The sequence below is a fragment of the Rhizobium sp. F40D2 genome, from assembly GCF_051810745.2.
Lineage (GTDB): Bacteria > Pseudomonadota > Alphaproteobacteria > Rhizobiales > Rhizobiaceae > Rhizobium.
Window position 1 is genome coordinate 792,331 of sequence record NZ_JBPWQX020000004.1, and the last position, 57,671, is coordinate 850,001.

Consider the following 57,671-nt stretch of genomic DNA (forward strand, 5'->3'; position numbering starts at 1 on the left):
CCTCAACTTTGACAGTCCACTGGTCATGGAGGAACTGCTGAAGGTGATGCGTTTCTGGCTGGAAACCGGGATCGACGGATTCCGCCTCGACGCCATCCCCTACCTTGTCGAGCGCGAGGGGACGATCAACGAAAACCTGCCCGAAACCCATGCGATCCTCAAGCGCATCCGTGCCGCGCTCGATGCCACCCATCCCGGCGTCATGCTGCTGGCCGAGGCCAATCAATGGCCGGAGGATACGCGCGAATATTTCGGCGACGGCGACGAATGCCACATGGCCTTCCACTTCCCGCTGATGCCGCGCATGTACATGGCGATCGCCAAGGAGGATCGGTTTCCGATCACCGATATCCTGCGGCAGACACCGGAGATCCCGGAGAATTGCCAATGGGCGATCTTCCTGCGCAATCACGACGAACTGACGCTCGAAATGGTGACGGACGCCGAGCGCGACTATCTCTGGGAAACCTACGCATCCGATAAGCGCGCTCGCATCAATCTCGGCATCAGGCGGCGCCTGGCGCCGCTAATGGAGCGCGACCGCCGGCGGATCGAGCTGATGAACGCGCTGCTGCTCTCGATGCCGGGAACGCCGGTGATTTATTACGGCGACGAGATCGGCATGGGCGACAATATCTATCTCGGCGATCGGGATGGGGTGAGGACGCCGATGCAATGGTCTCCGGACCGCAATGGCGGCTTCTCCAGGGTAGACCCGGCGCGTCTTGTCCTGCCGCCGGTCGCCGATCCGCTCTACGGTTTTGAGGCCGTCAACGTCGAGGCACAGAGCACGGACGCGCATTCGCTGCTCAACTGGACGCGCAAGATGCTGGCGCTGCGCGGCCGGCATCCGGCCTTCGGCCGTGGTTCGCTGCGGTTCCTCGCGCCGGAGAATCGCAAGATCCTCGCCTATCTCAGGGAATATGAAGACGAGACGCTGATGTGCGTCGCAAACCTTTCGCGCCTGCCGCAGGCCGTGGAACTCGACCTGTCGAGCTTCGAGGGCCGCGTGCCGATCGAATTGACCGGCATGTCGCCCTTTCCGCCGATCGGCCAGCTGACTTATCTGTTGACACTGCCGCCCTACGGATTTTTCTGGTTCCAGCTGGAAGCCGATGCCGACCCGCCGGCATGGCGCACCGCGCCGCCAGAGCAGCTTCCCGATCTGGTGACGATGGTCACCCGCCGCGGCCTGCTCGACCTTGTCGATGAACCCAAGCTTGCACGCGTTCTCAGCAATGAAATTCTGCCTGCCTATCTCGCGAAGCGGCGGTGGTTCGGGGCGAAGGACCAGCCGCTGCAGGCGGCGCGGCTGATCTCCGCAACGCCGATCCCCTTTGCCGACGGGATCGTTCTCGGCGAACTGGAGGCCGTGCTGCCGAACCATAGCGAATCCTACCAGCTGCCGCTGGCGGTCGCCTGGGACGATGCGCAGCCATCTGTGCTCACCCAGCAGCTCGCGCTCGGGCGGGTCCGCCAGGGCCGGCGCGTCGGCTTCCTGACGGACGGATTTGCCGTAGAGGCGATGGCGCGCGGCATCCTGCGCGGGCTTGGAGACCGCTCGCGCACCACCGGCCGCACCGGCACGCTCGAATTTCTCGGTACGGAACGGCTCGATCGTCTTGCCGTTACCGACGACCTTCCGGTCCATTGGCTCTCGGCCGAGCAGTCCAACAGTTCGCTGATCGTCGGCGATCTCGCGATGATCAAGCTGATCAGGCACATTTTTCCCGGCATTCATCCGGAGGTCGAGATGACGCGCTATCTCACCCGTGCCGGCTATGATCACACAGCGCCCCTGCTCGGCGAGGTCGCGCACACCGACTCCAGTGGACGCCGTTCGACATTGATCATCGTCCAAGGCGCGATCCGCAATCAGGGCGACGCCTGGAACTGGATGCTGAACAACCTGCGCCGCGGGGCCGACGAACTCGTGCTGAACGACCCGGCCGTCCAGCCGGGCGACGACGTCTTCCAGCCGCTGATCAGCTTCGTCGCGATGGTCGGCATGCGGCTCGGAGAACTGCATGTCGTGCTCGCCGGGGAGACTGCGGACGACGCCTTTAGCCCGGTAATCGCCGGCGATAGCGAAGTCGAGGCGATGAAGAAGGCGGTTGCCGGCGAAGTTGCCTATGCCATGTCAAAACTTGCCGAACGGGAGGAGAAAGCCGATCCGGCGATCGATCTGCTCGCAGCCCCACTGCTCAAGCGCCGAGCCGAACTCGTCGAGCTTGCCGCGACGCTGGCTGAAACCACACGCCACAAGCTGATGACGCGCACGCATGGCGATTTTCACCTCGGCCAGATCCTCGTTAGCGAGGGCGATGCCGTCATCATCGATTTCGAGGGCGAGCCTGCGAAAAACCTGGCCGAGCGCCGGGCCAAGACCAATCCGCTGCGCGATGTCGCCGGGCTTTTGAGGTCACTGAGTTATCTGGTCGCCACCGCCCAGCTCGATAACGACGCCGTTATCGAACACGAGAACGAAGTCCGGCGCGAGGCCATCGCCCGTTTCGGGCGCCGTGCCGAAGAGGCGTTTCTCGAAGCCTATTCGCAAGCGGTTTCGGCATCGAAGGCGCTTGACATGCCACCCGATCAACGACGGAGGGTCCTTGATGCCTTTCTTCTCGAAAAGGCCGCTTACGAAATCGCCTATGAAGCCCGCAACCGGCCAAAATGGCTTCCGATCCCGCTTTCTGGCCTCACCGACATCGTCTCGCGCCTGGCGGGGGTCCCGGCATGAATGTTGAGCGCTCCGAACTTTTGGCCGGCATCGGGCACGATGCCCTCTGGGCTCTGATCGATGGGCGCCACGGCGATCCTTTTTCGATCCTCGGTCCCCATGAAAGCGGCGGCATGACGATCGTGCGGGTCTACCTGCCCGGGGCGGAGGCGGTCGATCTCATCGAGGCTGCGAGCGGACGGGTGGTGACGCCCTTCAGCATCGCCCATCCCGCCGGCCTGTTTGCGGCGGCAACTGGCTTGAGGACCGGATACCGGCTGAAGATCACCTGGCCGGATGCGGTGCAGATCACCGAGGATCCCTACAGTTTCGGCCTGCTGCTCGGCGAGCTCGACCTCCATTTGATATCGGAGGGCACGCATTACAGTCTGAGCCGTACGCTTGGCGCGGTGGCGATGTCGATCGACGGCATATCAGGCGTCCGCTTCGCCGTATGGGCGCCGAATGCACGCCGCGTCTCGGTCGTCGGCGACTTCAACGCCTGGGACGGGCGGCGAAATCCGATGCGGCTGAGGCAATCGGCGGGCGTCTGGGAGCTGTTCATTCCGAGGCTCGCCCCCGGCGAAAGATACAAGTTCGAGATCATCGATGCCGAGGGGACTTGCCTGCCGCAAAAGGCCGATCCGGTGGCGAGGGCCAGCGAGGCCGCCCCATCCACTGCCTCCATCGTCGCATCGTCGACGCCGTTTCGATGGACCGATGAAGGCTGGATGAAAGGCCGGTCTCGGGAAGAGAGACTGGAGGGGGCGATCTCCGTTTACGAGGTGCACGCCGGCTCCTGGCTGCGCGATGGGCGGGACGGCAACAGATATCTCGACTGGGTCGAGCTCAGCCAGCGACTTGTTCCCTATGCCAGCGACATGGGGTTTACCCATATCGAGTTGCTGCCGATCATGGAGCACCCGTTCGGCGGGTCTTGGGGCTATCAGCCGCTCGGCCTGTTCGCCCCGACCGGGCGGTACGGAACGCCGGAGGATTTCGCCTATTTCGTCGACCGCTGCCATGGCGCCGGGCTGGGCGTCATCCTCGACTGGGTGCCGGCTCACTTTCCCACGGATGTCTGGGGTCTTGCCCGTTTTGATGGCAGTGCGCTCTACGAGCATGAGGATCCGCGCGAGGGATTTCACCGCGACTGGAATACGCTGATCTACAATCTCGGCCGAAACGAGGTGAAAGGCTTCCTGATCGCCAGCGCGCTCGAATGGCTGGAGCGCTATCATGTCGACGGCTTGCGCGTCGATGCCGTGGCCTCGATGCTCTACCGCGATTACAGCCGCAACGAAGGCGAATGGATTCCCAACCAATATGGCGGCCGCGAGAACCTGGAGGCGGTGGAGTTCTTCAAGCACCTGAACAGCATCGTCCACGAGCGCTGCCCGCATGCAATGACCATCGCCGAGGAATCAACGGCCTGGCCGGGTGTGACGAAGCCGCCGGAAGAAGGCGGGCTGGGCTTTGACATCAAATGGAACATGGGCTGGATGCATGACAGCCTGAGCTACATCGAGAAGGATCCGGTCTATCGGAGCCATCATCATGGCACCATGACCTTCGGCATGATCTACGCCTATTCCGAGCGCTTCATGCTGCCGATTTCCCATGACGAGGTGGTCTATGGCAAAGGCTCGCTGCTGACGAAGATGCCGGGCGACGAATGGCAGAAGTTTGCCAATTTGCGCAGCTACCTCGCTTTCATGTGGGGCCATCCCGGCAAGAAGCTGTTGTTCATGGGGAGCGAAATCGCCCAGCCGGGCGAATGGAACCACGATGCGTCGGTGAGCTGGGACGTACTGGACCGGCCTCAGCATGTTGGCATTCAGCGGCTGGTCAAGGATCTGAACAGCCTCTACCGGGACGAGCCGGCATTACAGTTCGGCGATTTTCATCCGCAGGGCTTCGAATGGGCGACGGCCGACGACGCCGTCAATTCCGTCCTCGGCATGCTGCGTTATTCCAAGGACCGCTTGTCATCCGTCCTTGTCGTATCGAACTTTACGCCGGTGCCGCGTTACGGCTATAGGATCGGCGTGCCTGATGATGGCGTGTGGATCGAGCGGATCACCACGGATGCCCGCGAATATGGCGGCTCCGGCCTCGTCAACGGCGCGCTATCGAGCGAACCCATCCCCGCCCATGGCCGGCCGGTTTCCCTGTCGCTGACGCTGCCGCCGCTGGCGACGATCTTTCTCAAAGGACCGTCGCCTTGATAGGGATTCATTCGGCGTGCGGCGCCGGATGAATGAAAGGCCAGGGACTTGCCTCGGATCCCTTTTCGATCGGGACCTCGATGAGCACGGGTTCGTCGAGAGAGAGGGCTTTATCGATCGTGGCTTTGAGTTCGACGGCGCTTGCCACCTTGAATGCGCGGATACCGAAGCTCTCGGCAAGTGCGACAAAATCCGGATTGGTGAGATCCGAACCGAGATAGCGGCCCTGATACGCCTGCTTCTGATCGCGCAGAACATTGCCATAGGCCGAATTGTTGAAGACGATGGCGACGACATTGATCTTGTGCTGGACGGCGGTGGCAAGCTCCTGAACGCCGAACATGAAGCCGCCATCGCCGGAAACGGAAACAACGGCTTTATCGGGATTGGCGACCTTCACGCCCAAGGCGGTGTTGAAGCCAAAACCCAGATTGTCCTGATAACCGCATGTCACGTATTGGCGCGGGCCGTAGACCGGAAAGGCAAAACGGGCGGCAAAGCCCATCTGGCTGACCTCCTCGACGAAGAAGCCGTCTCTTGGCAGAGCCTGACGAATGGCATCGAGATAGCCAAGCTGCGGCTGCACTTCCGAGAACCGGGATCTGGCCTCGTTGTTGAGGTCGGCGAATTCGCCGGTGCGATCATCGCGCCGGAAGCCTGCCAATGCCTCGATGAGAGCCTGCGTTCCTGCCTTGGCATCGGCGACGATGCCGATACCGGGCTTGAGGCGGACCATTTCGGTCGGATCGATATCGATGCGGATGATCTTGAGGTCCTTCGGAAGCCATTTCCATCGCATGAACTGCAATTCGAGCCGGCTGCCAATGCCGATCAGAACGTCGGTCTTCTTCCAATATTCATAGGCGGCGACGAAGTTCAGATAGTTCGGGTGGTCGTCGGCGACGATGCCCTTGCCGGAACGATGGGAGGTGACCGGCGCCTGCAGCAGTTCCGCAAGGGCGGCGATCTCGGCGCCGGCATCCGCCGCACCGCCGCCGACCATGATCATCGGATTGCTGGCGCCCGATATCAGCGCTGCTGCGGCAGCGATCTGATCCGAGTTGACAGCCGGGTGAGGCGCTCTCTTGCCTAAGGGAAGATCGACTTCGGGGCCGGATTGACCAAAAACGTCCCATGGGGCTTCGACGGCTCCCGGACCCTGGCGGCCGGACAGCATCTTGCCGATGACCTCGGCCATGACGGGGCCTGCCTCGGACGGATGATTGATGCGTTCCGCCGTCTTGGTAAGCCCGCGCATCGTCGCGAGTTGATCGGGCAGTTCGTGCAACTGTCCTCTGCCTTGGCCGATCAGGTGGGACATGATGTTGCCGGTGATGCAAAGCACCGGCGCGTTGGCGCCGTAAGCGGTGCAAAGAGCTGCCCCGGAATTGAGAACACCCGGGCCGGGGACGACGGTATAGGCGCCGATCCGGCCGGTGGATTTGGCATAGCCATAGGCCATATATCCGGCGCCCTGTTCGTGCCTTGTGTGAATGAAGCGAACCTTGTCACGGGCGCCGTAGAGGGCATCGTTGAAATCATACATATGGGCGCCCGGGATGCCGAACACCGTGTCGACCCCATGGGCGACAAGCGATCGGGTCATCGCCTGGCCGGTCGTTTCCTTCGCACTCATTTCAAGCAGCCTTCGGCGCGAAGTGCGGTAACGATCGCGCCGGCATCGGCCGGCTGCATGCCAGCAAGGTTCATACGGCCGGAATCGGCCATGTAGATGCCGTGTTTGGCGCGCAGCGCCGCGGCCGTTTCTTTCGACATGGAGAGATTGGAGAACAGGCCGCGCTGCCGGCTGATAAAGGCCAGATCGGCGGCTGCGGCGGCGAGTGCCGCGCGGTTGCCGTTGACACGCTCGCACATCTCCTCGAGCTCGGCGCGCCACATTGCCGACATTTCGGGGCTCTCAAGGATGGTTCTGACGATCGCTGCGCCATGATCGGGCGGCATCGACCAGTTTACACGGGCAAGTGCAGCCATGTTGCTTTCTGCCTTGCCGATGTCATCGATGTTGCGGGTCATGGCGTAGAGCGCACCGACGCGCTCGCGATAGAGACCGAAGTTCTTGTCGCAGGAATAGGCGATCAGCGCCTCGTCGACCGCGTCGAGGATCATGCGGGTCGGTGCGGCGTCCTGCTCGAGACCGTCGCCAAGCCCCTGATAGGCAAGATCGATGAACGGCACCAATTTGTGCGCAACGAGCAGCTCGGTAATCTCTAGCCACTGCTCCATGGTGAAATCGATACCGGTCGGATTATGGCAGCAACCGTGAAGGAGGACGACATCGCCTTCCGCAGCGGAAGACAAGGCATCGACGACGCTTTCGAATTTGACCTGTTGCGACGTCAGATCGACGAAGGCGTAGTCCTTTACGGCCAAGCGCGCCGAGGCAAAGATCGGCGCGTGGTTCGGCCAGCTCGGTGTCCCCAACAGAACCTTTGCCGCCGGATTTGCCGTCTGGATGAGCTCGGCGCCGAGGCGTAACGCGCCGCTGCCGCCTGGCGTCTGAATGCCGACAAGGCGGTGATCGAACATCGGCGATTTGCCGAAAATGATGGGCTGCAGCAGGCGGACGAATTGCAGATCGCCTTCCGGGCCGAGGTATTTCTTGCTGTCCTGCGTCTCGAGAAGAATTTGTTCCGCCGCCTTTACGGCTCGCATCACCGGCGTGCGGCCCATGGCGTCGCGATAGACGCCGACGCCGAGGTCAATCTTTCCGCTGCGTTCGTCGACCTGAAAGGCCTTTATGAGGGCAAGCAGGCTGTCGGCTGGCCGGTTATTCAGTTTCTCAAACACAAGTCCACCTCCGTTTTATCCAGTGGTTGGAGATTAACGGAACTTCCGCGGCGATTTTATGCGATTATCTGCCCAATGCGGTATGCGGATGCAGACATTCTGCGTAATTTGGCTATACTATGCCGAAATTCTCCTTCTTTCGGGTGAGGCATGCTTGACCAGTTCGATATCAAATTGCTCGCCGCACTCCAGCAAAACAGTGAAGTGACGCAGGGTGAGCTGTCGCAGAAGGTCAATCTCTCCGCGACCCAATGCGCACGCCGTTTGGAAAGGCTGCGCAATGAGCAGTACATCCAGAGCGTCGTTGCCATCCTCAATCCTGCAAAACTGGGTTTTGCCGTCGTCGCTCATACCCTTGTCAGCCTGCGCGCGCATACGGAAGGCGGAAATGAACGGCTCCACCGCTTCATCGAAACCGCGCCGGAGATCCTGGAGTGTTATTCGCAGACGGGGGATGCCGATTTTCTGATGAAGGTCATGACGCGCGATCTCGACCATCTCAGCCAATTTCTCGAAAGAATGATCCGCGTCACCGACAATCTGGCCTCGGTCAAATCAAGCATCGTCCTCAAGACGCTGAAAAAGACGACTGCTTTGCCGCTGCAGATCGTGACGTGAAGGCCGCTTCATCCACTCTCATCTAAGATAGTGGATATGCGGGCGCGAATGGTAGGGCGAGGCTTCGATGCGGGCCTCGACGGAAAAGACATCGCGCAGGAGATCCTCGCTCAGCACGTCCTGCGGCGCGCCGGTGGCGACGATCCTGCCTTGCTGCATGATGATCAGCTCATCGCAGAACATGGCAGCATGGTTGAGATCGTGCAGGGCGACGATGGTGGTGATCGGCAGGCCGGAGACGAGCCGCATCAGGCCGATCTGGTGCTGGATGTCGAGATGGTTGGTGGGCTCGTCGAGGATCAATTCCCTAGGCGACTGGGCGAGCGCTCTGGCAATATGGGTGCGCTGCTTTTCACCGCCCGACAGGTTCTGCCAGCGATCGTCGCGCTTCTCCGCCATGCCGGCGCGGGCGAGCGCTGTTTCGACCGCCTCTTCGTCGGCGCTCGTCCAGCCGGAGAACATCGAGCGATGCGGGAAGCGGCCGAGCTTGACGACATCGACGACCTTCAGATTGGCATTTGTCGTCGCATGCTGCTCGACGAAGGCGATGCGCCGAGCGATCGAACGGCGGCTGATCGAGCTGATATCGCTCCGGTCGAGCGTAACTCGGCCGGAATGCGGCCGCTTCAACCCGGCGAGAAGCCGCAGCAACGAGGTCTTGCCGGAGCCGTTCGGACCGAGCAGGCCGAGCATCCGGCCCGGCCGCGCCTCCAGGGAAACGCCGTCCAGAATGGTCTTCCTACCAATTTTCCAAGTGAGATTGTCGGCCTTGATGCTCATGACGCGCGCTGGAACCGGTAGAGGATGATCGAGAAGAAGGGAACGCCGACCAGCGCCGTGACAACGCCAATCGGCAGGATCTGGTTGGGAATGAGGGCGCGCGCGGCAATGTCGGCGAGCACCATGAAAATCGCTCCCGCGATGGCGCAGGCCGGCAGAAGACGGATATGGAGCGGCCCGACGACAAAGCGGGCGACATGCGGCACGACGAGGCCGACGAAGCCGATTGAGCCGACCATGCTGACGATCGTCGCCGTCATCATCGCGGTGAGCGCGAAGAGCACCATGCGGGCGCGGCCGACATTGACACCGAGCGAGGATGCCGCCTCGTCGCCGAAAGCAAACGCGTCGAGCACGCGGGCATAAAACAGACAGGCGGCAAGGCCGAGGCCGACGACAACCGAGACCAGCGCGAATTCCGGCCAGCGCACGCCGCTGAAACTGCCGAGCAGCCAGAACATCACGTCGCGGGCCTGCTGCGCATTGGCCGAGGTGGTGACGATGTAGGAGGTCGAGGCATTGAAGAGTTGCGAGGCAGCCACACCGGCAAGAATGGTGCGGTCCGCACCGCCGCGCGTGCCGTTCGAGAGCAGCGCCACGAAGAAGAAGGCGGCGAAGGCGCCGGCAAAGGCCCCTGATGACAGCGAGACCGCGCCCGCGCCGAGCCCCAGGATGACGATCGCCACGGCGCCGGTGGAGGCGCCGGCGGAGATGCCGAGCACATAGGGTTCGGCAAGCGGATTGCGCAGCAGCGACTGCATGATGGCGCCCGACAGCGCCAGTCCCGCGCCGCAAAAGGCCGCGACCAGTGCGCGGCTCAGGCGATAATCCCAGATCACCGTTTCGTGGATGCGGTTCAATTCGACTGCGGTCCATCCGAGTCGGTTGGTAACGGCCGAAAACGTGGTCGCCAGCGGAATCGGCAGGTCGCCGATCCCGACGCTGACGCCAATAGCGACAGCGATGAGACAGAAGGAAGCCAGGAGCAGCGCGGCGACCCCTCCCAACTGCCGGATGAGACGGCCGGCGTCGCTCACTTCAGGAGACCGAGGGCCTTCAACTGCTCGGCCACCTGTTCGGCGCCGTAGATCGTCCGGATGGTCGGATTCATCGCCTGGCCGTCCATGACGACGAGCGCCTTGTTCTTGACGGCCGGGGTCTGGCGGACGGCCGGATCGGTGTTCAGGAAGTTGATCTTGGCCTCAGGCTTGTCGAGTTCCCAGCGGTTGCGGTCGAGGCTGGCGACGACAATGACGTCGGGGTTGGCTGCGATGATGCCTTCCCAGCCGACGGTTGGCCATTCTGCTTCCGCCGATATCGCATTGTGGCCGCCGAGCAGGTCGGCAATGAAGCCGGAGGCGCTGTTCTTGCCGCCGACATAGGCATCGGCCGACGGGCTGGGGCTCGAAAACCAGAAGACGTAGGAGAGGTTCTTGCCGTCCTTGGCAACGCTCCCGCGAAGCTTGGCTTCACGCGCCTTGAAGTCGGCGATCAGCGCCTGGCCGCGATCGGCGACGTCGAAAATCTGCGAGAGTTCATCGATCTCCTTGTAGAGCAGATCCATGTTCCAGAGTTCGGCGCGGCTGCCGTATTGGTCCCTGACATCCTTGGTGCTGAGGCAGGTGCTCGGCGAAAGATAGGTGGCGACGCCGACCTTATCGAAATCCTCGCGCTTGGCGATCTTGCTGTTCGGTCCGACCAGGCTTGGCAACGCCACGGCCATGAAGTCGGGATCTTCGGCGAGCATCGATTCGAAGGTCGGCATCTCGACTGTGAGAAGCTTGACCTTGGCATTGGCTTCAGCCAACTGCGGCAGCACCTTGCTCGGCCAGAAAGCCGTGCCGACCATCTTGTCCTCAAGGCCGAGCAGCAGCAGGATTTCCGCGCTGTTCTGGCCGAGGCCGATCGCTCGCTCGGGCGCCTTCTTGAAGGTCACCTCAGCGCCGCAGTTTTCGAACGTCAGCGGGTAGGCCGTCGAACCAGCCAATGACGGGGTTGCGGCAAGGCCGATCAGGGCGGAAAGGCCGCAGGCGGCCAGAAGTGATTTGAGGCTGGTCACGTAGAAATCCCGGTGCGTGAGTGTATGCGGCCGGGGTATAGCCTCAGAAACGGCTGGAAAACAAGACCAAAAAAATCAACTTTTCGCAGAAATCGGCAGTGTCGAACATTGTTGTCGGATGGCCTGCTGCGCGAGCGCGTCGTCTCAAGCATTGACACTAGGCGCCTTCGAGAAACCCCCGGATTGCCTGCGAGAGTGCTTCCGGGTTCTCTTCAGCGACATGATGGCCGCTGTCTATGCCGAAGCCGCGCACGTCGTCTGCCCAGTCCCGCCAGATTGCGACGGGATCGCCATAGATCTGTTCCATATCGTCGCGCAGCGACCAAAGGCAGAGCATCGGGCAGGTCACTTTCCGGCCGGTGTCGCGGTCATCGCGGTCGTGGAGATGGTCGATGCTGAGGCCAGCGCGGTAATCCTCGATCATCCCGTGGATGACGTGGGGGTCTTGAATGACGTTGAGGAGGTCGTCATAGGCCGGCCTGCCCATCAGCGCCGGCGCAAGTTTGTCGTACCACGCCAGGGGATCGGCGGAGATCGCCCGCTCCGGCTTCTCCGGCTGGGCGAAGAAGAACCAATGGTACCAGTCTCTCGCAAATTTCCAGTCTGCGCGTTCAAGATGTTCGATGATGGGAATGCCGTCGGCGATGACGAGTTTTCGTACGCGGTCGGGATGGTCCATCGCCATTCGGAAAGCAGTCAGGCTTCCACGGTCATGACCGACGATCGCGAAGTTTTCGTGCCCCAGTCGCCGCATCAGCTCGACGAGGGCTTCGCCCTTGGCCCGCTTTGAGGAATTTCTGCTGTCGGCGGTATCGGCGGGCTGGTAGGAGCGGCCGAAGCCGGGCAGATCCGGACAGACAACCGTGTAGTCGGAATACAATAGATTCGCCACCTTGCCCCAGGTCATATGTGTCCTGGGATGGCCGTGGAGTAGAAGAACGGCGGGGCCTGATCCGCCGTGGCGGACGCGAAGCGAACCCGGCCCAACGTCGACGGTCTCGAGAGAAAAGCCTTCGAAATGCTCAGCTGAGTTTTCCCACGAGCTTCGCATAATCCGAAAATGTCAGCTGTTCGCCTTTCCCGGCGGCCTCACCGGCGAGTTGCAACACCCGGATGGGAAACAGGATCGCGGCGCGGTTGGCGCCCGACAGCTCATGATCGTCGTCCTCCTCGATCGCCTTTTGGGCTTTCGACAGCGCGGCGTTGATTTCCCCGCGCGTGAGCACGTCCTTGTCGACGATTGCGTCGCAGATCGACGTCATCGCCATGATCAGCCCCTTGAGCTGCAGATTGGCCGTATTCATGTGAACTCCAATAAAAAGGGGTGCCCTCTAATCCGGTTGGACTGGGCGGATCGTGTCGACCGAGACCATCCCTTCGACGATGCCGCGCTTGATATCGCGTCTGTTCCGGTCGATCTCTATGACAGTATAGAGCTTGTCGTCGCGGAAGGCACTGGCATTGGCGGTCGTCACATCCTCGGCGGGAGCCGCATCCACTTCCATGAAGTCGAGTTCGCGCGCCGCGGCGACGATCCTGGCGTCACCCGGCGTTCTGGCGGCCACGACGACGATGCCGTGGCCGGGAGCGTTGTCCCATCTCGGATCGCCGGGAGCGGCGATCGGTTCCAGTCGGTAGATGTTGAGTATCTCGCCTGCCGTTTCGGGCGAGGCTTCCGCCGCAGCATCCTGCATTTGCGCCTGGCTCTCCACCGACTTTCCGAAGGTGGTCGCGCTGGTCGCGTTGTTGATCTCTTCCTTGCCTGTCCTTGAGACGTTCGACATGTCGCTCTCCCTTATCAGGACGGAAACGACGGCTGGCGCGGAACTGTTCCCGCCTGCACGAAAAACCGCAAACCGCTTCCAAAGGGATTTCCGGCAGGCGTGGCGGATTTATGCAGCTATGAAGATCATTTTGAATGCTAAATCATGATAAAGCTGTATGCGGGATCGCCCATACCATTTTCCGCGTTGAGCACTAAATCACCAATCGTCGAAGAGGGGGATTTTCGTGAGCAACCAAACCAGCGAACTTGCGCGCGAGAGCGTCGCTGCAGACAGCCTCAATGGCCACGACCACAAAACTATAGCAATGGACGATGCCAGCGCGCTCCTGGAGGTCCTCGTCGCGGTCAGGCGCGGCGACTTTTCCGTGCGGATGCGGTCGGATCTGACCGGCGTCACCGGCAAGATCGCCGATGCTTTCAACGATATCATCGCCGGCAATCAGCGCATGGCTCAGCAGCTCGAACATGTCGGTCAGGTCGTCGGCAAGGATGGGCGGACGAGCACGCGGGTACGCTTCGGCTTGTCCGATGGGTCCTGGTCGGAGATGGAAGGATCGATAAACGGCCTGATCGACGATCTACTGTGGCCGACGACGGCCGTCACCCGCACGATCACTGCGGTCGCCAAGGGAGATCTGCTGCAGACCGTGCCGCTCGATGTCGACGGCCGGGCGCTCAAAGGCGAGTTCCTCCGATCAGCCGATATCGTCAACACGATGATCAAGCAGCTGAGCGTCTTCACCTCCGAGGTGACGCGCGTTGCCCGCGAGGTCGGCACGGACGGAAAACTCGGCGGACAGGCGCAGGTGCCTGAAGTGACCGGCGTCTGGAAGGACTTGACCGAAAGCGTCAACTCGATGGCGTCGAACCTGACGGCGCAGGTGCGCAACATCGCTGAAGTGACGATCGCGGTTGCCAACGGCGACCTTTCCAAGAAGATCACCGTCGACGTGCGCGGCGAGATCCTGCAGCTGAAGGAAGCCATCAACACCATGGTCGACCAGCTGCGCTCCTTCGCCTCGGAAGTAACGCGTGTTGCCCGCGAAGTCGGCACTGAAGGCAAGCTCGGCGGCCAGGCGCTGGTGCCGGGTGTCGCCGGCACCTGGAAGGACCTGACCGACTCCGTCAACGCCATGTGCGGTAATCTGACGGCTCAGGTTCGCAACATTGCCCAGGTGACAACGGCCGTGGCGCGCGGTGACCTGTCACGCAAGATCACCGTCGACGTCTCGGGCGAAATCCTGGAGTTGAAGGAAACCATCAACACCATGGTCGACCAGCTCAACGGCTTTGCCGGCGAAGTGACGCGCGTGGCGCGTGAGGTCGGCACCGAAGGGCGGCTCGGCGGTCAGGCGCAGGTGCCAGGTGTCGCCGGCACCTGGAAGGACCTGACCGACAACGTCAATTCCATGGCCTCGAACCTCACCGCGCAGGTGCGCAACATCGCCGAGGTGTCGACCGCCATCGCCAACGGCGACCTATCGAAGAAGATCACGGTGACGGTGTCGGGGGAAATTCTCGAGCTGAAGGAAACCATCAATACGATGGTCGATCAGTTGAACGCCTTCGCTTCGGAAGTCACCCGCGTCGCCCGCGAAGTCGGAACCGAGGGCCGGCTCGGCGGCCAGGCCAATGTGCGCGGCGTTGCCGGCACCTGGAAGGATCTGACCGAGAACGTCAACTCGATGGGTGGCAATCTGACGGCGCAGGTGCGCAATATCGCCGAAGTCTCGACCGCGATCGCCAATGGCGACCTGTCGAAAAAGATCACCGTCGACGTGAAGGGTGAGATCCTGGAGCTGAAGGAAACCATCAATACGATGGTCGATCAGTTGAACGCCTTCGCTTCGGAAGTCACCCGCGTCGCCCGCGAAGTCGGAACCGAGGGCCGGCTCGGCGGCCAGGCCAATGTGCGCGGCGTCGCCGGCACCTGGAAGGATCTGACCGACAGCGTCAATTCCATGGCCTCCAACCTGACGGGGCAGGTGCGCAACATCGCCGAAGTCGCGACGGCCGTCGCCCAGGGCGATCTGTCGAAGAAGATCACCGTCACTGTGTCGGGCGAAATCCTCGAGCTGAAGGAGACCATCAACACGATGGTCGATCAGCTCAACGGCTTTGCCGGCGAGGTGACGCGCGTGGCGCGCGAGGTCGGCACGGAAGGCCGGCTCGGCGGCCAGGCAAACGTGCTTGGCGTCGCCGGTACGTGGAAGGACCTGACCGACAGCGTCAACTCCATGGCTGGCAACCTGACGGCACAGGTCCGCAACATCGCCGAGGTCTCGACCGCTATCGCCAATGGCGACCTGTCGAAGAAAATCACGGTGTCGGTTTCGGGGGAAATCCTCGAGCTCAAGGAAACACTGAACACCATGGTCGATCAGCTGAACCGCTTCGCCTCGGAAGTGACCCGCGTCGCCCGTGAAGTCGGCACCGAAGGCAAGCTCGGTGGCCAGGCGCAGGTGCCGGGCGTCGCCGGCACTTGGAAGGACTTGACCGAAAACGTCAATTCCATGGCGTCCAACCTGACCGGCCAGGTGCGCAACATTGCCGAAGTCACGACGGCTGTGGCGCGCGGGGACCTGTCGCGCAAGATCACCGTTGACGTGAAGGGGGAAATCCTCGAACTGAAAAATACCATCAATACGATGGTGGATCAGCTCAATGCCTTTGCCGGCGAAGTGACGCGTGTTGCGCGCGAAGTCGGCACCGAAGGCAAGCTCGGCGGCCAGGCGCAGGTGTCCGGCGTCGCCGGCACCTGGAAGGATCTGACCGACAGCGTCAATTCGATGGCCGGCAACCTGACGGCGCAGGTGCGCAACATCGCCGAGGTGGCGACCGCGATCGCCAATGGTGACTTGTCGCGCAAGATCACCGTCGACGTGCGCGGCGAAATCCTGCTGCTGAAGGATACGCTGAATACCATGGTCGATCAGCTTCGCTCCTTTGCCGGCGAAGTGACGCGTGTGGCGCGCGAAGTCGGCACCGATGGCCGCCTCGGCGGCCAGGCCGTCGTTCCCGGCGTCGCCGGCACCTGGAAGGATTTGACCGACAACGTCAACCTGCTCGCCGCCAATCTGACGACCCAGGTTCGAAACATCGCCGAGGTGACGACGGCCGTGGCGCGCGGCGACCTCTCACGCAAGATCACCGTCGACGTGAAGGGGGAAATTCTCGAACTGAAGAACACCATAAACACCATGGTGGACCAGCTCAACGCCTTCGCCGGTGAAGTCACGCGCGTTGCCCGCGAGGTCGGCACGGAAGGCAAGCTCGGGGGCCAGGCGCAGGTGCCGGGTGTCGCCGGCACCTGGAAGGACCTGACCGACACCGTCAACGTCATGGCCGCCAACCTAACCGAACAGGTGCGCGGCATCGTCAAGGTGGTGACGGCGGTGGCCAACGGCGACCTCAAGCAGAACCTCACCGTCGCTTCCAAGGGCGAGGTGGCGGCGCTCGCCGAGACCATCAACAACATGACCAATACGCTTGCGACCTTCGCCGATCAGGTGACCACGGTGGCACGTGAGGTGGGCGTGGAAGGGCGCCTCGGCGGTCAGGCCAATGTCCCTGGTACGGCCGGGACCTGGAAGGATTTGACCGGCAACGTCAACCTGCTTGCCGCCAACCTGACGACGCAGGTGCGCGCCATTGCCGAGGTGGCCACCGCCGTCACCAAGGGCGACCTGACGCGCTCGATCAAGGTCGATGCGCGCGGCGAAGTCGCCGAGCTCAAAGACAATATCAACACGATGATCGACAACCTTCGGCTGACCACCGAGCGCAACACCGAACAGGACTGGCTGAAGACCAACCTGGCCCGCTTCACCAATATGCTGCAGGGCCAGCGCGACCTGACGCTGGTCGGCAAGTTGCTGCTGTCGGAGCTGGCGCCGCTCGTCAGCGCGCATCAGGGAGTGATCTATCAGGTCGATGCCGATGAGGAACAACCGTTCCTGTCGCTTCTGTCGGTCTATGCGCAAGGGGTCGAGGCGGCACATCCGCCGCGGCTCGATTTCGGCCAGGGACTTGTCGGCCAGTGCGCCAGTGACGCCCGCCGGATCCTTGTCACCGACCTTCCCGAGAATGTCGTTCCGATCAGTTCCGGCGTGTTCACGACCCTGCCGCGAAGCGCGATCGTGCTGCCGGTGCATTTCGAGGGGCAGGTGAAAGCGGTGATCGAGCTTGCCTCCGCCGGCGAGTTCACCGAGCTGCAGCTGTCCTTCCTCGACCAGCTGACGACGTCGATCGGCATCGTCCTCAATTCGATCGAGGCGACCATGCAGACCGAAGGCCTGCTCAAGCAATCGCAGAAACTCGCCGCCGAGCTGCAGACGCAGCAACGCGAGCTGCAACAGACCAACGAGCAGCTCGGGCAGAAGGCGCAGCAGCTCGAAGAACGCAACGTCGAAGTCGAGGCGAAGAACCAGGAGATCGAGCAGGCCCGGCGTGCGCTGGAGGAAAAGGCCACCGAGCTGGCCCTGACATCGAAGTACAAATCCGAATTCCTCGCCAACATGTCGCACGAGCTGCGCACGCCTTTGAATTCGATCCTCATTCTCGGCCAGCAGCTCGGCGAAAACCCCGACGGCAATCTGTCGGGCAAACAGGTCGAGTTTGCCAAGACCATTCACGGCGCCGGAACCGATCTGCTCAACCTGATCAGCGATATCCTCGACCTGTCGAAGATCGAATCCGGAACGGTTTCGGTCGATGCCGAGGAGATTTTCGTCAGCAACCTGCTCGAGGTGATGGCCCGGCCATTCCGGCACGAGGCGGAAAACCGGAGCCTGTCGTTCGCGGTCGAGATCGGCGGTGATGTCACGAAGAGTATCATCACGGATTCGAAGCGGCTGCAGCAGATCCTCAAGAACCTGCTGTCGAACGCCTTCAAATTCACCGCGCAAGGCGGTGTGACGCTTCGCGTCGCGTTGGCAGCGAGCGGCTGGTCGCCGGATCATCCGTCGCTCCGGCACGCGCCTTCGGTCATCGCCTTCGAAGTCGTCGACACCGGCATCGGCATCCCGCCGGAAAAGCAGCGCATCATTTTCGAGGCGTTCCAGCAGGCGGACGCCTCGACGAGCCGCAAATATGGCGGCACCGGTCTCGGGCTGGCGATTAGCCGCGAACTGGCAAACCTCCTGGGCGGCGAGATCCAGCTGCGCAGCACGCCGGGCGTCGGCAGCACCTTCGTCCTCTATCTGCCGCTGACCTATGTCGGTGCCGGCGCGGTTGCGCCGAAGTCCCTTCCGTCGGCCAATGTTGTGGAGTTCGCCGAGGCGGCGGCGAGCCGCCGCGCCGAGAAGACCATCGAACATGTGGCAGACGACCGCCAGCAGATCGCGGCCGGCGACTCGGTGCTGCTCGTCGTCGAGGACGATGCGCATTACGCCCGTGTCCTGGTCGATCTTGCCCGTGACAGCGGATTCAAGGTTCTGGTGGCGATGCGTGGCAGCGATGCGCTGTCGCTCGCGCAGGACTACCGGCCGGCGGCGATCTCCCTCGACATCTTCCTGCCCGATATGCTTGGCTGGACGGTGCTTAGCCAGCTCAAGCAGAATCCGCAGACGCGCCATATCCCGGTGCAGATCATCAGTCTCGACGAGGATCGCCAGCATGGGCTGACCCGCGGCGCCTTCGCGTTCATGAGCAAACCGACGACGCCAGAGGGTCTCGGCAAGGCTCTATCGCGCTTGAAGGCCTACGCGCAGCCGCGCCGCAAGCATCTGCTGCTGGTGGAAGACAACGAGGCCGAGCGGCTAAGCGTCACTGCACTTCTCGGACATGACGACATCGACATTACAAGTGTCGGCTCCGGATCGGAGGCGCTCGCCGCTCTCAGGCAGGATCCGCCGGATTGCGTGGTGCTCGACCTTTCGCTGCCTGACATGTCCGGCTTCGATGTCCTGGAGCAGATACGCGACGACGCCGAGATCGGTGAGGTGCCGGTGGTCGTCTTCACGGGCCGGGAGCTTTCCCCTGAGGAGGATGCGACGCTGCACAGCATGGCCCGAAGCGTCGTCGTGAAGGGCGTCGAGTCTCCGGAGCGTCTCCTCGATGAGACGGCTCTCTTCCTGCACCGGGTCGTCGCCGACCTGCCGGCGGCAAAACAGGCGACCCTGCAGGAACTGCACAGCTCGGACGAGGATCTTGTCGACGAGACCGTGCTGCTCGTCGACGACGATGCCCGCAATATCTTTGCGCTGAGCAGCGTGCTGGAACGCCGGGGAATGCGGGTGCTGACGGCGACGACCGGCAGCGAAGCCATCGACGTCATCAACAACGAGCCTTCGGTGGCGATTGTGCTGATGGATATCATGATGCCGGGAATGGACGGCTACGAGACGATGCAGGTCATCCGCTCGGAGCCACGGTTCCGGCGGCTGCCGATCCTGGCGCTGACGGCCAAGGCAATGAAGGGTGACCGGGAGAAATGCCTGGAAGCAGGCGCATCCGATTACCTGGCGAAGCCGGTCAATACCGAACAGCTTCTGTCGGCGCTTCGCATGTGGCTGCACCGCTGAGGAACCGGTCATGAACCCCGTCAACATCCTTCTCGTCGACGATCAGCCTGCGAAACTTCTGAGCTACGAGGTCATTCTCGAAGAGCTCGAGGAAAACCTCATCAAGGCGCAATCGGCGCGCGAAGCTTTCGAGCACCTGCTGCGCACCGAAATCGCCGTGATCCTCGTCGATGTCTGCATGCCCGAACAAGATGGCTTCGAGCTGGTCGGCATGATCCGGCAGCATCCGCGCTATCAGAACACGCCGATCATCTTCGTCTCCGCGGTGATGCTGGCCGAACCCGACCGGCTGCGCGGTTATGCGGTGGGCGCCGTCGATTACGTCTCCGTCCCGATCGTGCCTGATGTGCTGAGAGCCAAGGTCAGGGTCTTTGCCGATCTCTACAGGAAGACGCGGGAACTCGAACGGCTGAATACAGAACTGGAGGCTCGGGTTCGCCAGCGTACCGCCGAGCTCGAGGCCTCGGCCGCTCAGCTGCGGGAGCTTAACGAGGAGTTGGAGCACCGGATCGATCAAAGGACGCGGGAGCGCGAGGAGGCGCTGGCGCAGCTGTTCGAGGCGCAGAAGCTCGACACGATCGGTCACCTGACGGGTGGGGTGGCGCATGACTTCAACAATCTTCTGATGGCGGTGCTCGGCAGCCTTGGGCTTCTGAAGAAGCGGCTTCCGGCGGATGAACGCAGCGAACGTCTGCTGACGAATGCGATCCAGGCGGCCGAGCGCGGCACGGCGCTGACCCAGCGCCTGCTTGCCTTCGCTCGCCGCCAGGAGCTCAAGCCGCAGGCGGTCGATTTCCTCAGGCTGTTCGAAAACGTCGAGGATCTTCTCGCCAAAGCAGTGGGGCCGCGCATCGAAATCCACAAGCGCATTCCAGCGAATCTGGCGCCGCTTCTGGTGGATAGCAACCAGCTGGAGCTGGCGCTGCTCAACCTGTTCGTCAATGCCCGTGATGCGCTCGAAAGCGGCGGCGCCGTGACGGTTGCCGCGGCAGCGGCCGAAGACACTCGGCCGGCCGGTCTCGCCGGCGGCAATTACATTAGGATATCGGTGTCGGATAATGGCGAGGGCATGGATGAGGCAACCGTCGCTCGCGCCGCTGAACCGTTTTTCACCACCAAAGGGGTCGGCAAGGGCACCGGTCTCGGCCTGTCGATGGTGCATGGCCTGGCAGCACAATCCGGCGGCTCGATCCAGATATCGAGCGCGAGAGACAAGGGCACGACCGTATCCCTTTGGCTGCCCGTCGCCGAAGCCTTCGTCAAGACGGAGCCGGCCGTCGAGCCTCCCGCGCCGGAAGCCCTGAACCCGGTGTCACGGCCGCTCGCCATTCTCGTCGTCGACGACGATGCGCTTGTCCGGACGGGAACCGTGGCGATGCTGGAGGATCTCGGCCACCTGCCGCGCGAGGCCTCTTCCGCCTCGCAGGCCCTGGAATTCCTTGCCGAGGGACGAGATTGCGATCTCGTCATCACCGATCATGCGATGCCCGGCATGACAGGCGCCGAGCTTGCGCGCCACCTCCGCTCGGCCTTCCCGGGCCTGCCCATCATCCTCGCCTCGGGCTATGCCGAATTTTCCGAAGATCACGGTCTCGGCCGGATGCTCCGGATGACCAAGCCCTTCACCCAGGAACAGCTTCAGGCGGCCATGGACAAGGCACTCTCAGGCAAGGTCGCGGCGGCGTGACGGTCGAAACGTCTTACAATCATGGACCGGCGGCCAGTTCTATTTGTCGCGTTTATCAAAAACTGATAATATCGCTTCAACGAAAGGTATCGCCATGCCCTCCAGCTACAATATTGGCCCCCGCTATGAAGGGCTTGTCCGCGAGCTTGTCGAAAGCGGGCGCTATGCCAGCGCCAGCGAGGTCGTGCGCGATAGCCTGCGGCTGCTGGAACAGCGAGAGGAAATTCGCGCGCTTGAGCTGGAAAAACTTAAGCGGGAGTATGCTGAGAGTAAAGCTAGCGGCGAGCCCGAAGAGGTTGATCCCGCGCGCTTCCTGCAAGAGCTGAAAGCAGAACGCGCAGCCCGTGGCTAAATACAGGTTGTCTCCCCGTGCGCAGCGTCAGATGCGAGATATCTGGCGCGATATCGCCGTTCATAACGAACCCGCAGCGGACAGGCTCCTGCAGAAGCTTTTCGATAAGTTCGAGCTCGTTGCCATCCATCCCGAAATGGGGCCTGCTCGACCGGATATCAGCCCTGTTGCACGTCTGGTTGTGGAGGGGCGTTACATCGTCATCTATGAACCCACGAACTATGGCGCTGAAATTGTCGTGATTGTCCACGGGATGCGCGAGCCATCGACCTGGCTCGACTGAGGCGGCCTCTTGTAAGCCTGTGATATGTTTTCCGGTGACGGTGGGCCGCTTTCACGTGTTCTGCGTGCGGACGAAACTTTTTGCTCCTGCAAAAGTTACCCAAATCCCATGCTCTTCACCAAAGGCTTTCCCTTGACCAATATGACGTTCGGCCCCGCATTCACTGAAGACGGTATGCTGTTTCGGCTCTGGGCACCCCTGCATGAAAGCGTGTCGTTGAAAATCGAAGGCGCCGATCCGCAGCCGATGCAGGCGGCGGAAGATGGCTGGCATCGATGCACCGTTCCGAATGCCCATGCCGGCACACGCTATCGCTTCGTCCTGCCGGACGGTCTTGAAATTCCCGATCCCGCCTCGCGGTTCCAGCCACAGGATGTGCACGGTCCGAGCGAAGTGGTCGACCTGTCCTCCTATCGCTGGAAGACGAGCGACTGGACCGGCCGGCCATGGGAGGAAATGGTCGTCTACGAGATGCATATCGGCTGCTTCACCCCGGAGGGGACTTTCGAAGCTGCGATCGAACGGCTCGATCATCTGCGGGAGCTGGGTGTCACGGCGTTGCAGATCATGCCGGTCAGCGAATTCCCCGGCCGTTACAGCTGGGGTTATGACGGTGTGCTGCCCTATGCCCCCGACAGCAGCTATGGCCGCCCGGAAGATTTCATGGCGTTGGTCGATGCAGCGCATGAGCGCGGCGTCTCGGTATTCCTCGATGTGGTCTACAATCACTTCGGGCCTGACGGGAATTATATCTCTTCCTATGCACCGCTCTTTACCGACCATCACAAGACACCCTGGGGCCACGGCATCAACTATGACGGCGACGGATCGCAGATGATCCGCGAATTTGTCATCGAGAACGCCATCTACTGGATCACCGAATTCAGGCTCGACGGCTTCCGCTTCGATGCCGTTCACGCCATCAAGGACGATAGCGACGAGCATCTGCTTCACGAGCTTGCCCGCCGCGCCAGGGCTGCAGCCGGCGACCGGCATATTCATCTGATTGTCGAAAACGAGGAGAATGACAGCGATCTGCTAAAGCGCGACGAAAAAGGCGCAGCGAAGCTGTTCACCGCCCAGTGGAACGACGACGTGCACCATGTGCTGCATATCACTGCCACCGGTGAAACCTTCGGCTATTATGCCGATTACGCCGGCGATGCTGGCAAGCTCGGCCGGGCTCTGGCGGAAGGCTTCGTGTTCCAGGGAGAACATATGCCCTATTCCGGCGGGAATAGGGGCAGGCCGAGCGCTCACCTGCCGCCGACGGCTTTCATCTCCTTCATCCAGAACCATGATCAGATCGGCAATCGGGCGCTGGGCGACCGGGTCATGGCGTCGAGCCCGGCCGATGCCGTCAAAGCTGTCATCGCCATCTACCTGCTGGCGCCGGAGATTCCGATGCTGTTTATGGGCGAGGAATGGGGCGCTGCAGAGCCTTTCCCGTTTTTCTGCGATTTCGACGAGGAGCTGAACAAGAAGGTCAGGAAGGGCCGTCGCGAGGAGCTTTCGCGTCTGCCGGGCTTCGACGCCGACGACCTTCTCGACCCGACGGCGCCGTCGACCTTTGCTGCGGCCAAGCTGGATTGGTCGAAACGCGCGTCCTCCGAGGTCCTCGATTTCTACAGAACACTGCTCGACCTCCGGCACCGGAAGATCGTTCCGTTGCTGAAAGGTGTGACATCCGGAAGCGCCGTCTATCGCTCGACGGGAAATGCAATCGCAGTCGATTGGACCCTGGCGGAAGGCCGGCATCTCCATCTGCGCGCCAACCTCGGCGACGACGTGGCGGCGTTCGAATCACAACTGGACGATGCTGCGACGATATTCCGCCTTGGCGGAAGCGACGGCGGCGGTCTTGCGCCCTGGGCAGTGATCTGGAGCCTGAGCGAGGCGTGACGGCGGTGGGAGGAGAAGGTCGAAAGACGAAATCCGTAGAGCTCGACAGGCTCGCCCGCCGCCATGGCATCAGCCCGACGCGGCCCAGTCCCGAGAACGGGGAGGTGGCTATTTCCGCCGCGACCAAGCGCAAAATACTTTCGGCATTGAACATTGAACTGACGGAGGATCAAGGGACCGGCGCGGCGCGGCGGAAGACGAAGCCGGATGGCAGGAAAATTCCGGTGTCGTTTCTGCCGGATTTTCTGTCCGAGACACGGGTCTGGGGCGTGAGCCTGCAGCTTTACGAGCTCCGGTCCGAACGAAACTGGGGCATAGGAGACTTCCAGGATCTGGCCGATATGGCCGATCTGGCGGGATCGTTGGGGGCCGATTTCATCGGCCTCAATCCGCTTCACGCACCGTTCCTCGCCGATCCCGACCGCTGCAGCCCGTATGAACCCTCAAGCCGCCAGCATCTCAACCCACTCTGTATCGCGGTCGATCAAGTGCCGGGGTTTGCCGGCAATCCCGAACGAGAACAGGAATTGGAGCGCCTTCGCCAATCCGATCTCGTCGACTACATCGGCGTCGCGCGGACCAAGCTTGGAGCCCTTCGTGAGCTGTGGTCGGCACGGCGACAGAGCCGTGTTGATGACGAGGCCGATTTCGATGCTTTTGTCGGACAGGGCGGCGACAGCCTGAGGCTGCATGCGTTGTTCGAATGCCTCTCCTCATTCATGGTCGAGCGCGGGGCGGGTGCCGGCTGGCAACGATGGCCGGCCGAGTTCCAGCGCTTCGACAGCGCCGCTGTCGGCGATTTCGAACGCGAGCATGCAGATGACGTTCGCTTCCACATGTGGCTGCAATGGCTCGCCCACCGCCAGCTGATGCAGGCGGCAGATCGGGCACGCAAGGCCGGCCTCAGGATAGGGCTCTATCTCGATCTTGCCGTCGGGGAGGCGGTCGACGGCTCGGCGACGTGGAGCGAGCCGGAGATCTATGTCTCGCAGGCCACGATCGGCAGTCCTCCCGATCCATTCGCCGTTGATGGGCAGGACTGGCACCTTGCCGGATACCTGCCGTCCGAAATTGCCGGAGGGAAGATGTCGCCTTACCGGCGCATGGTCGGCACCGCCATGCGCTACGCGGGCGCCATTCGCATCGACCACGCGCCGGCGATCCGCCGCCTTTTCCTGGTTCCGTTAGGCAGCAGGCCGGATAGCGGCGCCTATGTCCGCTATCCCGAGGACCGGCTGCTGCAGATCCTCGCCGAGGTTTCGGCCGAACATCGATGCCTTGTCATCGGGGAGGCCCTCGGAATGATCCCGGAAGGCTTGCAAGAGGATCTGGCTACCGCCGGCATTCTGTCCTACCGGATCCTTTCCTATGAACAGGACGAGACGGGCTTCAAGCCCGCCGATGCCTATCCCGTCCTCGCGCTCGCCTGCATTTCGACGCATGACCACCAGACGCTTGCCGGCTGGTGGCGCGGCGCCGACATTCAGGATCGCTGTGAACACGGTATCGTGCCGCCCGATCTCACCGAAGAACATCTCAAACGCCGCATGCGCGAGCGAAGGTTTCTCAAAGCGGTCTTCAGGGACGCCGGGCTCGACCCGCCGCCCCGGCTCGCGGCGGAGCGGGCAAGCCGAGAGGCGCTGCAAGATCTGACGGTGAGCGCCTATCGTTTCATTGCCCGCACTCCATCGCTGCTGACATCGGTGCGGCTTGCCGATCTCACCGACGAGAAAGCGCCGACCAATATTCCGGGCACCAGCGACAGCTATCCGAACTGGAAGCCGAAGCTTTCGGTTTTGCTGGAGGATCTGCTGTCGGTCCCGCTGCTCAAGCGCGTGACGGCGGCAATGCGGGAGGAAAGGCCGCGCGAGTGATCGGGTTCGGGGCAGCCTCGCGCTTCCGCTTCGCCAATGGAAATCGGTCGGGGAAGGAACGAATAGGAAGCCGGCGAATTTTCATCAAATAAGCACAGGGAATGCCGAGATGAGGGCCTTTCCGCTGTCGCCGCTTTAAATGCGGCACGACCAATATGATGGAAACAAGATCATGACGACTGCATTCATCCTTATCGCATTGGCCCTGATCATCATCTACGCCGGCCCGACGTTGCTGTTCCTCTGCGTCGGCTATGCCGACTATATGCTGGAGCGCCGACGACACTTGATCGCGCTGAAGCACGCCGTGAGGCGTCGCAGCGACGAGCTTTAGCAGTCCGCTAAAAAAGAGCTAGCTTTTGGCCTGAGTTCACGCTTCCCCCTTGACGGGGATGTCGAGGGAGTTTGGATGCGCCGCGGGCACGATCCCACGGGTCGCTGTTTCCGCATGTCGATCTTGAGGTGCGCGTTCAGACCCGGCATCCGCTTCGGGGAGGGTTGCCAGCCGCCAGCCGTTGGGCTGAGATAACATAGCCGGACTTCCGGGAGTCGCCGCTTAGCTTCATTCCTTCAAAAACTAATATATTTGTATTTTAGTGTGGACGGCCGCTGACGGATCGGGATAAGACCGTTGCGGCAGATGCAGGTCAGCGCGGATATATGGCATGGCCTGCACTCGTTCGATCAGGAGAAACGGAATGCAGCCCGGTCGCACAGGCCTTGCCGTCTGCATGATGGTGGCCGCCGCCTTTTTGAACAGTCTCGACGCAATTATCGTGCGCTTGCTGGCCGGCGATGTACATCCATTGATGATCGGGTTTTTTCGGTCGTTTTTCGGACTTCTTGCCGTCTCGCCGTGGATCGTGTCTCGCGTTGGTCTGAGAGCCTCTCCCTACCGCGTCCTGCATGTCGTGCGTGCGGGTCTGAAACTTGCTTCGCTGGTCGCTTTGTTCATCGCTTTTGCGCATGCGCCGCTCGCCGACGCCACAGCCATCAATTTCACCATGCCGATGTTTCTCGTTCTCGGTGCGTGGCTTGTGCTGAATGAACGTGTCGGCGTTTCCAGCGTCGCTGGCATCGTGGCAGGCTTTATCGGCGTCATGATCATCATTCGACCTGGAGCGTCCGGCTTCGACCAATGGCTGCTTTTTGCGCTGGCGGGAGCGGTCTTGACGGCGGCCAGCCAGTTGCTGCTGCGGCGAATGGCGTTGAGAGACAGCACCGACCGGCTGGTTGCATGGAATCTGATCACGACGGTGCCGCTTGGCCTGATCGTCATGCTGCCGGTCTGGTCAATGCCGAGCTTGAGCCAACTGGGGCTGCTCGCCATGCAGGGGGCACTCGGGGCATTTAACATGACGCTGATTACTCGCGCCTTTGGTATGGCGGCGGCAAGCGTTCTGGCGCCGCTCGACTTTCTCAGGCTGCCGGTGGTGGCCCTGATGGCCTTTTTCTTCTTCTCGGAAATTCCTGCGCCCCAGACGTGGATCGGGGCGGCGGTCATCATTGGCGCAACCATCGTCGGCACGGGCGGTATGGCGTGGAGACGGAAGCCGCCGGTTGATAAGAGCTGACGAATTTAAGAAAGGGGGTTCACAAAAATTCTAGATGCACTAATATTTCAGTTTGCGCCTGTCGGCAGGGAGCGTGACGGCCGACAAGCGATGACCAGGCTAACGGTCCCCATGGGTTTCACTCGGGAGGAGTGGCATGAAGAGTTTCATCGGCAAACGCGCGATCGCCAGCGGCGTATCGCTCGTGGTGCTTATCGTCATCGTGTTCTTCCTGTCCCGGCTGACCGGCGATCCGACCGACCTCTACCTGCCGATTGATGCGACCACGGAAATGCGCCAGCAATTTCGTGAAATGAATGGGTTCAACGATCCGCTGATCATCCAGTTCGGCCGTTATGTCACGGATCTCGCGCAGGGCAACTTCGGTCAGTCGCTTCGGCAGGCTCGTCCTGCCATGGACGTCGTGCTGGAGGCCTTCGTCTGGACCTTCTTGCTGGCTGTCATCACCATGACGCTGGTCACGGTTGCTGCGATCGTCATTGGTTCGCTCGCGGCGTTTCGCGTCGGCGGTGTCTTCGATCGTCTTGCTACCTTCTTCTCGCTAATCGGCGCTGCGGCCCCGGATTTCTGGCTTGCCATCGTGGCGATCGTCATTTTCGCAGTCAAACTGCATGTCCTGCCGACATCCGGAACGGGAACCTTCTGGCACTGGGTCCTGCCGGTCGGCGTGCTGTTCATCCGGCCCTTCGGCCTGATCCTGCAGGTGGTGCGCGGCTCGATGATCAGCGTTCTGTCTTCCGCCTACGTCAAGACGGCGCGCGCCAAGGGCGTCCGTTCGAACTCGATCATCTTCGTTCACGGATTGCGCAACGCCATGCTGCCGGTGATCACCGTCATCGGCGACCAGGCGGCCGCCATCTTGAACGGTGCCGTCGTCGTCGAAACGGTGTTTGGTTTTCCAGGAATCGGCAAGCTGATGATCGATTCCATCCTGCTCCGCGATTTCGCCGTCGTGCTGGCCGTCATCATGGTCTCGGCGTTGGCGATCTTCATCATGAACCTGTTGATCGACATTGCTTATGCGCTGCTCGATCCGCGCATCCGGTATTGAGCGATGGCGATGACCGACACACAAATCCTCGTCGAGAAAAAACCGAGCGGCCCGATCGGGCGCTGGCTGACCATGCTGTGGGCGGACAAGCTGGCTTTCTTCGCCGCTCTATTCCTGCTGATCGTTCTTCTCTGTGCGCTGTTCGGCCCGTTTCTGCTGGAGGGCATCGCCACCAAGCAGAACCTGCGGGGCCGAAACGCTCCGCCCTTCGATATCACCCGCGGATGGCTTTACGTCCTTGGCGCCGATGCCCTGGGCAGGCCGCTTCTGGCCCGCGTCGTCGTGGCGGCGCAAAATACCATCCTGGTTGCCGCGGCGGCGGTGTTTGCATCATCTGTCGTCGGCACGGCGCTCGGTCTGGTGGCCGGTTACAGCCGCTCTTCCGCCGCCCAATGGATCATGCGCCTCGGCGACGTCATCATGTCCTTTCCGTCGCTGCTTCTGGCGGTGATCGTGCTTTATATGCTCGAACCCTCGGTCACCAATATCGTCCTCGTCCTGGCGATTACCCGGATACCCATCTATCTGCGCACCGCCCGCGCCGAAGTGCTTGAGGTGCGCGAGCGGATGTTCGTGCAGGCGGCCAAGGTCATGGGGGCATCGAACCGGCGCATCGTCTTCCAACACATCCTGCCGGTGATCTTTCCGACGCTGGTGACCATCGCCACGCTTGATTTCGCCTTCGTCATGCTGGCGGAATCCTCGTTGTCGTTCCTGGGGATCGGCATTCAGGCGCCTGAGATCACCTGGGGTCTCATGGTTGCCCAAGGGCGGCCCTATCTCACCAATGCCTGGTGGCTGTCCTTCTGGCCCGGCCTTGCAATCATCCTGACGACGCTGTCGCTCAATCTTCTGTCGAACTGGCTGCGCATCGCACTTGATCCGACGCAACGCTGGCGGCTTGAAATGAGAGGCCGGGAAATGAGAGGCAAGAAAAATGGCTGAACATCTTCTGGACGTTCGCAACCTTTCGGTCGAGTTCCACACGCTCAGCGGTACCGTCAAGGCGGTGCAGGACGTGAACTGGCATCTCGATCGCGGCGAGACGCTGGCAATCCTCGGGGAAAGCGGTTCGGGCAAGTCGGTTTCCGCCTCGGCGATCATGAACCTGATCGACATGCCGCCCGGCAAGATCACCAGCGGCACCATTCTCCTGAATGGGCGCGACATGCTAACAATGACGCCCGAGGAGCGGCGTTCGATCAACGGCGCCAGGATCGCCATGATCTTTCAGGACCCGCTGGCCCATCTCAACCCGGTCTACACGGTCGGCTGGCAAATCACCGAAATGATGACAACGCATGGTCAGTCCGCCGAGCAGGCCCGTGCCAGGGCGCTCGAACTCATGGAGCGGGTTGGCATCACCGATCCGCAGACGGCAATGCGAAAATATCCGTTCCAGTTCTCCGGCGGGCAGCGGCAGCGCCTGATGATCGCCATGGCGATCGCATGCAAGCCTGACATCCTGATTGCCGATGAGCCCACCACCGCGCTGGATGTCACGGTGCAGGCGCAGGTGCTCGAACTTCTGCAGGAATTGCAGCAGGAAACCGGAATGGGCCTGTTGCTGATTACCCACGATCTCGGCGTCGTCGCCGAGATCGCCGATCGGGTCGTGGTGATGAAGTCAGGCTGCGTCGTCGAAACCGGCAATGCGGCCGAAGTTTATCGCAACCCGCGGAACGCCTATACGAAAAAACTGATCGCTGCCGCCCCCGGGAAGGGGGCGATGGCGCAAGAGCGTGACCGGCAGGGCGAGCCGCTGCTGCGCGCTATCGGCTTGAAGAAGAGTTTCGGCGCATTCCAGGCCCTGAAAGGCGTGGACGTCGTCATCATGCCAGGCGAGACCGTCGCGGTTGTCGGCGAGAGCGGCTCCGGCAAATCGACTCTCGCCCGGGCGATCGTTCGTCTCGACGATCCGCAGGAGGGCCAGGTCCTCTACCGCGGCAGCGATCTGCTGGCGATGACCTCGAGAGAAATATTCGGGCTGCGTCGCGATTTGCAGATGGTCTTTCAGGACCCGACGCAGTCGCTCAACCCGCGGATGACCGTGTTCCGGCTGATTTCCGAGGCCTGGGTCATTCACCCGGATATCTTGCCGAAAGCGAGATGGAAGGAGAGGGTGGCCGAATTGCTGGTCAAGGTCGGCCTGAAGCCGGATATGGCGGACCGGTATCCGCATCAGTTTTCCGGCGGCCAGCGCCAGCGCATCGCCATCGCCCGGGCGCTGGCGATGGAGCCGAAACTGATCATCTGCGACGAGGCGGTTTCGGCGCTCGACGTGTCGATCCAGGCACAGGTGATTGCCTTGCTCGAGGGCCTGCGCCGCGAATTCAACCTGTCCTACCTTTTCATTGCACACGATCTGCCAGTCGTTCGCGATTTCGCCGATCGCGTCATCGTCATGAAGGCCGGCGAGATCGTCGAGGAAGGGCCGGTGGCCCAGATCTTCAACGCGCCCTCCCACCCCTACACCCGGGCGCTGCTTGCCGCCGGCCTCGATCCCGATCCCGAAATCCAGGCCACAAGGCGGGCCACACGCCGCACACAGGAAGGACTTGTTCCCGCATGAAGCCCGATATCATCGTCGCCTATCCGCTCCGGTCCCGTCAGATGGCAGTGCTGGAGGAAGCCTATACGCTGCACCGGCTGGATCTTGCAGAAGGCGAAGAGCGGGATGCTCTGCTTCAGAAAGCCGGCCCGATCTGCACGGCTCTGGTCTGCAACGGCCACGTGACGATCGACGAGGCGCTGCTTGCGAAATTGCCGGCACTGAAGCTGGCCGCCTGTTCCTCGGCGGGCTACGACCAGATGGATGTCGAGGCGATGACGCGACGCGGCATCAAACTCACCAACACGTCCGAGGTGCTGTGCGACGACGTTGCCGACACGGCGCTGCTTCTGATGCTGGCGGCGCGACGGCGCCTGCCGGAAGGTGACCGTTATGTGCGTTCCGGCGATTGGGGGCGCAAGGGCATGATGCCGCTGACGACGTCGACCTCGGGAAAGCGGGCCGGGATCGTCGGCCTCGGCCGCATCGGTATGGCGATTGCCAGGCGATGCGAAGCTGTCGGGCTCACTGTCGGCTATTATGGGCGGACGAAAAAAGCCGGCAACGATTTTGTCTATTTCGACGAACCGGTAAAACTGGCGGACTGGGCCGATATCCTGATCGCGGCGACGCCGGGTGGGGCCTCGACCGAAGGGTTGATTTCTGCCGAGGTGCTGAACGCGCTCGGGCCGATGGGCAGCTTCATCAACATTGCCCGCGGCACTGTGGTCGATGAGCCGGCCTTGATCCGGGCCTTGCAGGAGCGGCGGATCGCGTCGGCCGGCATTGATGTCTATCTGAACGAACCCAATCCGGATCCGCGCTTGGCAGCGCTCGATAATGTTGTGCTCTATCCCCATCACGCCAGCGGCACCGAGGAAACGCGCGATAGGATGGCGCAATTGACGGTCGACAACCTTGCCGCTTTCTTCGCAGGCAGGCCGCTGCTGACGCCGGTCAATTGACCCCGGCGGAAAGCCACGGCGCGGCGGGGTCAGACGAAGTAGTCCGGGAACTCCTTTCTGAGGTCTTCCACTTTTGCGACTGTACGGCTGAGATGCTCGCGGATCGCATCGACGGCGCCCTGTTCGTCGCGGGCGGCAATCGCGTCGATGATGGCGTGATGACCATCGAGGATGCTCGTGATCTTGCCCTTTTCGGGCAGATGCAGACGGCGAATGCGTTCGAGATGGCCGGACCGCTCGCGAACCAGTTGATGCAGGCTGCTACGCTTGGCGCCTGCGAACAATGTCTGGTGAAAGAGTTCGTCGAGCTCCTGGAAGATGGCAACCTGGTCGACGTCGTCGGCGACCGCAGACTGCATTTTGATGATCGAGCGGGCGCGCGTGATGACGCTCGGATCCGGATCCGGATCGGTCGCCAGGCGACGGCAGACTTCCGATTCCAGCGCGACGCGAAGGAAATGCGCCTCGTAAATTTGGAGGACGTCGATCCTGGTCACCACAGTGCGGGACTGCGGATAAATGCGCACCAGACCTTCTTGTTTGAGGAGCTGCAGCGCGTCGCGAATGGGAGTCTGGCTGACTTCATAGGTCTCGGTAAGCTCGGTTCGCGACAGCGTGGTGTCCGGGGGCAGCTGAATGGTGATGATGCGCTTTCTGAGATCATCATAGACGCGCTGGACGGTGCTGCCGGCCGCGGCTGGAAAACCGGGCGCAGTCAGGCCGAATGTGGAAGCGAACTGGGAATTCATGTGAGGCAATCCTTTCACTCCATTCATAGCTTTGCACGACCTAATGCACAAGAATGCAAAGTTGCCGTTGATATATATGGGAAACTAAAATATCAGTTGAAAGAGCAAGCGTAGTTGAGTGCGCAAAAAGATAGGAGAAAGCCGTGACCGCGAGGAAAACTTACGAGCAATTGCGGTCGGCCCGATGGATGCTGCCGGATGATCAGCGTTCGTTCGGTCACAGGTCGCGGACCATGCAGATGGGTTATGCGCCGGAGGATTGGCAGGGAAAGCCGATCATTGCCGTCATCAACACCTGGTCGGACGCCCAGCCGTGCCACATGCATTTCCGCGAACGCGCCGAATGGGTGAAGCGCGGAATTCTTCAGTCGGGCGGATTTCCCATGGAACTGCCTGCACTTTCCCTTTCCGAAAACTTCGTCAAGCCGACCACCATGCTTTATCGCAACATGCTGGCGATGGAGACCGAGGAACTGTTGCGCAGCCATCCTGTCGACGGCGCCGTTCTGATGGGCGGCTGCGACAAGACGACGCCCGGCCTTGTCATGGGTGCAGTCAGCATGGGCATTCCCTTTGTTTATCTGCCGGCCGGCCCGATGCTTCGCGGCAATTACGCCGGCAAGACGCTCGGCTCCGGGACCGACGGTTTCAAATATTGGGACGAGCGGCGTGCTGGCACGATCACCAAGGAGGAGTGGCAGGGCATCGAAGGCGGAATTGCCCGCAGCTACGGCCATTGCATGACCATGGGAACGGCATCGACCATGACGGCGATCGCCGAGGCTATGGGATTGACGCTGCCGGGCGCTTCCTCCATTCCGGCGGCCGACGCCAACCACCAGCGCATGTCGGCGGCCTGCGGCCGCCGCATCGTCGATATGGTGTGGGAGGATCTGACGCCCGACCAAATCATCACCCCGGCGGCCGTCGACAATGCCGTCACCGTCGCCATGGCGACCGGCTGCTCGACCAATGCGATCATTCACCTGATCGCCATGGCCCGGCGCGCCGGCGTGCCGCTGAAGCTCGATGACCTTGATCGCATTGGTCGCACGACGCCTGTTCTTGCCAACATCCGTCCTTCCGGATCGACCTACCTGATGGAGGATTTCTTCTATGCCGGCGGCTTGCGGGCGCTGATGAAGCAACTCGGCGACAAGCTCGATCCAACCGCGATTACCGTCACGGGAAAACCGCTGGTGGATGGCCTCGACCAGGTGAAGATCTACAATGACGACGTCATCCGGCCACTGTCGAACCCGGTCTATCACGAAGGCTCGCTGGCGGTGCTCAAGGGAAACCTGTGTCCCGATGGCGCGGTCATCAAGCCGGCGGCCTGCGACCCGAAATTCCACCGCCATTGCGGCCCGGCGCTGGTCGCCGACAGCTATGCGGAGATGAAGAAGATCATCGACGATCCCGATTACCCCCTGAAACCGGAGACGGTGCTGGTGCTGCGCAATGCCGGCCCCCAGGGCGGGCCCGGCATGCCGGAATGGGGCATGATCCCGATGCCGAAGGCGCTGTTGAAACTCGGCCTGCGCGACATGGTGCGCATCTCCGATGCCCGCATGTCCGGAACCAGTTTCGGTGCCTGTGTGCTGCACGTCGCGCCGGAATCCTACATCGGCGGGCCGCTGGCATTGCTGAAAACGGGCGACATGGTCGAGCTCAACATTCCGGCGCGCAGCCTCAATATGCAGGTTTCGGAAGAGGAAATTTCAGCGCGGCGGGCCGCCTGGGTGGCGCCGACGAGGCACTATGAGCGCGGCTACGGCTTTATGTTCTCCCGCCATATCGAGCAGGCCGACAAGGGCTGCGACTTCGACTTCCTGACGACGGAATTCGGTGGCAAGACGCCTGAGCCGGCCATCAACTGAGGGCACGATGATGTTTGATCCCAATCGACGCACGATCCCCGCGCAGCCGCCCAAGGCCGGCCTTGCGGCCGGTCCGGCCAAGCTGGACGCCATCCGATCGGTGACGCTGTCGCTCGCTTATCTGCCGTTGGTGCGGCCGATCAGCGACGCCAAGGTCTTGACGGGCCGGCAGAAGCCGCTGACGGAGGTGGCGTTTCTGTTTTGCGAGATCGTCTCCGACGCGGGCCATAGCGGTCTTGGCTTCAGTTACTCGAAGCGGGCAGGCGGCCCCGCTCTCTATGCACATGCCTGCGAGATTGCCGACAACCTGATAGGCGAGGACCCCAACGATACAGCACGGATATGGGACAAGCTCTGCTGGGCCGGCGCCTCGGTCGGCCGTTCCGGCATCGCGACGCAGGCAATTGCTGCTATCGACATCTGCCTCTGGGATATGAAGGCGAAGCGTGCCGGCCTGCCGCTGGCGAAACTGCTCGGCGCCCATCGCGACAGCGTCGCCTGCTACAATACGTCAGGCGGCTTCCTGTCGTCGAGCGTCGAGGAAATCCGCGATGCCATCGATCACTCGATTGCCTCCGGCATCGGCGGCATCAAGATCAAGGTCGGGCAGCCGGACCCGATGATCGATCTTCGCCGGCTCGATGCGGTGACCAGCCATATCGATGGCCGCGTGCCGCTGATGGTCGATGCCAACCAGCAATGGGACCGCACCACGGCGTTGCGCTTCGGTCGGCTGGTCGAGCCGCTCAATCTCGAATGGATCGAAGAGCCGCTTGATGCCTATGACGCCGAGGGGCATGCCGCATTGGCGCGTGAACTCGCCACACCGATCGCCACCGGCGAGATGCTGGCAAGCGCCGACGAACATATGGCCCTGATCCGCACCGATGCGGTCGACTTCATTCAGCCGGATGCGCCGCGGGTCGGCGGCATCACGCCCTTTCTGCGCATCTGCACGCAAGCCGAGGCGAAACGCATGCGGCTGGCGCCGCATTTCGCCATGGAAATCCATCTGCATCTGGCGGCCGCCTATGCGCACGAGCCGTGGGTGGAGCATTTCGATTGGCTGGCGCCGCTGTTCAACGAACAGCTCGATATCAGGGATGGCCGGATGATCGTGCCCGCCCGTCCGGGGCTTGGTTGCAGCCTGACGGGCAAAGCCCGTGACTGGACCGTGGAAACGCACAGCTTCGGCGGCTGAATTTGAACGAGGAGATGGAAATATGAACCCCGCAACCCGTGAAAAGCTGATGGGTGTATCGGTCGCGACGCTCTGCTCGGCGCTGTTCAAGCGAGGCCTGAGAAACCAGACGGTTCAGGATGTTCGGCCGGTGCAGTCGAAGGGCCGCAACATGGTGGGACCGGCCTTCACCCTGCGTTACATGCCGGCACGCGAGGACCGCAATGCGATGAACGTGTTTCGGAACCCTAAACACCCGCAACGGCTTGCCATCGAGACCTGCCCGGACGGCCATGTTCTGGTGATGGACAGCCGCAAGGATCCGCGTGCCGCCTCCGCCGGCGACATCCTGATTACCAGATTGATGATGCGCGGCGGCGCCGGCGTCGTCACCGACGGCGGCTTCCGCGACGCCATGACCATCGGCGGCCTTGATATTCCCGCCTACCACCATCGTCCCTCCAGCCCGACCAACCTCACGCTGCACGAGGCGATCGACATCAACGTGCCCATCGGCTGCGGCGACGTGGCGGTCTTCCCGGGCGACATCATGGTTGGCGACGACGACAGCGTGATCGTCATCCCGGCTGAGATCGCCGACGAGATCGCCGACGAAGCGGTCGAAATGACCGCATACGAAGACTTCGTCACGGAACGCGTCAAGCAGGGACATACGATCATCGGCCTCTATCCGGCCACCGATGAAAGCAATCTGACGCTCTTTGCCGCATGGCGGAAGGTAAACGGCCGCTAGAACAGGATGATATGAGGCCCGAAAACCGCCGACACTTTTCGGCATCATGTTCTACCCGGCGCATCTTGCGCAATCACCGCACGAGGACGGAGCGAGGCTCCGCCAAGGAGATCACAATGAGCTGGACCCCTTCAGGCAGGCATCTTATCGCCGGCGAGTGGATTGCCGGAACAACGACCTTTCGCTCCGAGCCGGCGCACGGCCCGGCGCATGACTTCGCTGTCGGCACGACGGAACTGGTCGACCGCGCCTGCCGCGCTGCCGAAGCCGCTTTTGCGGCGTTTTCTGCAAAGACATGCGAGGAGCGCGCTATTTTCCTCGAGGCCATCGCCGAGGAAATCGACAGACGCGGCGAGGCCGTTACCCTGATCGGAACCGAGGAAACCGGGCTCCCGGAAGGCCGGCTCAATGGCGAGCGCGCCCGCACCACCGGCCAGCTCAAGCTGTTTGCCGAGCATATCCGCAAGGGCGCGCATCTTGACGCTCGTATCGACGCGGCGCAACCCGATCGGCAACCGGCGCCGCGGCCGGAGATCCGTCTGGTGCAGCGGCCGATCGGCCCGGTCGCCGTCTTCGGCGCCTCGAATTTTCCGCTGGCATTCTCGACGGCCGGCGGTGATACGGCGGCCGCGCTTGCCGCCGGCTGCCCTGTCGTGGTGAAAGGACATTCAGCCCATCCCGGCACCGGTGAGATCATTGCCGAGGCGATCGCAGCGGCTGTCGAACGCACCGGAATGCCGACCGGCGTCTTCAGCCTGATCCAGGGCGGGCGTCGCGATGTCGGTACCGCCCTGGTGACCCATCCCGCCATCAAGGCCGTCGGCTTTACCGGATCGCTTGCCGGCGGTCGTGCGCTGTTCGACCTTTGCGCCCAGCGCCCCGAGCCGATCCCGTTTTTCGGGGAACTCGGCAGCGTCAATCCGATGTTCCTGCTGCCGGCTGCGACCGTTGCCCGGGCCGAGGCGATCGGTTCAGGCTGGGCCGGTTCGCTGACGCTTGGCGCCGGCCAGTTCTGCACCAAACCCGGTATTGCCGTCGTGGTTGACGGACCAGCGGCAGACAGGTTCACCGGCGCTGCCAAGTCGGCTCTCGAAAAGGTGGCGCCGCAGACGATGCTGACGAAAGGCATTGCCGCCGCCTATCACGACGGTGTCGAGCGCATGCAGGCGAGCAATGCCGTCGCGCCGGTTCTCTCTGTCGAGAGCGCTGGCCGGGACGCCGGCCCGAACCTGTTCGAGACCAGTGGCTCGGCCTGGCTTGCCGATCACTCGCTCAGCGAAGAGGTGTTCGGTTCTCTCGGTCTCATCGTGCGCGTCGGCTCACCGGAAGAGATGCTCACCTTGCCGAAAGCTTCCGGGGACAGCTGACTGCGACGATCCACATGGACGACGCAGATCTTGGCCTTGCCCGCGACCTGTTGCCGATCCTCGAAATGAGGGCGGGCAGATTGCTGGTCAATGGCTTCCCAACCGGCGTCGAGGTTGTCGATTCCATGGTGCATGGCGGACCCTATCCGGCCTCCACCAATTTCGGTGCGACCAGCGTCGGGACCATGTCGATCCGCAGGTTTCTGCGCCCGGTCGCTTATCAGAATTTCCCCGCCGGCCTGTTGCCCCAAGATCTGCGCAATTGAAACCGAGGAGTGCAAAACCGACCGCGGGGACGAAACTTCGCGATCATCCGCCGGCTTCGAGGCAGGCCCAATGGGTGCGCGCCGCTGACCGGGTCTTACCATGAAGAGATGCGCGGACTGACGCGCTTCGCCACGGCTAAAAAAACGAGGATTCAGACGGTGACAGTTCGTGTTTCGGGCGCCGCGCTTGATCACACTTCTCAACTAGTATATTAGTGCCCTTATGTATTAGGGTGGCTATCGCAGGAGGAGGCGAATGCCGGATCAACGAAAGACAACACAAGGTTTGTTGTAACAGCGCCGCCGGCGCGTGGGAGGAGAACGAAATGAAACTGCATTTGGTAGCTGCCTGCTTTTCAACCGGGGTGATCGGGCTGAGTATCGGCTCGGCTCACGCTGAAGATGCCAAGAGCAACGTCACTGTTGTGCTTGCCGAAACCGTCAATGTCGTCGAGCCCTGCATGGCAGCGCGCCAGGACGTTGGCCGGGTCATTTCTGAAAACGTCAACGAGATGCTGGTGGAATTCGACTACGTCAATGGCGGCCTCAAACCCCGCCTGGCGACGGAATGGTCGAAGATCGACGACGACACCTGGGAATTCAAGCTGCGCCCGAATGTCAAATGGCATGATGGGAAACCGTTCACCGCCAAAGACGTCCAGTTCACGATTGAGCGCAACAAGAACAAGAAGCTCAGCTGTGAGACCGGCGGCAAATATTTCGGCGGCACGGAATTCAGCTTCGAGACGCCTGATGCCAACACGATCCGCATTACCACAAAACCGGCGCAGCCGATTCTTCCGTTGCTGATGACGGTCATGGCCGTCGAGTCGGCCGAAGCGACACCTGCGGACGAATTTACTCGCAATCCGATCGGCACCGGCCCCTATACGTTCAACAAATGGGAAATTGGCCAGTCGATCGTGCTGAAGCGCAATCCGGACTATTGGGGGGACAAACCGCAAGTGGAACAGGCGACCTATCTGTTCCGCTCAGATAGCGCTGTCGCGGCGGCGATGGTCGATGCCGGCGAGGCGGATATCGTTCCGGCCGTATCGGTGCAGGATGCCACCAACAAGGAAACCGATTTCGCCTATCCGAATTCGGAGACGACCTCGCTGCGCATCGATACCCGTGTAGCACCCCTCAACGACCGGCGCATCCGAGAAGCGATGAACCTCGCCATCGATCGTCAGGCCATGCTCGGAACGCTGTTTCCAGAACAGGCAAAGATCGCCACACAGCTCGTCGTACCCACAACGATCGGCTACAATGCCGACATCCCCGCCTGGCCCTACGATCCCGAAAAAGCAAAGGAACTTGTCAAAGCGGCAAAAGCCGACGGCGTACCGGTCGATCAGCAGATCCGCATCATCGGCCGCAACGGGCAATATCCCAACGCCACCGAAGCGATGGAAGCGATGATGGCCATGCTTCAGGACGTGGGCTTGAACGTCAAGCTCGACATGTACGACGTTTCCGTGTGGAACGGCTATTTCGTTGCACCCTTCGTCGCCGATTCCGGTCCGACATTGACCCAGTCGCAGCACGACAATGCCACCGGCGATCCCGTCTTCACCGCATTCGTGAAATACGCAACCGACGGTTCTCACTCCATGGTTCGGGATCCCGCGGTCGACGCCCTTATCGCCAAGGCGACCTCAGCCACCGGCGACGAGCGCACGAAACTCTGGAAGGAACTTTTCGCCAAGGTGAACACCGAGATCATCGCCGATATCCCGATGTTCCATATGGTCGGTTTCACCCGCGTTTCGCCGCGTCTCGACTTCAAGCCGACGATCGCGACGAATTCCGAGCTGCAGCTGTCGCAGATCCGCTTCAAGTAAGCTGGCTTGCGGACTTAGGCGCGGGCCACGCCCTTTCGGATGGCCCGCGCTTTCCATGACATGACGGATGGATGCCTATGCCGCTGATTGACCGCATTGCCCTCACCCAATTCGCCGAGCAGATATTGACCGGCGCCGGGATGGAGCCCGACAAGGCCGAAACGACAGCTGCCGTCCTGGTGGAAGGCGACATGATCGGCCATGAAACGCATGGCGTCAGTCTGCTGAACTGGTATGTCGAAGCGTTGGCGGACGGTTCCCTGGCGAAATCGGGCAGCTATGAGGTGGTCAATGACCGCGGCGCGGCCTTTGTCTGGGACGGCAGATCCTTGCCCGGCGCATGGCTTTTGACCAAGGCAATCAACCAGGCCTGCGAACGCGTACGCGATCATGGCGTCGTCACCGCGGCAATCCGAAACTGCCATCATACCTGCGCTCTTTCGGCCTTCATGCGGCAGGTTACCGAGCAGGGCCTGATCGTGCAGCTGTCGGTGTCGCATCCCGCGGCAAGCCGTGTCGCGCCCTATGGCGGCACCAGGCCGCTCCTGACGCCGAACCCGATGGCGGCCGGTTTCCCGACATCGGAGGATCCGATCCTTATCGACGTATCGGCTTCGATCACCACCACGACGATGACGCAAAACCTGGCGAAGGCCGGCAAGAAATTCCCCGAGGCCTGGGCTTTCACCGCCGCGGGCGAGCCGACCGATGATCCGCGCGAGGTGACCGAACGCGGCGGAACGATGATGCCCCTTGGCGGCCAATTGAAGGGACACAAGGGCTTTGGGCTCGGGCTGATCGTCGAATTGCTGGGGCAGGGGCTGTCCGGCAAGGGCCGGGCGAACGCGCCGCCTGGCGTGTTTTCGCAAAGCGCCTTTCTTCAGGTCATCGATCCCGCCTTTTTCGCCGGGCTGGATGCCTTTACCGCGCAGTCCGATTTTCTCGCCTCTGCCTGCCGCAGCAACCCTTCCGCGCCTTGGAACAATGGCCCGGTCCGCATGCCGGGTGACAGCGCGGCACGAAGGCGCCGCGCGGCGTTGCAGGATGGCGTGCCGGTCGGCGATGCGGCTTGGGAGAAGCTTTGTCGACACGCCGAGATGCTGGGCTTGCCTATTCCTGCAATCGCCGCCTGAAGGCCTTCAAGGTCGGGCTCGAACGCCAAGCCCATACGCTCAAGGCGAGCCTTATGCTGTTGGGCAACTTGTTGCGACGTCTCCAGCCGATTCTGGAACAATGTCCGTCTTCCCCTGTTACATTGGCGATGGAATGAGTGACGCCGAAAGCGCGGAACGGCTGGAGGTTCTATGAAGCGGACCACGGGATTTGGGCTGGTCTTTGCCGTTATTCTGACGGGCTGCACGACCGGCGAAGGATATTACACGTCGGCTGGACTGGCCCCCATCCCCGGCAGCATCACCTATAATGGCCAGCCTCGCACGAAATTGACGAAATCACCCGTGGGTTCTTCTTTCCCACACAGCTTCACGGATCAATGGGGACGGCAGGTCGAGGAAATTTACATCATCCGGCCCGACCGGAGCTTGCTGATTGCAGAACGGCACTATCGGCCGGTCTTCTCGTTCGATGACGACTAGCACAGAGTGACCACTGTTTGCGAAGGAGATGGATCATGCCGCGACGCAAGAGCACGGAGACGGCCACCCTCAACCCCGAAGGAAGCAAGATCGGCGAGCCGGTGCCGAAAGCCGTCATCGATATTAATACGGCCTCTGTCGGCGTTCCCCGGCAGCCGGATCACGGCCTGGGCGAGGAGTTGAGCGCGCTGCGACAGCAAATCGACGCGCTCCAGCAGAAAATCCTCGATGGCAGCCGATCGGTAAAGGGAGGGGCCGGGAAAGCGATGCGTCAGACGGAAGCGGCGGCGAAGCTCTATCCGGCCTCGACCATCCTTGTCGTTGCGGCTGTCGCGGCTGCATTCGCCTTCGCCGGACGCCGCGCCTCTTTGCCGCGCCGTCGCCATCAGTCGGCGTTGCGCGAGTTGAGGGATCTCTACGACACGATCCGCGCGCGCATCTGACAAGATTTCGGGATTGTCAGCATTCCGATTATGCCCGACACTTGCTCATTCAAGCGAGGGCAACTGCATGCTCGACATCATCATACAAAGCGCTCTTGATATTGTCGGGCGCACGGAGCGCCTGATCGAGGCCAGCAAGCGGCTACTGGTCAGTGATGGTCTTGACGAAGTCGAGGTGTACGAACTCGATTGCGAGATCGAGCGGCTCGGGGATGCGGTTTTCGTCGTGGACGAAGCCATTCGGTCACTAGCACGCACCGTCGGATACTGGCCGCACGCCGCCCGCACCCATGGAATACATAGAACATTGCATTGATGGGCTGTGGTTGCCCGGGGAGACCGACACCTCACAATGCCCGTTTCGGACAAGTTTTCGAGCCGTGATCTGCATGTCACGCCGATGTCACGCGACCGTGGAAACAATATGTGCTTGATCGGAGTCTATACTGTGAGGTCAAGTCTCTGACCTGGAGGTCGCCGGTTCGATTACCGGAACTGACCGCTTGGTCGCTTGGTCGAATTTTGAGCGCATTGGAGACACTCGATGAGGGATGTGTTGTCGACTATCACGCGTATCCTGAGCTGGGGACGGCCGGGCCAATACTGCGATCATTTTGCTGGGGCATCACGATGAGTTCGAAGCGCTCCAGGCGAAAATCTCAGCCCCACGAATTCATCTTTCCGGTTCATACGCGCACGATCGCACAGATCAGGTACGACAGCCTCAGCCGCGTGATGACGGTTGTCTATCACGACGGCCGCTCGACGACGACGACCGGCATACAAGGCCCGGCGATGCTGAGGATCCTTGCCCAGCGTCCGCTGGAGCGCTCGCCGTTTCTGTTGCAGACGGTCATCTAAGGCTGAAGTCGTCGCCGAAATCCGCATGATCGTGCATCCATTTCGCGCGGGCTGCGTTCATCTCCAATAGTCAGAACCTAATGGAGGGAAATCCGATGACCTTTCCGTCGCCGAAAACCGAGGCGCCCGCGCAACGCTTCAAAGAGGCGAGCAATGCCGCGCGCGACGCATTGGAAGGACTGATTGCAGCCGCCAATGAAGCCGGATGGGCAACCGAAGAGATAACCGCGGCGCTGCTTGAGGCCGCCCAGTTTCTGTGTGAGGCCAACAAGAAAGATCCCGATCCGGCCGACGATCCCGCTATCAGCGACACATCTGCCAGGCAGGAGCAGATTGGTCATGGCGAGCTCTATGACTAAAGGATATTCTGTTCTAAATTAAAGAGTTAGAACATGATGCTAATCTCACTGGCTGATCGTTGCCACGGAGCCGCGCACGACAAGGCTCGTGGCGACACGCAGATGCTCGACGGCAAGCGGGGTGCGCTCGATACGGGCGACGAGCCGTTCGCCGGCGAGTTTGCCCAGCTCGTAGACGCGCTGGTCGACGATGGTGATCGGTGGCACGGTGACGCTTGTCCAGTCGGCGTCCAGAAAGGAAATCATCGAGACATCCTGCGGGATCGACAGGCCGAGCGATTGCAGCGACTTGAAAATGCGCAAGCCGACGAGACTGTCGGATGCCAGCAGCGCCGTCGGCGGCGCAGCTTCCGAAAGCAGACGTTTCATCACGGCGTCCGTCTGATGCTGGTCCGTGGCGCCGAGTCTGATGTAATGAAGAGGGTTCGGCAAGCCCGCCTCGGTCAGGGCGCTGACGAAGCCTTCCACGCGTTCGCGCACGGCGGAATTCGAGATAAGCGCGATATCGGTGAACCCGCCTTCCCCAACGTCCATGGCGGAGACATAGGCGAGGCGGCGATGTCCTTGGCCGATCAGATACCGGGTCGCGGCGAGGGCTGCCTCCCGGTCGTCGCCGGTCACGGCGTCGACATCGAGTTCCGGGATGGCCCGGTCGAACAGAACCAGCGGCACCCCGGCACGGCGGACATGCTGAAGGTGATCGAGGCGGTCGCATCGGGCTGGCGTGACGATCAGGCCATCGACGCGCTTGCCGATCAACAGGTCGACCGCTGATCTTTCCGCATCGAGTTGTTCGCCCGAATTGGCGATGATGATGTTGTAGCCCGCAAGGCGGGCCGCATCGCTGATGCCGCGCACAGCCAGGCTGAAAAAGGCGTTCTCGATATCGCCGACAACGACGCCGATGATGCCGGACCGTCCCGTGCTCATGCTCCGGGCGAGCTCGTTCGGGCGGTATTCGAGCGCGGCGGCTGCCGCCATCACCTGATCCTTGATCTGGGCGCTGACGACGCCGTAGCCGCCGAGCACGCGGGCGGCCGTCGCCTTCGAGACCTTTGCGGCCTTCGCAACGTCGGCGACCGTGACTGGCCGTTTCGGATGAGCGGAATCTTCCATAACCGAGGACTACAAGAGTTGTTGACGACCGGTCAATTGACAGATATCAATTATGTCGTGAGACCGGTCTCTTTATATCAGAGACCGGTATCCTGCCCACAAATCTCTGCCGCTGATGCGCGGCAGGATGTGGGCGAGCCAACATGCCGACAAGAGCATTCCTTTCAGAGCGGAGAACGACGATGAAGCCTTTTGAAACATTTGCGGCCACCCTTTCCCCATTGCGGGCCGGCATTTTGACGTGCCTTCTTGCGATGGGGGCAGGCTCTGCGGTTGCGGCCGACAATCCTTATAACCTGATCGAGACGGGGATGATCAGCGTCGGAACGATGGGTGATTCCAAGCCCTATACATTTGCGACAGCCGACGGTCAGTTCACCGGTTTCGATATCGAGTTGTTTCTCAACGTCGTCTCCCGCCTCGGCTTTCCGAAAGACAAGGTGACGTTCACGGGCCAGGAATTTTCAGCCCTCCTGCCGTCGGTGGCAAACGAACGGTTCGACGTTGCCGTCGCCGCGATCGGCACCACCGAAGCCCGCAAGAAGACCGTCGATTTTTCCGACGGCTATCTTGCCGGTTATCTCTCGGTTTTGACCGCGGATGCGGGCATTAAGGATGCCGACGGCCTCAAGGGCAAGCGTCTCGGCGTCGTACAGGGGACCTTGCAGGAAGTCTATGCGGCCAAGAATTTCGGCGGGACTGACCTAGTGAAATTCCCCGACAACAATTCCGCTGTCGCCGCCCTCAACAACGGAACGGTCGATGCACACTTCCTCGACTACGAGGCGGCCAAACAATATGGCGAGCGCTATCCCGCGCTGAAGATTGCGGTCAACATCCCCTCCTTCGATGCGCCGGCGGGCTTTGTGATCCGCAAGGGGAATGACGCCTTCCGCACGGCGCTGAACGGCGCCCTTCACGACGCGATGCAGGACGGCACCTGGAAGACCCTCTACGAAAAATGGTTCCCGGGCTCGCCGATGCCGGACCAGTATCTTCCCAAGAAGTGAGGCCGCAGACCGTCCGCTCCGGCGGACGGCGTCATGCCCGGCAAGGGCTTCGATGGGGATCTCGATGAACTGGCTTGAAAATCTGCGCCGCAGCTTCCTGGATTGGGACGCCATGGCGGAAGTGCTGCCGAGCATGATCAGCGTCGGCCTGAAGAACACCCTGATCCTGGCCGCGGCCTCGACCGTGCTCGGCGTCGTCATCGGCATGGCTCTCGCCGTGATGGGCATCTCGCAGTCCCGCTGGCTGCGGCTGCCGGCACGCGTTTACACCGATATCTTTCGCGGCTTGCCGGCGATCGTCACGATCCTGATCATCGGTCAGGGTTTTGCCCGGATCGGACGAGAGATCTTCGGCCCGTCGCCATTCCCGCTCGGCATCCTGGCGCTCAGCCTTATCGCCGGGGCCTATATCGGCGAAATCTTCCGCTCGGGCATTCAAAGCGTCGAGCGCGGCCAGATGGAAGCCTGCCGGGCGCTCAGCATGAGCTACGGTGAGGGCATGCGCCTGATCGTTATTCCGCAGGGCATCCGGCGCGTCCTGCCGGCGCTGGTCAATCAGTTCATCGGAAACGTCAAGGATTCCAGCCTCGTCTACTTCCTCGGATTGCTCGCTTCCGAGCGGGAGATATTCCGCGTCGGGCAGGATCAGGCCGTCGTAACCGGCAATCTGTCGCCCTTGCTGCTGGCGGGCCTCTTCTATCTCGTCATCACCGTGCCGCTCACCCACTTGGTCAACTATATCGACTTGAGACTGCGCCTGGGAAAACAGGGCCGCGGCTCGGGTGCTGCGAGCGGTTTGGCCGAGGTCAGCGAGTTGCAAGCCGCTGCCGTCCCGCAGCCCGCGGCCAAATCTTCGGCAGAGACGAAGCCGCGCTTCCAGGGCGGCGCCCTGAACATCCGGGATCTCAGCATGGCCTATGGCGATCTCGACGTGCTGAAGGGTGTCGACCTCGACATCGCCGCCGGGACCGTCACCTGCATCATCGGCCCCTCCGGCTCGGGCAAATCGACGCTTTTGCGCTGCATGAACAGGCTGGTGGAACCGAAAGGCGGCGACATCCTGCTCGATGGCGACAGCATTCTGGCCATGAAACCGGAACGGTTGCGCCGGCAGGTGGGGATGGTGTTCCAGCACTTCAACCTCTTTCCCGATCACACAGCACTTGAGAACGTCATGCTTTCCCTGACGAAGATCAAGAAGATGCCGAGGCAGGAGGCGCGACGCATCGCCGAGGCGCGTCTGGCCGAGGTCGGTCTTGCCGAGCGCAGGGATCATCGCCCGGCAGGGCTATCGGGCGGGCAGCAGCAGCGCGTCGCCATCGCGCGGGCTCTTGCCATGGATCCGGAGCTTATCCTGTTCGACGAAGTCACGAGTGCGCTCGATCCCGAACTGGTCAAGGGCGTTCTCGACCTGATGGCGGCGCTTGGCCGCCAGGGCATGACCATGGCCGTGGTCACGCACGAGATGGGATTTGCGCGCAGGGTCGCCGATCAGGTGGTCTTCATGGATGAGGGCCGCATCGTCGAGGCCGGCTGCCCACAGCAGATCTTCGACAATCCCCAAAGCGAGCGGCTGAAGCGCTTCCTTGCCGAAGTCCTCTAGCCCCTGACGTGTAGCATGCCGCCGTCGTCTTTCACGACGGATGCATCGGAATTCGTACGACATAGCAGGAAACAAGGTTATCGACATGAATGCTTCCCCAAAACCTTCGAAGGTTGTCGTCATCGGCGGCGGCATATTCGGCGTCTCGACGGCTGTCCATCTCGCGCGCCTTGGGATCGCCAGCGTGCTCGTCAGTGACGGGCCGCTTGCCAACGGCGCCTCCGGCCGTTCGCTCGCCTGGCTTAATTCGGCCCGGAAACGCTCCGACGCCTATCACCGGCTGCGCCTCGCCGGCATCGACCGGTATCGAACGCTCGCCGCCCGATATCCGGATGCGCCCTGGCTGCGTTTCGATGGCGGACTGACCTGGGATGCCGATGACGCCGGCAACGAGATCGCCGAGATCTTCAATTATGAGTGCGACCTCGGCTATCACGCGCAATGGCTGGCTCAGGAAAACATTGCCGGAGCGACACCCGGCGTCGACGCCAGTGCGGTGACGCCGCAGGGTGCGATTTTCAATCCCGGGGAAGGCTGGGTCGATCTCCCTTCTCTCATCGGCATTCTCGCGGAGGAATTTCGCGTTCTCGGCGGCGAGATCGTCACGGACGCCGGGCGCGCGATAATTGATGTCGAAGGCGCCCGTGTCCGCGGCGTGAGCACGGCGGACGGCAAGCATTGGGAGGCGGAGTCCGTAGTGCTTGCCGCAGGAGGGGACGTTCCTGCAATCGTCGCCGAAGCCGGTCAACATATCGACGATGCAACACCAGTCGCCCTTCTCGTCAGGACCAAGCCGATCCACCATGCGCTCAAGGCCGTGCTCAACACTCCCCGGGTCGCCATCCGGCCCATGCCCAATGGCGGTTTCGCGCTCGATGCGGCCTGGTCCGAGGAAGAGGTTGGAGTGAAGCCGGACGGCAGCTATGAGGTCAGGCGATCGACGCTGGATGGGCTGCTGCGCGAGGCTTCAAAGGTTCTCGACGGCAATCCGACGCTTGAGGTCGAAGATTATGGGGTCGGTCCGAAGCCCATTCCGGGCGACGGCGAGCCGGTCTTCGGCGAGCTGCCGTCGATCAGGGGCTATTTCGTCGCCTTCAGCCATAGCGGCGCGACCCTCGGCCTGATTGCTGGCGAACTGCTGGCGGACGAGATCGCTACCGGCCGGCGCCATCCGCTGCTGGCGGAGTTTCGGCCCGAACGTTTCGGCGCGTCGCGGCGATGACGGTCGTGGCAGGCACGGAGGTCCCGACCGGGCCCCGCCCCAAAACCGCGATCGATGCATCCTTCTGATCCCTCGAACGTTCTATCGCCAGGAACAACTGGAGATGCATCATGTTCAAGGACGAATTCGGGGACATCGGTACAAATGGAGATAGGCGCGACAATGCCGGCGCCACGCCGGCTGCCCTCGAAGAGGCGAACGCCAATCCCGATCTCATCAGGCGTGAGGGTTTCGCGAGCGAGGCCGAATATCGGGCCTATATTGCGACGCTTGGCGGCCATGCTCCGGTTGAAGGGATTGTCGAAGAGCGTCTCCTGGTCTCCGATGATCATGCCTTGGAAGGCCGTCTGCGAGACCTCAGAGAAGAACTCGAAAACCTCAGCGCCCGCCTTCACGTGATCCAGCGGCAGGCGGCGACCGTCGTCGCGGAGAACGCCCGCTGGGCCGATGCGAGCGCCCATGCGCAGCTTGGCGGTCATCCCTGGCTCAAGCTGGCCGGTGCAATGGCGGCAGCATTCATCGTCACGAGAGGCATCCGGCTGCTGCCGCTCGGAACCGTGGCGACGACGGCGCTGCCATTGGTGGCGGCTGCGATGAACCGGAAGTTTGCTAGGTAACACTACAAGCGCGCGAGCAGCCTTTCCGAAGACCTCTGCGCGCCTCAGCCGAAAGCAATTTCCGCAAGCAGAGGAAGATGGTCGGAGGCGACCCTTGCCAGGCGGTTTTGCAGAACCGTCGCCTGCTTGACGATGAGATCGTCGGTGACGAAGACGTGGTCTAGACGCATCAGCGGGTAACGGGCGGGAAAGGTCGCTCTCGGCCGCGCATTGCCTGCGAGCTGGGCGTCCTTCAGGGATCGCGCGGCAAGTCGGTACGTCGCCGACGACGGAATGGCGTTGAAGTCGCCGCAGAGGATGGTGGGCAGCGGTTCGTCCACTGTACCGCGCAGCCAGCCCGAGTTCAGTAATGTCGTCATCTGCCCGATGCGCTCGCGGCTGCGAAGGCCGAGATGGGTGTTGACCACCAGCAGTTTTCTGTCGCCGATCAGGATTTCGACTGAAAGGGCGCCGCGCTGTTCGCCGAGGGATGGCAGCGGGCCGGCCTTGACCGCGCCCGTCGGAAAGGCGGTGATGATTGCATCGCCATATTGCTCTTCGGCAACCGACAGCACCGGATGAAAATGGGCCTGCATCTCGAGAAGTGAGGCGATCATATGGGCCTGGTCGATGCCGCCGGTTCTGCGCCTGAGGACATCGACCTCCTGAAGCGCGACGATGTCAGCTTGCGCCTCGGCGATGACCGAAGCGATGCGCCCGGGATCGAGCTTACGGTCGCTGCCGATACAGCTGTGCACGTTATAGGTCAGGAGTCTGATTGATTTTTCCGCCATGGGCCCGCTGAAACTCGTCCCTTGGGGACATCGATCTTGTTCCGGGGGAACACAAAACTCGTTTGATCGTTCCAGATTATCGACCCACCGCGCTCGCACTCTTGAGGACAATCGATGAGTTTGAAAAGCATGATCTGGAATGGGCTGCTGGTTGCCGCCCTCTGTTTTGCGGTCTTTCTACTCTATCGCATCTTCGAGCAGTACAGCCTCGACCAGATCGTCCAGTCGATTCGCAGCATACCGCTTTCAAGCTTCTGTACAGCGCTTCTCTTTGCTGCAGCCTCCTATCTGTGTCTTGGCTGTTTCGATCTGCTGGCAATCCGTTCGCTCGGCAAATCCTTGCCTTATCCCAAAATCGCGTTGGCTTCGTTCATCAGCCTGTCGCTCGGCCACAATATCGGTTTTGCCGGACTGAGCAGCGGCGCCTTCCGCTACCGCTTTTATTCGCGCTGGGGACTGACGACCGAGGACGTAGCGAAGATCATCCTGTTCTGCGGCGTCACGGTCGGGCTCGGGCTGATCACACTCGGCGGCCTTGCTCTAATCGTCAATCCGGATGATGCCGGGCGCCTGCTGCGGCTTGATCCGGCCAGCGTGCGCATCTTCGGCGTGCTGGCGCTCACTGTGCCGGTCGTCTATGCGGCGCTGGCATTTTTCATCCGCGGCAAGTTGCGGCTTTGGCGCTGGTCGTTTCAGCTGCCGCGATTCTCGATTGCCGTCGCGCAGGTCGCGATCGGGACGATCAACTTCATCCTCGTTTCCGCCTGCCTGCACCAGATGCTCTCTGCCTTCGGCGACGTCGCCTTCTTCAGGTCGGTGACGGCGTATGTACTGGCCAATTCGGCAATTCTCGCAACCCATGTTCCTGGTGGGCTCGGCGTGCTGGAGGCGACCGTCTCCTATGCCGTGCCGCGGGAAGCCTCGATCGGCGCGCTGATCGCGTTTCGCTGCGCCTATTTCTTCATTCCGTTGGCGCTCGGCACGTCGCTTCTCCTCATCAGTGAGATCGTCTTCCGAAGATCACGCGGGACGGACGAGGAAGCGGACGAGCGCGCCGAGGCCCAATCGGCGTAGCGGCAGGAAAGGCCGGGCCGGGTCAAAGAACCCGGTCCCTCTGACCGGCGAGATGCTGCCGGAAAGCTCAACGGCGAATTCCCTCAGGCCTCGGGCGCCGTCATTCAGCGCCTCGATCCCTTCGATCACCGAGCCGCTTTGCGCGTAGGCCGCTGCAAAGGTCTCGGTGGGTGTTCCGAGATATTCCGCCAGCAGGCGGTTGCGCAGCTCCGCCACCGCGCGGCGGTGCTCGTCTGTTTCACATTCGAAGTGGATATCGCATTCCGAATCAATCCCTTCGGAGCGATTGTTGAGATTGGAGGAGCCGATGCGCACCAGCTCATCGTCGGCGATCATCAGTTTGGAATGGATGAGCACCTCGACCTCGTCGACCGTCGCCGGCGCGGTCGGCCCGGGCACTGTCGGCCCGGGCACAACGGGAAAATAGACCCGCAGCCGGTTCGCGCGATCGGCCCGTTTGAGAAGGCGGATGACGCGGTCTCGATTGCCGCCCATGATAATCTTTTCGATCAGCCCGTGGGAGCTGCGCGTGCAGATGATAACGACCTCGGGCCCGTCTTCCTCCTGCAGCCGCGCGGCAATGGCATCGGCAACGCGGAAGGAGGCGAGATATTGCGCCTCGATATAAAGCAGACGCCGTGCTCGGGAGATGATGTTCAACGTTGAGGCGATACCGTCGCTCATGCCGGCGCGCAAGCTCGTCGACGGCTCCGTCAGCGCGAAGCTCACCGGCATATACCGAAGCGAAACGGCAAGATCGTCCGGCCAGGGAAAGGGCGCGCGCTCGGCAAGCGGCGGGTGCCTTTCGCCGGTGGCTGTTTCCCAGCGCCGCCTGGCGATGTCGCCGATCAGCCGGGCGGCGTCGCCCGTGACCATCGCCTGAACGTCATGCAGCGGATCGTAGGAAGCGCCCTCGGGGTCCCGCCGATGCCTGTCCCAGGCATGATGGCCTTTTGTGTCCCATCGCCGCGACGTTAGGTCGATCCCACCGATGAAGCCGACGGCGTCGTCGATGCAAACGAGTTTCTGATGGTGGCAGCCGCGAACGGCACCCTGAAGATCGAAACGCAGGTCGATCCTGGCATTTTTAGGGAAGTTTTTCTTGCGAAGCACCTGCAGGGATTTTTCCGAATAGACCGGCCCGAGCGCCCAGATGAGGATGCGTATCTCGAGTTCGGGATTGGCCACCGCGAGCCCATGCAACAGGTCTGCCAAAGTCTCGTTGGATTTCTCCGGCTCCAACCGGATGTCGGGATTGAAATCCCAGCCGATGATCCAGATCGTGCGCCGTGCCTGCCGCAGCGCCCGCGAAACTTCGGCGAAATATCGGTTGCCGTTGATCAGAAAGGCCGCCTTCTCGGCATTGCCCTCCAGGCGCAAAGCGCTGTTATTCTGTCTTTCGCGGCCGTCCGGCCTTTGCGATTTTGCCTGGGGCAGGCTCGGGTTATTGAAGACGGTCTCGATTGCGGTCATGATTGCCTCGGCTTCTAACTGCGAAAACAAACGCCTGAAATATTTCTGGGTTCCGTGCGCCGCCGGAAGAGGCGGCCGGGCTGCTCTATCCGGTGGTGGAAAGCGTAAGGAAACGAGATGTCACAACGCGCTGGCAGCGCCGATCTTCCCCTTCACGCGGGACGCGTGCCGCATTGGCTCGGCGACCGGATGACGCGGCTGGGAGCCCTGATCACCGAAGCGATCGTGCATCACTACGGCCGGGACGAATTCCTGCGCAGGCTCGCCCATCCTTTCTGGTTCCAGTCCTTCGGCGCAGTCATGGGCATGGACTGGCATTCCTCCGGCATCACGACAAGCGTTCTCGGTGCGTTGAAGCGCGGGCTGAAACCGCGTGCCGGCGAACTCGGCCTGCATGTCTGCGGCGGCCGCGGCGCGCATTCGCGCAAAACCCCGCAGGAACTCGTCTCGATCGGCGAACGTGTCGGCCTCGATGGCGAAGGCCTGGCGACGACGAGCCGTCTCATCGCCAAGGTTGACAGCGCTGCGCTTCAGGATGGGTTCGATCTTTATCTGCACGGCTTCATCGTCGCCGATGACGGCCGCTGGGTGGTCGTGCAACAGGGCATGAACGGCGACAGGCGGCAGGCCCGGCGCTATCACTGGCTATCGGAAGGGCTGGAGAGTTTTGTCGACTCGCCGCATGCGGCAATCGAGGGCAGGAGCCAGGGCACGATCGTCAATCTGGCCGACAGGCGCGCCGAGCGGTCGCGGCGCGGCCAGCTCGACCTCCTGGCGACGCTCGGTCCCGACCGGATCATCCGCGAGGCCGCCGCCCTGCTGCGTGTCGAGCAGCCGGCGCCCGAGCCCGCCGAGCAGCCGATGTTGCCGCACCTGATCATGCCGGCCCATCACGACGTGCGCGAGAGCGACGTCAATATGCGGCGCCTGCATGGAAATCTCGCCGCCGCAGCCGACCGCGGGCCGGCGGATTTCGAAGAGCTGCTGCTGGTTCCCGGTGTCGGCGCCCGCACGGTCGAGGCGCTGGCCATGGTGGCCGAAGTCGTCCACGGCGCACCCTGCCGTTTTTCCGATCCGGCACGCTTCTCGATCGCCCATGGCGGCAAGGACCGCCATCCCTTCCCGGTGCCGCTCAAGGTCTATGACGAGACGATCGGCGTGATGAAATCGGCAGTGCAGAAGGGCAGGCTCGGACGGGAGGAAGAGTTGCAGGCGCTCAAGCGCCTGGATGACCAGTCCAGGCAGATGGAACGCTATGTGACAGGTCCCGACCTCAAGGAAATCATCGCCGGCGAATTCCGCCAGTCAGCCGATTTGGGCGGCCGGAGCGTCTTCGGCTGGGAGGAGCCGTCCGCAGACTAGAGCATGATGCCGAAAAGTGTGAGCGGTTTTCGGGCGACATCATGCTCTAACTCTTTAATTTGGAACAGGATTCAGATCTTAGGCCAAACGGGCCTAAAATCATCCTGTTCTAGGGCACTCCGTTATGCCGCTCTCTTAGCTCGCTGATCCGGGTAGGGTGACCTCGCCGTTTTCCTCACCATCCCAGTAGCGGATGGAGGACGCCGAAACTTTGATAAGAACGATCCCGGGAGTGTCCACACCTTCCGGAAACCACCGCTCGAGATCGGGCACCCAATGGTCTTCGAATGCCGCCTTGTCCCGCACCAGCGAGGCGAAGCCCTCGACAGCGATGAAAATCCCCGGTTTGCCGAGGAGGCTGGGAGGTGCCGTGAACGTCAGCGAGACGATATTGATGCCTTCGATTTCCGTGATTTTCCTGCTGTCTTCATACGAAAAGAACCAGGAATCCCCGTCATATTCGACGTCGCCATTATTGCTCATCGGTCGGGCCGAGATGCGGCCCGAGGCGGCGTTCGTCGACAGCATGCAGAAATCGATCTTCTTTAGTTGCGAGGACAGGTCTTCGAGGGTCATGGACGCCATTGCGATCTCCCGGGTTTGAATCCTCCAGAGTAGCGCGCAGGCGTCCAAATTGTTCCGTGGAAAGCCTGACTGAGGAAGCCTCCGTCCGTGTGATTATTCCCGCAGGTTCAAGGATGGAAGTATGCAGGAATTCCAGGGGTTACAGCAGCGTCCTATGCGAAGCTGAGAAGACAAGCGGCGCTATAGCCTCAATGGCCGTCGGGCGGGACGGCTTCGACCGGAACCGTCTCTTTCAAGTTTTTCCGATGGAAGATGAAGAGCCCGGCAAAGACGATGATTGCGGCGCCGACGATGATCTGCATATCGGGAATATCGTTGAAGAAGATGTAGCCGAGCACGATCGCCCAGAGCAGCAGCGTATATTGCATCGGCGCCAGTAGCGATGCCGGCGCGAGCTTCAGCGAGCGGGTGATCAGGAGATGCGCGCAGGTGGCGACGACACCGAGCAGCAGCATGCCGGACCAATTGACGAGCGTTGCCGGCTGCCAATGGCCGATGCTGAGCACGATGCCGGTGGCAAGGGCGGCGATCGTCTGCCACGTCACCAAGGTCGTGTCGCTGGTCGAACGCAGATAACGGCTCATCACCAGCGACAGCGCAAAGGCAAGGCTGCCGGCAAGGCCGAAGAGGGACGGAAGCGACAGCATCGCCGTCGACGGACGCAGCGCGATGACGACGCCCGCAAAGCCGACCAGAACGGCGAGCCAGCGGCGCCAGCCGATCTTTTCCCCAAGAAAGAAATGCGAGAGTGCGGCTATGTAGATCGGCCCGGCCATATAGAAGGTCATGACGTCGGCGAGCGGCAGGTAGGCGACGGCCGCGTAGAACAGGGCGACATCGGCGGTCGCCATGAAAACACGTATGAACTGGAGGCGCTTCTGCTCGACACGGAACAAGGCCATCGGCCCTTGCCGTGCGATCATCGGCCCGAGCACGATGAAAGAGCCGACCGAGCGGATCACCAGCACCTGGCCGAGGGCGAAGTTCGTGAGCAGCCATTTGCCCATCGCATCGTTCAGCGCAAAGAGCAGATCGCCGAGCAGCATCAGCACGACACCCGTCATGATCAGGTTTCCGGCGTTGGCTGCAGCCGCCTTGGTCTTCATCTCTCGAATCCTCGTGAAAACGGCCGCGCATTGCGCAGCCGAGTGCGGCTTCGGCCTTAACACCGCCAATGTCAATGGTCAGTTTCATCAGTGATTTTGTTTGTTCGCCGTCTTCTATCGTTCGGCACTTCATTGGCAGCTTTTAAAGGAATGCCTAAAAGTGCTGTGAACGTCACAGCGAGGATTTCGCAAAGGTCGCCTGAAACCGCGCCGCCGTAAATTAGGCCCGCCCCGAAGAAATGATCACGGCCGACCAGGCTGGGCAGTCATCTTCCGGATCAAGCACTTTGCGTTGTTGGCAGGTGCCGTGGTAGGAGCTGCGTATGAACTCACTAAGCGATCTAGATTGCCAAACCTGCGGTGCGTGTTGCTCCTTTTCATCTGACTGGCCAAGATTTTCCACGGAAAGTGATGCTGCTCTCGATTTGCTGCCACCGCGCTTCGTCGCTGCAGATGAAACGGGCATGCGTTGTAATGGGTCGCGTTGCGCTGCGTTGTCGGGTCGGGTCGGTGTTGAGACATCTTGCCTTGTCTACGATATTCGGCCTGTCGTTTGTCGCGAATGCGTTCCCGGAGATGCTGCCTGCCTGATGGCGCGTGACGCCTTCGGATTAACGCTTCCCTTGGATAGGTCAGCGCTTTAAGCGGGACTCAAATCCATAGCGCAGCGCGGAAGCTCAAACGCCTGGACGAAGTCCTTACCGCAGCTTCTCGACTGCGATGGCGAGACACGTCTTGAACGCTGATAAGTCCGTATAGAGCGCGTCACGAGCCGCGTCTCCGACGATGAGGACGCCGCCGCGCCGCTCGATCCCGGCGTGCAGCATGAGATTGTCGGCCAGGCCGAAATCCTCGACCGCAATCCCGTTCGGGTCTCGCAGCCGACCTTCACCATCATAGGCGACGGCCCCGCCATAAAGATCGCTCACCCGTCCGCTGTGATCGCGGGCCACATTCGTATAGGCGAAGACAGGCTTGCCGCTTGCGCACATAAAGCCGAGTTCGAAAGCCGTCCCGGTATCGGCAGCAATGCCGCGAAACGGCGTCAGATTGGCGATGATGGCATCGGCCTCCATCATCATCCTCTCGTCCACCGCGTTTATCGCTGCCGCCCGCTCGCGCTTCGAGTTCGTCTGCGGGATTTCCAGATCACCGGGTGAGAGTGGGTGAAGTCCCGCCTCGCGGGCAAGCGCGGCCTTCCGGTCGAGCATTTCACGGGCGTTTGGAAGGAACACTTCAGGACCGGCGAGATAAATTTTTTTCGTCATAGATGAATTGCACCTCACGGGGACGGGCTCGGAATACGTCCCTTGCTGTAGAGCGAATGAGGATCACAATCCAGTGGACGAGAACCGCGCACGTGCAGCGCATAAGGATCGTTCGCCCGATCGTATGGGACCAAAGTCCCATGCTGGAACGAGCCCGCGCAGATGACGTTCAGCCATAGCCGAAGAGCTGAGGAGATGTCGATGCGCCGCGATTTTTGGGACCAGCCCGTTGAGGTCATCGTTGGGGATGGCGACCATCTTAAAAGTATCCGCAATAGCAGGGACGCGCTCGCATATCTGATGACCTGTTGGCCACCTGAGAAAGCGGCATCCTTCGCCGCCGCCAAGAAGATCTGCACGGACGCCATCCACGGGCAAGCCGATGCAACCGCAGCCGCATTGGCTTTCAAAGTCGCGGCCGAAGAAGCCGGCGTGCTCCGTTAGTTGCAACGAAATCGATCGGGCATGCCCCCCATCTTATAGAGGAGCGGGGGTTACCGCCAGGCACCGACAGAGGCTGCCGGGCAGGCAATACCAGATGACGAGGATCTGATTCGCCGCGCCGGCGATATCGCCACAACGATCTTCCATCCGGTCGGCACCTGTAAAATGGGCAGCGACACGATGGCGGTGGTTGATTCGCAATTGCGGGTGCATGGGCTGGCGAAGCTGCGGGTCGTCGATGCCTCGATCATGCCGACCATCATCTCGGGCAACACCAATTCGCGGGTAATCATGATTGCTGAGAAGGCGGCCGAGAGCATTCTATCCGAGGCGTAGACAGCGCCTCGCGTCGGCCTGACGTGGATGCATGAAGCATTCCTGCCGTCCCGGTATCCCAAAACGACACGTACAGACCTCGATTACCGTCGTCGCGGCCTATGGCGTTGCGACGAGCCCAACCCGCTCAACGCGGGTTGGGTAATCTTCGACTTTGAATCAGAGGGTTGAGACGTTCTCAGCCTTCGATTTTCCGGTCTTGCGATCCTGTCCGACGTCGAAGCTGACCTTGTCGCCTTCGCGGAGCGAGCCGCCGCGCTGCAGAGCAGACACGTGCACGAACACGTCCTGTCCGCCATCCTCGGGGGTGATAAAGCCGAAGCCCTTGTCGTCATTGAAGAATTTAACCGTACCTGTCGGCATGAGATAACTATTCCTTGTGTCATTCGTCGATTTGCGAAAGCGAAACTATACCGCCGCCGCTCCTCTATCAACCTTCATACGGGTGACGCAACTTTAAAGGCGAAGAGGCAACAGTTTTGGCGAGGGTCAAACCGGCTCCTGACAGCCGATCGCCTGACGATCCGACCGTTTTTCATCGTCTCGATGGTGCGTCCGGAGGCATCGCCGAAATCTATTTCTCGTTTGCGCTCGCGTTATCGACAGGACCAACGCGG

The 57,671-nt window shown here is 61.6% G+C and carries 49 protein-coding genes and 2 pseudogenes (1 of these 51 running past the window's edge); 35 read left to right on the forward strand and 16 right to left on the reverse strand.

Features of this window, described 5'->3' with window-relative positions; genetic code table 11:
* Both treS and glgB read left to right on the forward strand, forming a co-directional pair.
* Window positions 1–2,743, forward strand: partial view of a maltose alpha-D-glucosyltransferase gene (gene treS / locus ACS4RS_RS32415; protein ID WP_439012292.1) — the 3' portion only. Its footprint begins 539 nt before the window's first position; only the last 2,743 of its 3,282 coding nucleotides appear in the window; the start codon falls outside the window, past its left edge; it ends in the stop codon at window positions 2,741–2,743.
* A complete protein-coding gene (gene glgB / locus ACS4RS_RS32420; RefSeq protein WP_439012293.1) occupies window positions 2,740–4,950 on the forward strand; it encodes a 1,4-alpha-glucan branching protein GlgB in 2,211 nt (736 codons plus the stop codon). Before treS ends, glgB begins: the two co-directional genes overlap by 4 nt.
* Before the next feature lie 7 nt (window positions 4,951–4,957).
* Here the strand turns inward: glgB and ACS4RS_RS32425 are convergent, their stop codons facing one another.
* Together ACS4RS_RS32425 and ACS4RS_RS32430 are read right to left on the reverse strand one after the other, a co-directional pair.
* Entirely contained in the window at window positions 4,958–6,586 is a 1,629-nt protein-coding gene (locus tag ACS4RS_RS32425) for a thiamine pyrophosphate-dependent enzyme (RefSeq protein ID WP_439012294.1), read from the reverse strand.
* Window positions 6,583–7,758: an aromatic amino acid transaminase gene (locus ACS4RS_RS32430; RefSeq protein ID WP_439012295.1), complete on the reverse strand. Its 1,176-nt coding sequence runs from the start codon at window positions 7,756–7,758 to the stop codon at window positions 6,583–6,585. Before ACS4RS_RS32430 ends, ACS4RS_RS32425 begins: the two co-directional genes overlap by 4 nt.
* 150 nt (window positions 7,759–7,908) lie before the next feature.
* On the opposite strand from ACS4RS_RS32430, the gene ACS4RS_RS32435 reads away from it, so the two are divergent.
* The gene (locus tag ACS4RS_RS32435) at window positions 7,909–8,376 is read left to right on the forward strand and encodes an Lrp/AsnC family transcriptional regulator (RefSeq protein WP_164007006.1); all 468 of its coding nucleotides are present in this window, start codon (window positions 7,909–7,911) and stop codon (window positions 8,374–8,376) included.
* Between the two features lie 18 nt (window positions 8,377–8,394).
* Here ACS4RS_RS32435 and ACS4RS_RS32440 read toward each other — a convergent pair whose 3' ends face one another.
* The 6 genes from ACS4RS_RS32440 to ACS4RS_RS32465 form a co-directional block, all read right to left on the reverse strand.
* Window positions 8,395–9,156 (reverse strand): ATP-binding cassette domain-containing protein, encoded by a 762-nt coding sequence (locus ACS4RS_RS32440; protein WP_439012296.1) that lies wholly within the window; start codon window positions 9,154–9,156, stop codon window positions 8,395–8,397.
* On the reverse strand, window positions 9,153–10,193 hold the full coding sequence (locus ACS4RS_RS32445; RefSeq protein ID WP_439012297.1) for an iron chelate uptake ABC transporter family permease subunit: 1,041 nt from the start codon (window positions 10,191–10,193) through the stop codon (window positions 9,153–9,155). Before ACS4RS_RS32445 ends, ACS4RS_RS32440 begins: the two co-directional genes overlap by 4 nt.
* Window positions 10,190–11,215 carry an ABC transporter substrate-binding protein gene (locus ACS4RS_RS32450; RefSeq protein ID WP_439012298.1) on the reverse strand — a complete coding sequence of 342 codons (1,026 nt, stop codon included), beginning with the start codon at window positions 11,213–11,215 and terminating at the stop codon, window positions 10,190–10,192. The genes ACS4RS_RS32445 and ACS4RS_RS32450 overlap by 4 nt, the downstream gene beginning before the upstream one ends.
* Window positions 11,216–11,372: 157 nt before the next feature.
* Complete coding sequence (locus tag ACS4RS_RS32455; RefSeq protein WP_449314118.1) at window positions 11,373–12,266, reverse strand: alpha/beta fold hydrolase; 894 nt, start codon at window positions 12,264–12,266, stop codon at window positions 11,373–11,375.
* Window positions 12,238–12,519 (reverse strand): hypothetical protein, encoded by a 282-nt coding sequence (locus ACS4RS_RS32460; RefSeq protein WP_054183935.1) that lies wholly within the window; start codon window positions 12,517–12,519, stop codon window positions 12,238–12,240. Before ACS4RS_RS32460 ends, ACS4RS_RS32455 begins: the two co-directional genes overlap by 29 nt.
* Window positions 12,520–12,546: 27 nt before the next feature.
* On the reverse strand, window positions 12,547–12,999 hold the full coding sequence (locus ACS4RS_RS32465) for a hypothetical protein (protein ID WP_439012300.1): 453 nt from the start codon (window positions 12,997–12,999) through the stop codon (window positions 12,547–12,549).
* Between the two features lie 226 nt (window positions 13,000–13,225).
* Between ACS4RS_RS32465 and ACS4RS_RS32470 the strand changes: the two genes are divergently transcribed.
* The 12 genes from ACS4RS_RS32470 to ACS4RS_RS32525 all read left to right on the forward strand — a co-directional run bounded on the left by ACS4RS_RS32470 (window position 13,226) and on the right by ACS4RS_RS32525 (window position 31,764).
* Entirely contained in the window at window positions 13,226–19,525 is a 6,300-nt protein-coding gene (locus ACS4RS_RS32470) for a HAMP domain-containing protein (protein WP_439012301.1), read from the forward strand.
* A gap of 10 nt (window positions 19,526–19,535) precedes the next feature.
* Window positions 19,536–21,212 carry a response regulator gene (locus ACS4RS_RS32475; protein ID WP_439012302.1) on the forward strand — a complete coding sequence of 559 codons (1,677 nt, stop codon included), beginning with the start codon at window positions 19,536–19,538 and terminating at the stop codon, window positions 21,210–21,212.
* 94 nt (window positions 21,213–21,306) lie between these two features.
* Window positions 21,307–21,564 (forward strand): type II toxin-antitoxin system ParD family antitoxin, encoded by a 258-nt coding sequence (locus tag ACS4RS_RS32480; RefSeq protein ID WP_439012303.1) that lies wholly within the window; start codon window positions 21,307–21,309, stop codon window positions 21,562–21,564.
* Window positions 21,557–21,847, forward strand: a complete 291-nt coding sequence (locus tag ACS4RS_RS32485) for a type II toxin-antitoxin system RelE/ParE family toxin (protein ID WP_439012304.1) — start codon at window positions 21,557–21,559, stop codon at window positions 21,845–21,847. Before ACS4RS_RS32480 ends, ACS4RS_RS32485 begins: the two co-directional genes overlap by 8 nt.
* Before the next feature lie 108 nt (window positions 21,848–21,955).
* On the forward strand, window positions 21,956–23,749 hold the full coding sequence (gene treZ / locus ACS4RS_RS32490) for a malto-oligosyltrehalose trehalohydrolase (RefSeq protein ID WP_449314119.1): 1,794 nt from the start codon (window positions 21,956–21,958) through the stop codon (window positions 23,747–23,749).
* A 5-nt stretch (window positions 23,750–23,754) separates the two neighbouring features.
* Complete coding sequence (gene malQ, locus ACS4RS_RS32495; protein ID WP_449314142.1) at window positions 23,755–25,623, forward strand: 4-alpha-glucanotransferase; 1,869 nt, start codon at window positions 23,755–23,757, stop codon at window positions 25,621–25,623.
* Between the two features lie 172 nt (window positions 25,624–25,795).
* On the forward strand, window positions 25,796–25,957 hold the full coding sequence (locus tag ACS4RS_RS32500; RefSeq protein ID WP_439012306.1) for a hypothetical protein: 162 nt from the start codon (window positions 25,796–25,798) through the stop codon (window positions 25,955–25,957).
* A 364-nt stretch (window positions 25,958–26,321) separates the two neighbouring features.
* Entirely contained in the window at window positions 26,322–27,197 is an 876-nt protein-coding gene (locus tag ACS4RS_RS32505; protein ID WP_439012307.1) for an EamA family transporter, read from the forward strand.
* A 136-nt stretch (window positions 27,198–27,333) separates the two neighbouring features.
* Entirely contained in the window at window positions 27,334–28,248 is a 915-nt protein-coding gene (locus ACS4RS_RS32510) for an ABC transporter permease subunit (protein ID WP_439012308.1), read from the forward strand.
* Between the two features lie 3 nt (window positions 28,249–28,251).
* Window positions 28,252–29,193: an ABC transporter permease subunit gene (locus ACS4RS_RS32515; protein WP_439012309.1), complete on the forward strand. Its 942-nt coding sequence runs from the start codon at window positions 28,252–28,254 to the stop codon at window positions 29,191–29,193.
* Complete coding sequence (locus ACS4RS_RS32520) at window positions 29,186–30,820, forward strand: dipeptide ABC transporter ATP-binding protein (RefSeq protein ID WP_439012310.1); 1,635 nt, start codon at window positions 29,186–29,188, stop codon at window positions 30,818–30,820. The genes ACS4RS_RS32515 and ACS4RS_RS32520 overlap by 8 nt, the downstream gene beginning before the upstream one ends.
* On the forward strand, window positions 30,817–31,764 hold the full coding sequence (locus ACS4RS_RS32525) for a 2-hydroxyacid dehydrogenase (protein ID WP_439012311.1): 948 nt from the start codon (window positions 30,817–30,819) through the stop codon (window positions 31,762–31,764). The genes ACS4RS_RS32520 and ACS4RS_RS32525 overlap by 4 nt, the downstream gene beginning before the upstream one ends.
* Before the next feature lie 29 nt (window positions 31,765–31,793).
* On the opposite strand, the gene ACS4RS_RS32530 is transcribed toward ACS4RS_RS32525, so the two are convergent.
* The gene (locus ACS4RS_RS32530) at window positions 31,794–32,513 is read right to left on the reverse strand and encodes an FCD domain-containing protein (protein WP_439012312.1); all 720 of its coding nucleotides are present in this window, start codon (window positions 32,511–32,513) and stop codon (window positions 31,794–31,796) included.
* A gap of 143 nt (window positions 32,514–32,656) precedes the next feature.
* On the opposite strand from ACS4RS_RS32530, the gene araD reads away from it, so the two are divergent.
* The 11 genes and pseudogenes from araD to ACS4RS_RS32585 all read left to right on the forward strand — a co-directional run bounded on the left by araD (window position 32,657) and on the right by ACS4RS_RS32585 (window position 43,065).
* Window positions 32,657–34,393: an L-arabinonate dehydratase gene (araD, locus tag ACS4RS_RS32535; RefSeq protein WP_439012313.1), complete on the forward strand. Its 1,737-nt coding sequence runs from the start codon at window positions 32,657–32,659 to the stop codon at window positions 34,391–34,393.
* 10 nt (window positions 34,394–34,403) lie between these two features.
* Window positions 34,404–35,594, forward strand: coding sequence for an L-talarate/galactarate dehydratase (locus ACS4RS_RS32540; RefSeq protein WP_439012314.1), 1,191 nt, complete (start codon window positions 34,404–34,406; stop codon window positions 35,592–35,594).
* Between the two features lie 22 nt (window positions 35,595–35,616).
* Window positions 35,617–36,327: a ribonuclease activity regulator RraA gene (locus ACS4RS_RS32545; protein WP_439012315.1), complete on the forward strand. Its 711-nt coding sequence runs from the start codon at window positions 35,617–35,619 to the stop codon at window positions 36,325–36,327.
* A gap of 116 nt (window positions 36,328–36,443) precedes the next feature.
* Window positions 36,444–37,960 (forward strand): annotated as a pseudogene (locus tag ACS4RS_RS32550) (aldehyde dehydrogenase (NADP(+))).
* Window positions 37,961–38,286: 326 nt separating this feature from the next.
* A complete protein-coding gene (locus ACS4RS_RS32555) occupies window positions 38,287–39,807 on the forward strand; it encodes an ABC transporter substrate-binding protein (protein ID WP_439012316.1) in 1,521 nt (506 codons plus the stop codon).
* A 71-nt stretch (window positions 39,808–39,878) separates the two neighbouring features.
* Window positions 39,879–40,940 (forward strand): Ldh family oxidoreductase, encoded by a 1,062-nt coding sequence (locus ACS4RS_RS32560; protein ID WP_439012317.1) that lies wholly within the window; start codon window positions 39,879–39,881, stop codon window positions 40,938–40,940.
* A gap of 171 nt (window positions 40,941–41,111) precedes the next feature.
* A complete protein-coding gene (locus tag ACS4RS_RS32565; protein ID WP_439012318.1) occupies window positions 41,112–41,402 on the forward strand; it encodes a hypothetical protein in 291 nt (96 codons plus the stop codon).
* 35 nt (window positions 41,403–41,437) lie between these two features.
* On the forward strand, window positions 41,438–41,845 hold the full coding sequence (locus ACS4RS_RS32570; protein WP_439012319.1) for a hypothetical protein: 408 nt from the start codon (window positions 41,438–41,440) through the stop codon (window positions 41,843–41,845).
* Between the two features lie 67 nt (window positions 41,846–41,912).
* Window positions 41,913–42,161, forward strand: coding sequence for a hypothetical protein (locus tag ACS4RS_RS32575; protein WP_439012320.1), 249 nt, complete (start codon window positions 41,913–41,915; stop codon window positions 42,159–42,161).
* Window positions 42,162–42,475: 314 nt separating this feature from the next.
* The gene (locus tag ACS4RS_RS32580) at window positions 42,476–42,706 is read left to right on the forward strand and encodes a hypothetical protein (protein WP_071088354.1); all 231 of its coding nucleotides are present in this window, start codon (window positions 42,476–42,478) and stop codon (window positions 42,704–42,706) included.
* A gap of 95 nt (window positions 42,707–42,801) precedes the next feature.
* Window positions 42,802–43,065: a hypothetical protein gene (locus ACS4RS_RS32585; RefSeq protein WP_439012321.1), complete on the forward strand. Its 264-nt coding sequence runs from the start codon at window positions 42,802–42,804 to the stop codon at window positions 43,063–43,065.
* A gap of 45 nt (window positions 43,066–43,110) precedes the next feature.
* Here the strand turns inward: ACS4RS_RS32585 and ACS4RS_RS32590 are convergent, their stop codons facing one another.
* Window positions 43,111–44,181, reverse strand: coding sequence for a substrate-binding domain-containing protein (locus tag ACS4RS_RS32590; protein WP_439012322.1), 1,071 nt, complete (start codon window positions 44,179–44,181; stop codon window positions 43,111–43,113).
* A gap of 182 nt (window positions 44,182–44,363) precedes the next feature.
* Between ACS4RS_RS32590 and ACS4RS_RS32595 the strand changes: the two genes are divergently transcribed.
* The 4 genes from ACS4RS_RS32595 (at window position 44,364) to ACS4RS_RS32610 (ending at window position 48,633) form a co-directional block, all read left to right on the forward strand.
* The gene (locus ACS4RS_RS32595; RefSeq protein WP_439012323.1) at window positions 44,364–45,191 is read left to right on the forward strand and encodes a transporter substrate-binding domain-containing protein; all 828 of its coding nucleotides are present in this window, start codon (window positions 44,364–44,366) and stop codon (window positions 45,189–45,191) included.
* A 64-nt stretch (window positions 45,192–45,255) separates the two neighbouring features.
* Entirely contained in the window at window positions 45,256–46,794 is a 1,539-nt protein-coding gene (locus tag ACS4RS_RS32600) for an ABC transporter permease subunit (RefSeq protein ID WP_439012324.1), read from the forward strand.
* An 85-nt stretch (window positions 46,795–46,879) separates the two neighbouring features.
* Window positions 46,880–48,016, forward strand: a complete 1,137-nt coding sequence (locus ACS4RS_RS32605; RefSeq protein ID WP_439012325.1) for an FAD-dependent oxidoreductase — start codon at window positions 46,880–46,882, stop codon at window positions 48,014–48,016.
* A gap of 110 nt (window positions 48,017–48,126) precedes the next feature.
* Window positions 48,127–48,633 carry a hypothetical protein gene (locus ACS4RS_RS32610; RefSeq protein ID WP_439012326.1) on the forward strand — a complete coding sequence of 169 codons (507 nt, stop codon included), beginning with the start codon at window positions 48,127–48,129 and terminating at the stop codon, window positions 48,631–48,633.
* 44 nt (window positions 48,634–48,677) lie between these two features.
* Here the strand turns inward: ACS4RS_RS32610 and ACS4RS_RS32615 are convergent, their stop codons facing one another.
* Window positions 48,678–49,406: an endonuclease/exonuclease/phosphatase family protein gene (locus ACS4RS_RS32615; protein WP_439012327.1), complete on the reverse strand. Its 729-nt coding sequence runs from the start codon at window positions 49,404–49,406 to the stop codon at window positions 48,678–48,680.
* A 114-nt stretch (window positions 49,407–49,520) separates the two neighbouring features.
* Here ACS4RS_RS32615 and ACS4RS_RS32620 point away from each other — a divergent pair, with 114 nt between their 5' ends.
* Complete coding sequence (locus ACS4RS_RS32620) at window positions 49,521–50,480, forward strand: lysylphosphatidylglycerol synthase domain-containing protein (RefSeq protein ID WP_439012328.1); 960 nt, start codon at window positions 49,521–49,523, stop codon at window positions 50,478–50,480.
* Here the strand turns inward: ACS4RS_RS32620 and ACS4RS_RS32625 are convergent.
* The gene (locus ACS4RS_RS32625) at window positions 50,427–51,953 is read right to left on the reverse strand and encodes a phospholipase (RefSeq protein WP_439012329.1); all 1,527 of its coding nucleotides are present in this window, start codon (window positions 51,951–51,953) and stop codon (window positions 50,427–50,429) included. The genes ACS4RS_RS32620 and ACS4RS_RS32625 overlap by 54 nt on opposite strands.
* Before the next feature lie 117 nt (window positions 51,954–52,070).
* On the opposite strand from ACS4RS_RS32625, the gene ACS4RS_RS32630 reads away from it, so the two are divergent.
* Entirely contained in the window at window positions 52,071–53,315 is a 1,245-nt protein-coding gene (locus ACS4RS_RS32630; RefSeq protein WP_449314120.1) for a DUF763 domain-containing protein, read from the forward strand.
* 135 nt (window positions 53,316–53,450) lie between these two features.
* On the opposite strand, the gene ACS4RS_RS32635 is transcribed toward ACS4RS_RS32630, so the two are convergent.
* The gene (locus ACS4RS_RS32635) at window positions 53,451–53,900 is read right to left on the reverse strand and encodes a pyridoxamine 5'-phosphate oxidase family protein (protein ID WP_439012330.1); all 450 of its coding nucleotides are present in this window, start codon (window positions 53,898–53,900) and stop codon (window positions 53,451–53,453) included.
* A gap of 188 nt (window positions 53,901–54,088) precedes the next feature.
* The gene (locus ACS4RS_RS32640) at window positions 54,089–55,006 is read right to left on the reverse strand and encodes a DMT family transporter (protein ID WP_183690402.1); all 918 of its coding nucleotides are present in this window, start codon (window positions 55,004–55,006) and stop codon (window positions 54,089–54,091) included.
* A gap of 323 nt (window positions 55,007–55,329) precedes the next feature.
* On the opposite strand from ACS4RS_RS32640, the gene ACS4RS_RS32645 reads away from it, so the two are divergent.
* Window positions 55,330–55,650: a YkgJ family cysteine cluster protein gene (locus ACS4RS_RS32645; protein ID WP_439012331.1), complete on the forward strand. Its 321-nt coding sequence runs from the start codon at window positions 55,330–55,332 to the stop codon at window positions 55,648–55,650.
* 54 nt (window positions 55,651–55,704) lie between these two features.
* On the opposite strand, the gene ACS4RS_RS32650 is transcribed toward ACS4RS_RS32645, so the two are convergent.
* Complete coding sequence (locus ACS4RS_RS32650; protein WP_439012332.1) at window positions 55,705–56,274, reverse strand: nucleoside 2-deoxyribosyltransferase; 570 nt, start codon at window positions 56,272–56,274, stop codon at window positions 55,705–55,707.
* Between the two features lie 195 nt (window positions 56,275–56,469).
* On the opposite strand from ACS4RS_RS32650, the gene ACS4RS_RS32655 reads away from it, so the two are divergent.
* Complete coding sequence (locus ACS4RS_RS32655; RefSeq protein ID WP_439012333.1) at window positions 56,470–56,718, forward strand: DUF982 domain-containing protein; 249 nt, start codon at window positions 56,470–56,472, stop codon at window positions 56,716–56,718.
* Window positions 56,715–57,054: pseudogene (locus ACS4RS_RS32660) on the forward strand (GMC oxidoreductase); the annotation flags it as partial. The gene ACS4RS_RS32655 and the pseudogene ACS4RS_RS32660, both read left to right, overlap by 4 nt.
* A 159-nt stretch (window positions 57,055–57,213) precedes the next feature.
* Here ACS4RS_RS32660 and ACS4RS_RS32665 read toward each other — a convergent pair.
* Window positions 57,214–57,417, reverse strand: coding sequence for a cold-shock protein (locus ACS4RS_RS32665; RefSeq protein ID WP_003572688.1), 204 nt, complete (start codon window positions 57,415–57,417; stop codon window positions 57,214–57,216).
* Window positions 57,418–57,671: the final 254 nt, after the last annotated feature.

Coding starts and splice junctions, on each gene's coding strand:
- glgB (WP_439012293.1), top strand. CDS start 2,740: ATGAATGTTGAGCGCTCCGAACTTTTGGCCGGCATCGGGCACGATGCC.
- ACS4RS_RS32425 (WP_439012294.1), bottom strand. CDS start 6,586: ATGAGTGCGAAGGAAACGACCGGCCAGGCGATGACCCGATCGCTTGTC.
- ACS4RS_RS32435 (WP_164007006.1), top strand. CDS start 7,909: ATGCTTGACCAGTTCGATATCAAATTGCTCGCCGCACTCCAGCAAAAC.
- ACS4RS_RS32440 (WP_439012296.1), bottom strand. CDS start 9,156: ATGAGCATCAAGGCCGACAATCTCACTTGGAAAATTGGTAGGAAGACC.
- ACS4RS_RS32455 (WP_449314118.1), bottom strand. CDS start 12,266: ATGCGAAGCTCGTGGGAAAACTCAGCTGAGCATTTCGAAGGCTTTTCT.
- ACS4RS_RS32460 (WP_054183935.1), bottom strand. CDS start 12,519: ATGAATACGGCCAATCTGCAGCTCAAGGGGCTGATCATGGCGATGACG.
- ACS4RS_RS32465 (WP_439012300.1), bottom strand. CDS start 12,999: ATGTCGAACGTCTCAAGGACAGGCAAGGAAGAGATCAACAACGCGACC.
- ACS4RS_RS32475 (WP_439012302.1), top strand. CDS start 19,536: ATGAACCCCGTCAACATCCTTCTCGTCGACGATCAGCCTGCGAAACTT.
- ACS4RS_RS32480 (WP_439012303.1), top strand. CDS start 21,307: ATGCCCTCCAGCTACAATATTGGCCCCCGCTATGAAGGGCTTGTCCGC.
- treZ (WP_449314119.1), top strand. CDS start 21,956: ATGCTCTTCACCAAAGGCTTTCCCTTGACCAATATGACGTTCGGCCCC.
- ACS4RS_RS32500 (WP_439012306.1), top strand. CDS start 25,796: ATGACGACTGCATTCATCCTTATCGCATTGGCCCTGATCATCATCTAC.
- ACS4RS_RS32505 (WP_439012307.1), top strand. CDS start 26,322: ATGCAGCCCGGTCGCACAGGCCTTGCCGTCTGCATGATGGTGGCCGCC.
- ACS4RS_RS32510 (WP_439012308.1), top strand. CDS start 27,334: ATGAAGAGTTTCATCGGCAAACGCGCGATCGCCAGCGGCGTATCGCTC.
- ACS4RS_RS32515 (WP_439012309.1), top strand. CDS start 28,252: ATGGCGATGACCGACACACAAATCCTCGTCGAGAAAAAACCGAGCGGC.
- ACS4RS_RS32520 (WP_439012310.1), top strand. CDS start 29,186: ATGGCTGAACATCTTCTGGACGTTCGCAACCTTTCGGTCGAGTTCCAC.
- ACS4RS_RS32525 (WP_439012311.1), top strand. CDS start 30,817: ATGAAGCCCGATATCATCGTCGCCTATCCGCTCCGGTCCCGTCAGATG.
- ACS4RS_RS32530 (WP_439012312.1), bottom strand. CDS start 32,513: ATGAATTCCCAGTTCGCTTCCACATTCGGCCTGACTGCGCCCGGTTTT.
- ACS4RS_RS32540 (WP_439012314.1), top strand. CDS start 34,404: ATGTTTGATCCCAATCGACGCACGATCCCCGCGCAGCCGCCCAAGGCC.
- ACS4RS_RS32545 (WP_439012315.1), top strand. CDS start 35,617: ATGAACCCCGCAACCCGTGAAAAGCTGATGGGTGTATCGGTCGCGACG.
- ACS4RS_RS32555 (WP_439012316.1), top strand. CDS start 38,287: ATGAAACTGCATTTGGTAGCTGCCTGCTTTTCAACCGGGGTGATCGGG.
- ACS4RS_RS32560 (WP_439012317.1), top strand. CDS start 39,879: ATGCCTATGCCGCTGATTGACCGCATTGCCCTCACCCAATTCGCCGAG.
- ACS4RS_RS32565 (WP_439012318.1), top strand. CDS start 41,112: ATGAAGCGGACCACGGGATTTGGGCTGGTCTTTGCCGTTATTCTGACG.
- ACS4RS_RS32570 (WP_439012319.1), top strand. CDS start 41,438: ATGCCGCGACGCAAGAGCACGGAGACGGCCACCCTCAACCCCGAAGGA.
- ACS4RS_RS32575 (WP_439012320.1), top strand. CDS start 41,913: ATGCTCGACATCATCATACAAAGCGCTCTTGATATTGTCGGGCGCACG.
- ACS4RS_RS32580 (WP_071088354.1), top strand. CDS start 42,476: ATGAGTTCGAAGCGCTCCAGGCGAAAATCTCAGCCCCACGAATTCATC.
- ACS4RS_RS32585 (WP_439012321.1), top strand. CDS start 42,802: ATGACCTTTCCGTCGCCGAAAACCGAGGCGCCCGCGCAACGCTTCAAA.
- ACS4RS_RS32590 (WP_439012322.1), bottom strand. CDS start 44,181: ATGGAAGATTCCGCTCATCCGAAACGGCCAGTCACGGTCGCCGACGTT.
- ACS4RS_RS32595 (WP_439012323.1), top strand. CDS start 44,364: ATGAAGCCTTTTGAAACATTTGCGGCCACCCTTTCCCCATTGCGGGCC.
- ACS4RS_RS32600 (WP_439012324.1), top strand. CDS start 45,256: ATGAACTGGCTTGAAAATCTGCGCCGCAGCTTCCTGGATTGGGACGCC.
- ACS4RS_RS32605 (WP_439012325.1), top strand. CDS start 46,880: ATGAATGCTTCCCCAAAACCTTCGAAGGTTGTCGTCATCGGCGGCGGC.
- ACS4RS_RS32610 (WP_439012326.1), top strand. CDS start 48,127: ATGTTCAAGGACGAATTCGGGGACATCGGTACAAATGGAGATAGGCGC.
- ACS4RS_RS32615 (WP_439012327.1), bottom strand. CDS start 49,406: ATGGCGGAAAAATCAATCAGACTCCTGACCTATAACGTGCACAGCTGT.
- ACS4RS_RS32620 (WP_439012328.1), top strand. CDS start 49,521: ATGAGTTTGAAAAGCATGATCTGGAATGGGCTGCTGGTTGCCGCCCTC.
- ACS4RS_RS32625 (WP_439012329.1), bottom strand. CDS start 51,953: ATGACCGCAATCGAGACCGTCTTCAATAACCCGAGCCTGCCCCAGGCA.
- ACS4RS_RS32630 (WP_449314120.1), top strand. CDS start 52,071: ATGTCACAACGCGCTGGCAGCGCCGATCTTCCCCTTCACGCGGGACGC.
- ACS4RS_RS32635 (WP_439012330.1), bottom strand. CDS start 53,900: ATGGCGTCCATGACCCTCGAAGACCTGTCCTCGCAACTAAAGAAGATC.
- ACS4RS_RS32640 (WP_183690402.1), bottom strand. CDS start 55,006: ATGAAGACCAAGGCGGCTGCAGCCAACGCCGGAAACCTGATCATGACG.
- ACS4RS_RS32645 (WP_439012331.1), top strand. CDS start 55,330: ATGAACTCACTAAGCGATCTAGATTGCCAAACCTGCGGTGCGTGTTGC.
- ACS4RS_RS32650 (WP_439012332.1), bottom strand. CDS start 56,274: ATGACGAAAAAAATTTATCTCGCCGGTCCTGAAGTGTTCCTTCCAAAC.
- ACS4RS_RS32655 (WP_439012333.1), top strand. CDS start 56,470: ATGTCGATGCGCCGCGATTTTTGGGACCAGCCCGTTGAGGTCATCGTT.
- ACS4RS_RS32665 (WP_003572688.1), bottom strand. CDS start 57,417: ATGCCGACAGGTACGGTTAAATTCTTCAATGACGACAAGGGCTTCGGC.